The organism is Vasconcelosia minhoensis LEGE 07310, from assembly GCF_015207255.1.
Taxonomy (GTDB): Bacteria; Cyanobacteriota; Cyanobacteriia; order Phormidesmidales; family Phormidesmidaceae; genus Vasconcelosia; species Vasconcelosia minhoensis.
The window spans coordinates 1-57,533 of record NZ_JADEXG010000015.1; the positions used below are offsets into that span (position 1 = coordinate 1).

The window sequence follows — 57,533 nt, forward strand, 5'->3', positions numbered from 1 at the left end:
TGATATTCAGTTTTGGCTCTCGCTGACTCAACTGTATGCCGCCTACTCAATCAATGCTCTCAAAACTTTAACTCATGTACTCGCACATGCTCTCAATCAACATAAAGTATTAAGCCTGAGTAGTTACCCTCACTTTTTCTAAAACCGCATGTACTTGAGCAGCAGGCAGCTTTGACATCAGAGAGTGACCGGACGAGTTGCCGCCCTAACCCTCTGGAGTACGATAGCAATAGAATGCGGTAAACCAGTGCAGGGATTCCCATGCAAACGACCACACTTTACGACCAAGATTTTTACGGCTGGACTCAGCACCAGGCAGAGTTGCTGCGCTCAGGTCAGCTCAGTGAACTTGATATTGAAAATCTAATCGAGGAGATGGAATCGTTGGGCAAGCAACAACAGCAAGAGCTACGTAATCGCCTTGGTGTTTTGCTGGGTCACCTCCTTAAATGGCATTACCAGCCAGGGGCGCGTTCCAAGAGTTGGGTTTACACCATCAGAGAGCAGCGTCGAAAAATTCAGCGTCATCTGAAAGAAAACCCAAGTTTAAAGCCTTATCTAAGCGAAGCGATCGCGATTGGCTATGAAGACGGCCTGGATCCATTGGGTCGAGAAACACCCTTAGATCCAGATCAACTCCCCCAATCCTGCCCCTTTACTCAAGTGGAAATCTTTGAAGCGCCAGTAGACTGGCAGCCGTAATCTGAAAGTTTTCCGCTTAGCTGCCTGACTGATAAGAGGTTGTTTGAAAAGGTATTGGCCGTGATGCTTTACACCTTGGATCCTCCTAAATCCCCCTTCTCAAGGGGGACTTTGAAGGCTTGCCCCCCCCTTTTTAAGGGGGGCTAAGGGGGGATCTAGTACGTTTTGCCACTAACAAAAGGGTTTTAAAACATACTCTAAACATCTATCAAGGGCGGCTCCCCGAACTCCAGCGAGATGTCCAGTTGGCAAGTTTGTTTACAAATGACGAGGAGTAAAATGGCAAATTTATCTGAGCTTTTCACCCGACCGACAGGCGCTGGGGGTAATGCCAAACTTGCGTTTAAAGGCGCTGGCAAACTTGGCGGCATTCGCGTAGCCCACCTCGCTGGCAACAGCCGCTACCGTCAGGTGGCCTTCGTAGAGTAACTGCCGCGCTTTTTCTAATCGACAGAGTTGTGAATACCCAAATACTGTGGTGCCAAATACCTGCCGAAAGCCCTGCTTCAGCTTGTTGTGGTTCAGGCCCACTTCTCTGGCAAGCTCCAGCACCGATGGCGGGTTATCCAGACGACTGAGCAAAATGTCTCTGGCCTGGTAGAGGCGATCGCGGCGATCGCCCGTCATACAGAGCAACGCTCGCGCTTCTGGGGCCTCTCTGATCTGGTCTAGCCGCAGCGCGATCAGTTCGATGACCTTGCCTTCCAGATACAGCCAGCGGGTTAACCCCTGGTAGGGGCAGTGCAAAATCTGATGGATGGCAGACTGCATGGCTGTTGTCGTTGGCTGCACATGCCGAAACCGATGCTGGCTAGGTTGAGGATTTTGAGCGATTTGCCTCAGGAGCGGCGGTAGTGCGTCAAACTGCTCACCCACAAACGTTTCAAACAGGTCAGCATTGATATGAATGTCAAACTTGAGAACTCGCTCACCAGCTTGCCAATGAACCTGACAACCATCTGAGCAGCGCCATTTTGCCAAGAAGAAATTGTGGGCAGGCTGTATTTCTTCCCGACGATTATGACCCGAGAGCATGAAGCTGCTCTCCAAATACTGATAAGGATCACAGGGTTCGTCCTCGCCGTAGTCCACAACTAAGTCGTCTTGCAGCGTGTAATCATCGATTAAGACATTCAGCCCTGGCCGCAAATCTACGCTCTGCCGATAGCCCTGACTTTTTCCAGCAGCGTCGATCAAAGGAATCGTCCAGGGTTGGCGAATCGACCGGGTTTGCTCAGCTTGGGGGTGCTGACTCAAGGCTTCTGGGACAGAGAGGAATAGAGTCACGGGATGCAAACTGTACGGGGACACAGCTTAATGAGATTTACTCTCATTAATATACCATGCCTTTATGTACCGCAGCGATCTGGTCACAAGTTGAGACTCGACATGAGTGCCACCATCTTGCCCAGGAAACGATTCGGGAGAACGGTTACCTTGGGCATATCAATAGAGTTTTGGTGATGTGAACTGACACTCACGGGTCGCTCACTTCGAAACGGCTTTTCAGCATTGCCTACGCTGGAATGGGGCTTCAAGTCGGAGTCCTCAGCCAACCCTAGCAGGCAGTCAATCGTTCATGGAAGTAAAGGCTATCGCCCTGCCGACAGCCAGCCTGACGCAGAACGGACTAAACTAGCTGAGGAAAGAGTTGGCGCAGCGGTTGCGGGCCAGGTTACCCTGGCCTGAGGAAAGTCCGGGCTCCCTAAAGACCAGACCTGCTGGGTAACGCCCAGTGCGGGTGACCGTGAGGAGAGTGCCACAGAAACATACCGCCGATGGCTGCGGGGCGCGATCGCGTCGCCGCTGCACAGGTAAGGGTGCAAGGGTGCGGTAAGAGCGCACCAGCAGCATCGAGAGGTGCTGGCTCGGTAAACCCCGGTTGGGTGCAAGGCCATAGGGGCTATGGTTGGTCTTTTACCAGCCCCGATTAAGCGCGCCGCTAGAGGCGTCTGGTAACAGGCGTCCCAGATAGATAACCGCCTCGCTGCTAGGTCAGTGAGAACAGAACCCGGCTTATGTCCAGCTCTTTCCGCCTTTTTTTGACTCAGGATGATGACTGCCGAGATTGATCCGCGCCGCCAACGCGACTTAGAAAAGTTGATTGCCAAGCTGGGCCTTAGCTTAGACCTACCACCGGGAATCGCGATTGACTGGACACAGCTGCACCTGGCGCTGGTCGATGCCTCATCGGCGGAGCAAAATAATCAGCAGCTAGAGTTTCTGGGCGATGCGGCCCTGCGGCTGGCGGCGGCGGCGTTTTTGCTAGAGGCCCATCCGACCATGAGCGTCGGTGAGATGGCGGCAGTGCGATCGCAGCTAGTCAGCGATCGCACCCTCACCGGCTTAGCCGACCGCTATGGCCTGGAACGCTACCTGCAAATTTCCAGCAGTGCTGCTGGCGACCGGCCCGGTCGTCCCCGCCGCCTGGCCGATGCGATGGAGGCAGTGCTCGGGGCGCTCTATCTCAGCGTAGATGACCTTAGCCTGATCCGGCCCTGGCTCGACCCTTTCTTTGACCACCAGACTCGGGAAATTCAGCAGGATCCGGCCCGGCAAAACTATAAGGCAGCCCTCCAGGAACTAACCCAAGCTCACTACAAATCGCTGCCTCAGTATCAGGTGCAGGAACTGAACCAAACTCACGGCGACCCGGAACGCTTTGCAGCTGAGGTCTGGTTTCAGGAGCAATCCTGGGGGAAGGGAAACGGCCCCTCGATTAAGCAGGCTGAACAGGCGGCGGCGCGGCTGGCGTTTGGGAAGTTACAGGCAGCGTTAGAGGATGGTGGGTAGGGGGTGATGGGTGAAAAGGCAAGAGTAAAGAGGAGTGAGTAGAGAGTAAAGAGGAGTGAGTGGATAGGGGATGGGGTAATGGCGTGATTGGGTGTTTGCGAAGTGTCGCTTTACAGGATATATGTGTCCTTGGAAGCTAGCCTTGTCCTGTAAAGTAGCCTTCAGTAGAGGGGTGATTGACGCATAGCACCGGGAGGTTACTACAGATGAAGCCGATTATTGAGATTTTGCCCGATCGGGAGGCGCTGATTGCGCGGACGGCTGAGCTGATGGTGGATCAGATTCGGGACGCGATCGCGGCGCGGGGCCGGTGCAGTATTGCGCTGTCGGGCGGTAGTACGCCGAAGCCGCTGTATCAGAAGCTGGCTCAGGCCGACCTGCCCTGGCAGCAGCTGGTGATCCTCTGGGGGGATGAGCGCTATGTGCCCCATGACCACGCCGATAGCAATGCCCGCATGGCTCGTGAAGCCTGGCTGAATCAGGTGCCAATTCCGCCCGAGCAAATTTTACCGATGCCGACGGGCTCGGACAATCCCAGTCAGGATGCCGCCCGGTATGAGCAGACGCTGCGGCAGCTGTTTGACCAGCCAGCGGGAATACCTGCGGTGGATATCATTTTGCTAGGCATGGGCGACGATGGCCATACCGCCTCGCTATTTCCTCAGACAGCGGCGCTGACGGTGCGCGATCGCCTGATTACAGTTGGGAACCATGACGGTGACCCCCGGATTACGTTTACGGTGCCGCTGATCAACCGGGGCCGTCACGTGCTGTTTTTGGTGGCCGGGGCTAATAAGCAAGACGCGCTCAGCCATGTCTTTGGCAATGCCGATGCACAGCACTATCCATCTAAGCTAGTTCAGCCGCAGGGGGAACTGCGCTGGCTGCTCGACCAGGCAGCAGGAGAAGGCATTCCAGCGGGAATGCGTTAATCGAGAAAGTCCTATGATTACTTGCCCAAACTGCAATCATCAAAATCCAGAAGGGGCCGTCCAGTGCGAAGCCTGCTATACGCCTTTGCCATCGCTGGTGGACTGTCCTAGCTGCGGCAGCCCGGTGCAAACCAACGTTAGCTTTTGCGGCCAGTGCGGGGCTGACCTGCGGGGTCGTCCGGGGTCGGGGTCGGAGTCTGAAGCGGCCACCGTCGATGTGTCATCGGAGCATAGAGCGCCGGACGGGGGGCTCGATGACGAGGTCGAAATTCCTGATTTGCTGCCGCCCGACCCGCTGATTGCCATCGATCCGGCGATGGATCCGATTATGAATCCAGCAGGAGATCCGGTGCCGGGGCAGGCTGAGGGGGTGACGCCAGCGCCCAGTGGCCCAGCTGCTGAACCAGCTTCTGAGCTCAGTCCGCCTGCCCCGCAGGAACCGCCCCAGCCCACAGAACCGCCCAGTCAGCCGCCTCGCCCAAAGCCCAGCAGCGCAACGCAGCTCCAGGTTTCGCAGGCGCGGCTGCTGCATGTACAAACCGATACGCCAATTGAGCTGCCCAGACAGCGATCTGTGATTCGAATTGGGAAAGCTAACGATCGGAGGCCTCCAGACATTGACGTCTCAGGATTTCCCAATTCTGAAATCGTCTCACGGGTACATGCCGACCTGCGCGTCGAGGGTGACGTTTACTACCTAGAGGACATTGGCAGCTCTAATGGCACCTATGTCAATAATCTGCCGCTCCCCTATGGCAACCGCCATCGGCTGCGACCAGGCGATCGCTTTTCTCTAGGCAAAGGAGATAAGGTCAGCTTTATCTTTCAGGAAAGTTAGACTGTCTAGGATTCAAGCGCGATCGCATCTGGTTTCATTCAGCTACTAATACCGTCCCATCTGCCAGCAGCACTGTGATTACTCTTTCTCTGCTCAATCCGCTCAACCAAGCTTCGATGCAGCAATGGTCGTTCGAATCGTCCTCCGTGATTCGCATCGGGCGCTCATCAGATAATGACGTTGTGCTCTATAGCGCCGTCGTTTCGCGCCACCACGTTGAAATTTGCCAGGCCGAAACCGGTTGGGAGGTGCGCAGCCTGGGGACAAATGGCACCTATGTGGACAATAAGCGAATCAGCCAGGCTCCCGTTACGGATGGAACCATCGTCCGGCTAGCTCGCTCAGGCCCGACGATCAAAATTAGCGTCCCCCCGCAGCCGAGCCGCTCGGTTTCACAGATTCAGGCTCTGCTGGCCAAGTATCAGCGGACTGCTGATTAACCTTTTACCCTATTTAACTTAATTTTTACCCTATTTAACTCAATATCGATATTCAACAATCGGCCAACCGCTGATTGGCAGCGTCTAGGTCAAATTTGGCTGGGTCAAAATCGCTGCCAACCCAGTCCCAAAGGGTGACATAGTCAGGGTCGTCAGTATCGTTGAGCCGCTCTAGCAGATCTAGGTAGCCCCAGAGGCCGCCGCTGTTTTCTGGAGGGCAGGCCATGTCGCCATCGAGGCAGAACGGCAGCGGCGGACCGCTGTCATCCGGCAGGCTGGGGTCGAACTCGACCTGGTGTAGCCAACCAGCCTGAAAGTCGTAGAGGTAGGAGAACCGAGCCGGGCAGTCCTGGAGCATCGTCTCCGGGGGTAAGATGCGTTTGCCCTGGCCGAGCTGAAAGCGGTAGTCGTGCAGGTTTTGCCAGCCCATGGCAAGCTGCAAAATGGGGTGGAGCTGTGCCAACGAGAGCTGTCCTGGAATGATCACCTGTCGCCAGATTGGCGGATCGCTATCGACCAGGGTGACCTTGAGCAGATAGGTTTCAGTCATCATCGGCTGGCGGGGCTATAGCGCTGATCCATGCTCGACCACCCAGTCTTCGCCCAGCTGAATCGTGATGTCTGACTCCAGATTGCCGGTGCTTTCCACCCGAATTTCGCCCACGCCCAAAAAGTGCTGAATGTCGTCGGCACTTTGGACATCGCCCCGCTGGGCCACAATTCGGGTCTCGCTCAGCGGCTCGTGCCAATCATAGTCGAGAAAGACATTACGGTAGCCGCTGTCGTAGAGCGTGTCGATCAGCGACTGGATGGCGAACTCATCGCCAGTGCTGTCCTGAATGGCAATGCGCAGATAAGACGGATCGGCAGCTTCCGCCAGCTGCGCCTCGCCTGGGCCAAAATATTGGGCCACCATAGCGTCGATTTCGGCATAGTTGGGCAGCCAGTAGCTCAGCTCATACTCTTCTGGGCCGCTGAAGTCGCCCGGCAGCATCAGCATCTGGACGTTCGACCGATTGGTTTGACCGGCATAGCCGACCAGCGCGGCCAGTTCTTCTACGGTCAGATTCGTATCCACGTGGGACTGGATCACCGAGAGAATCTTGGGCAGTCGGGCAATGGTTGCAGGCGTCAGCGTCTGCTCAATCACCGCTCGCATCAGCATTTGCTGGCGCTGAACCCGGCCAATGTCACCATTTTCGTCGTAGCGGAAGCGCAAAAACTGAAGGGCCTGGTCGCCGTCTAGCCGCTGCTCGCCTTCTTTCAAATTGATATAGAGGTGCTGGCTATCGTCCTGGTACTTCATGTCTTTGGGAACGTTGACCTCGACGCCGCCCAGCGCGTTAATCAGCTTTTCAACCCCCTGCACGTTGATTCGCACATAGCGGTCGACCGAAACGCCGCCGAGCAGATCGCTGATCGCCTCGGCGCTGGCTGCCGGGCCGCCCTCTAGATTAGCCTCGTTGATTTTAGTTAGGTAGCCATTTACCTCAGTGCGCGTATCCCGAGGAATCGACATGACTACGAGCTGATTGGTGCGCGGGTTAAACCGCAGCAGCAGCATGGTATCGGAGAGTCCTTCAAAGGAATCGACCAGGGAATGGTAGCCCAGGTCATCGTCGATTAACGTGCCGTCGTTAATGTCCGAACTGAGAACCTTGACCCCCATCACCAGAATATTGACCGAGCGAGTAAGGCGCGGCAGCCGTAGGCTATTGCCGGTCGAGATCGGCCCCTCCTGGTTGAAGACGGCTTCTTCTTCAGGCGTGAGCTCACTCTGCAGCAGCGGCTGAGACCCCAGGGAAACCGCCAGCATCGCTCCGGCCACCGCCGAAATCGTCGCGACTCCCGCCAGCGCGATCGCGGCTCCAATCCAGCGCGGCACCCGAGCAGATGATTTTTGAGGTTCGGAGATGGGCTTGCGTTCTGGCATTCTCGGGGGGGACACAGACAACCTCTGGAGACAGCGGGGCGATCGCGGACCGCCTATTTGTAGCAGCATGGTAGCAGCATTTTTCCAAAAGTTTGGAGAACTTCAGAAAAACCGGCTTTTTTTAGATTTATCCTGCAATTTCTGCTAAGAACTTTCTTCTAATAACAAGACAACCCGATCAGGGCAGCCGTCGGCTCAGCTGGGTCACGCCCGGCAGCCGCACCGACTGCTGCCGCCACACGCGCACCATTAGCCCAATATTCACGAGAAAATAGCCCGACCCGACAAAACTGCTGGCGATCAAAAACCGCAGCGACGCCGCCGAGGAGAGCTCGGCCCCGGCCCCTAACAGCACCGTCGCCACAATCCAGCCCAGCCCTAAGGTCACAGCCAAACGGCTGACGCTGCGCTCCTGGCCGCTGACGCCCTGGTAGAGCGCCCAGGCCGCTGGAAACACGCCCAGAACAGGGATCAGATAAAAAAATAAACGCAGCTTTTGCTGCGGCTCATCGCGGTAGGAATCCTGTGTCATGGCAATTAATAGCCTGTGATGGCCCATAGTGGGTAAAAGGTCATCCTAAGGAATCCCAAAAAAGGACGCTAAAAATCAGGCCAGCGCTCTCAAACAACTCCCCCACTCCCTCACTCCCCTACCTTCCCACTAAATCCTTAAACCAGTCATCCCCCCAGATATCCTCAAAGGTTTCATCGGCCAGCGCCTCTTGCTTATAGGACGGCTCCAGCCGCACGGCCTGCTGAAGGTTCTCCAACGCCAGGTCGGGATTACGCTGGAGGGCATAGCAGATCGCCTTGTTGTAGTAGGACTTGGCATAGTCGGGGTCGATCCCAAGGGCTTTGTCGAAGCTGTTTAGGGCATCGCGATCGCGCCCTAGCTTAACCAAAGCATAGCCGCGATTGTCCCAGGCTTTGGCCGAATCGGGGTTAAAGCGGGTGGCCTTATCAAAGGAGCTGACGGCGTCTTCGTAGCGCTCTAGCTCGGTCAGGGCCAGACCCCGGTTGAGCCAGGCCACTGCGTCATTGGCCTGAATTTCCACCGCCTTATCAAAAGACTCGAAGGCCGACTGATGCTCCTGCAAAATGCCGTAGGCGACACCGCGATTCACCCAGGCTTCGTGGTAGTCGGGGTTGATCTGGATCGCCTGATCGAAAGCCGCGATCGCCTCTTCCCGCTTTCTTAACCGGCTCAGGGCCATGCCCCGGTTGAGCAGCGCTTTGGCGTCGTCGGGCTGGTTGGCAATCACCCGGTCAAAGGCTGTCACCGCGTCCTCATAGCGGCGCAGCTCTCGCAGCACCAGGCCCTTCTGATACCAGGCATCGGCGTTTTCCGGGTCGAGCTCGGTCACCTGATTGAGTGCGGCCAGAGCTTCCTCGGTTCGGTCAAGCTCGCTCAGGGCCTGGCTGCGGTTGAACCAGAGCTGGGGATTTTTGGGCTGAATGTCAATGGCCTGGTCGTAGGCCGCGATCGCGCCTTCATACTGCCCCTGGGCCAATAGTCCATCGCCCTTCTGAATATACTCATCAGCAGTCAAGAATAGCTCAGGCCGATTTTCCTGGAGCCGACTGACTTTTTCAGACAGCGACTCAAGCCGAGCTTGAGCGCTGGAGACAAAAGAATCAGCCAGATACTGCGGCGTCACCTCGCCGAGCTGCTGCATAATCTGCGCTTTCTCGCGCTGCGCTTCATCTTGCAAGGCGGACAGCCGGGCCGCGATTTCCTGCTTCACCTGGCTCAGCTCTGCAAAGGTCGCCGCCTGCTGCTGGGCCAGCTGGGCCTGTAGCGCCTCCAGCGACTGGGCAAACTTATCCTCAATCTGGCCGAGCCGCTGCTGAGCGGACTGCTGGCGGCTGGCCGCAGACTGAGCCAGCTCGCCCACCTGGTCGCCCAGCTTAGCGTCGAAACTATCGAGCTTGTCGATCACCAGGTCGCGGCGGCCAAAGACGGTATTGCGGACTTCGGTCAGCTCCTGGGTAAAGTCAGACTCAATCTGCCGCAGCGACTGGAACAGCTGCTGCCGTTCTTCCCCCAGACCCGCCTGGAGCTGATTCAGCGATTGCAGGTATTCAGACTCGATTTGCTGGAAGCGCTCCAGCGCCTGCTGCCGCTGCTGGCTGATTGCAGACTGGAGGTTGTCTAGCTGGTCGGCAAAGTCCCGAGTGGTGGCCTCCAGCTCGCCAAAGCGCTGCGCCTTTTGCTGGTTCAGGTCGCTGCCCAGATTGATGACCTGAGTGCGGAAGCCGTCAGCCAGGGTTTGAATCTCGCTAAAAATCTGGTCACGGTTGTCGGTGAGGAGGGACTGGAGCTGATTAATCTGCGCCTTGAAGTCGCTCGCAACCCGATCCATGTCGCCTAGAATCGTGCCCTTGCGCCCTTCCACATCGGCCCGCAGGGTGGCAAACTGGGTCAGGAAGCCGTCGGCAGACTGGCGCAGGCTCTGCATCATGTCGGCCTTGCGAGCTTCCACCTCAGACCAAATGGCAGCAAACTGCTGATTGAAGTCCTCTGTCGAGCGACGAATGTTCTCCAGCGCCAGATCCTTATGGCCGTAGACGTTGGCCTGGGCCTCGGACATTTCGTGGGTGATTTCGGTCTCAGACTGCTTCAGGTGCTCAATCGAGCGATCGCGCTGTTGCTCAATCTCCGCCTTGGCCTCCGCCTCGACCTGCGCCAGCTGGGGGCGAAAGTCCTCTGTATATTGAGAAAGGGTATCGAAGACGCGATCGCACTCTGCCTTAGTCTCGGCCTGATAGGTGCCCAGCTCATCGGCAAAGACCGACTCCTGCTGGTCGAGCTCGCTAAAGAACGCCTTTTTGCGCTTTTGAGCCGCCTTTTGCATGCCGCTCAGCTCGTCTGAAAAATGCGTCTCGGTTTGGCCCAGCCGACTCAGTATCGCCTGCGCCTGAGATTCCGTATCGGTATGGACATCAGATAGCCGCTGCTCGGCCTGGGCATGTAATGACCTGATCAGGTTAGAAAAATCGGCTTCTGCAGCCTCTAGCTTCTGCCGCAGATTGCCCAGTTCTGCTTCCCACTCCTGGGCGGTCTTCGACTTGAGGTTGGTAATTTCCGCCACCAGCGCGTTCAGGGCATCCCGCTGAGTGGTCACTTCGCGCTTGAAGTCGCTGGTTTTGCCGGATAGGTCCCCCGACAGGTCGTCGGCCTCGGCCAGAATCCGGTTTAGGTGGCGGGTAGCATTGTGGACCTTGTTTTCCAGGTCGGTCATTTCATTCAGCTGCGATCGCACCACCGTCGCCACTTCCTGAATGACCGAGCGTCGCAGCAGCCATAGCAATACGATTCCAACGCCGAGCAATAGTACCAGCGCTCCCAGCAGCAAGATAAATAGCGTCGTCGCCCGGTCGAGAGCAGCTTCGGCCTGCCGCTGCTGCTCCAGCTGCTGCTCCACCAAGGCTTCCTGCTGCCGTGTCTCTACCGTGTCGATGCGAGTCTGGGCTAGCCCCCCTGACGACTGCCCCAATATCAGACAGCCCGCCAGAAAGCCGCCCCTAATCAGGGAAGAAAGCCATCGTATTTCGTTGCGCTGCATAGGCTATACCCTACTCTGGCCTCTGCTCGACTTGTAATTGGCTGCATTACCGCATTCTACCGAAAGCAGAATGAGCAATCCAGCCTTTGCAGCCTACCGGCGATCGCGACCTATAGCTAGCATAGCCGAGGAAACTGGCCTCAGTCGCTGGAGTCGGGCGGGTTAGACATTCCTGGCCAGTCAATGGCCTCGCCGTCATCTTTGTGCCCAGCGTGACGCCAGCCATTCTGATTGGCCGGGAGCTAGATTTAGATCCGGTTAGCATCAGCTACATTATCGGCATGACCTGGTTTGTGTCGGGGTTTGCCACCTTTGTCCAGGTCACTTTTCCCGCCCGTGGTGACCGGCACGGCGGTGGCTTTTCCCGTCTTTTGATTGTCGCGGGCTGTAGTGCCACCTCCAAATATTACAGCGTTTGTAGGGCGAAGCGTGAAACTGCTGCTCAACTCCTATCCGTTCAGGTCATCTCATCCTGCTACTAAAACCTGAGTCGCCATCAAAGCCAGCTCCGGGAATGAGGGTGATAGTATCGATTGGCTTCCCTGATAGACCTTTTCTTCGTAGAGTCCATTGACCCATTCCAGTACGGTGACTTTTTGGGCAGTCGGGTCAACAATCCAATACTCAGAGATATGTCGTCCCGCATATTCAGTTCGCTTGTGGCGATAATCACGATCTTCTTGCTGGGGACTGACGACTTCAATAACTAACGCGGGTGGTGGCATATCGTAGGTAATCAAACGCTGCTTAGACCCCTTAAGGGCAGCAGCTGACGCTTCAGACAGGACCATTAGATCTGGCTGCCGGGCGTTGGCGAGTTTCCCGCTGACGGCAATTTGAGCTTTCATACTCAAGCGATAATAGGGAATGCCAAGTTTCAGGAAGCAGGCATATAAAAATGAAGCGATACGATCGTTGAGGTCACTCTCTGTGGGCATAGCCATCAAGTGGCCATCAACGAGTTCGTAGCGATTGTCAGTACCATCGTCGAAATTGAGGTATTCCTCAAGAGTCATAGGTTTTGTGGCGATTGTCATGGTGCTTCCTGCCGCCTGATTACTCTATGATATCGCCTCAGAGATTGGAGAGTGAGATGAGATACCTGCGGCTTTGCCGCCGTGGAGGGTGCGGGTAAGGTTGAGTTCCATCTGAATGTTACAGCGTTTGTAATGATCGGGTATCGCTAGAGCTGGCGGGGTTTGGCAATACCGTAACCCTGGGCATAATCAACGCCCAGGGTCTTCAGCTTTTCTAAGATGTCCTCATTTTCAACGAATTCAGCGATTGTCTGAATGCCCATCACCTGACCGACCCGATTGATCGCTTCTACCATCGCCGCATCAACCGGATTATCTACTATTTCCTTGACAAAACCGCCGTCAATTTTGATGTAGTCCACTGGCAGGCTTCTGAGATAGCCAAACGATGACATGCCGCTGCCGAAGTCGTCGAGGGCAAAGCGACAGCCCAGAACCTGTAGCTCTTGCATAAACTGAGCGGCCTTGTTGAGATTTGCGATCGCAACCGTCTCGGTAATTTCAAAACAAATCAGCTGGGGGGGAATCTGATGTAGCGCCAGCTGCTCTCGCAAAAAATCAATAAACTGGTCGTCATTGATGCTGGCACCGGAAAGGTTGACCGTATAGAGATAGCTACATTCTGTACCGTCTTGTAAATGTTCCCAGACAGTGCGGTAGTAAGCCCCCTGTTCAGAAAACAGCGTCCGAATTACCCAGCGATCGATGAGATGCATAAGGCTATAGCGCTCGGCAGCTTGAATAAATGCGTCCGGTGAAATCAGGCCTTCTGACTCATCTCTCAGGCGCAGCAGCACTTCATAATGTTCTCCCTCCATCTCGGGATTAGCAATCGAAATAATGGATTGGCAATAAAGACAAAACCGATCGGCTTCTAGGGCCTGGGTTAAGCGATTCACCCACTGTAGCTGCCCTTGCTGCTGTACTAGCTCATCATCAGACGACTGGTAGATATGTATCCGATTACGCCCGCGACGTTTGGCCGCATAGCAGGCGCCGTCGGCCTGAATCATAGCGCAATCGCCGCTCTGACAGTCGGCGTCAATGACTACAGCACCAACACTGACGCCAATCGAAAAACTCTTGTCCTCCCATCGGAATCGGAAATCCTGCACCTGCCCTTGCAGCGACCTGATCACTCGACAGGCCTGCTCTAGGGAACACTGATAAAGCAGCAGGCCAAATTCATCTCCGCCTAGCCGCCCCAGCGTATCGGCCTTGCGAATATTGGCCTGAAAGAGCGTCACAATCTGCCGCAGAAGTTCGTCACCAGCGGTATGACCGCAGGTATCGTTGACAATCTTAAACTGGTCTAAATCTAAGTAGCATAGGACATGAGACTGATGATGCGTTTTCGCCATTTCAATGGCGAGTTCCAAACGCCGTTCAAACTCAGGCCGATTGATGGTCTGGGTCAAGGAATCATGGGTGGCCTGCCAGGTCAGCTGCTGGGAAAGGGCCCGACTAGAAATATCTTGAAAGACGATCACTGTGCCAATCACCTGATTATTACGAGAGCGAATGGGAGCCGTCGAATCGTCAATGGGAATCTCACGCCCATCTCGATGAATGAGGACCGTGTTGGCTGCTAGCACCGTAATGCATTCTTCTGCTAGCACCTGCTGAGCCGGATTGGGCACTGGCTCTCGGGTCGTTCCATTCACAATCCGAAAAACCTCTGTCAGCGGCTGCCCCTGGGCTTCTGCTTGGCTCCAGCCGGTCAAAGACTGTGCGATCGGGTTGAGATACTGAATTCGACCGCGCGCGTCGGTCGCAATCACGCCATCGCCAATCGAATTCAGCGTTACCTGGGCCAGCTCTTTTTCCTTAAACAGATCGTCTTCTGCCCGTTTCCGCTGCATCACCAGATTGAGCTGGGCGGCAGCGGCAGAGAGATTAGCCATCAGGGTTTGATCGACCTGAGCGACCTCAAGCTTACAGAAAATTAACACGGCCAATACTTGATCATCGGCCGTAATCGGAATGCCCAGTCTCGTTTTGAGACCACAGTCTTCAGAAACCGATCGGTATAAAAAGGCCGCTTCAGGGTCCTGAGTGACATCGACCTGCCATTCTGGCTGCCGAGAAGCCCAGACCCGCCCCGCTAACTCCACCCCAGGACGCAAGGTTAAGGTTTCGCTAAGGCGTCGGAAGCAATCCCAAGGGGAACAGTCACAAAGCCCTGCTTGCGCCCTGCTACAGCTGTAAAATACCGGACTGCATTTCAAAAGGCCCTCTTCTGAGTCGGGTATCCAGGCCTCCGCGTAGGCCCAGCCGTAGGTTTCGCTGACCTGGCGTAAAATCAGGCTGATGGCAGCCTCAAAGTCTGCGGCCTGGCTAATGGCCAGCGCCAGGTCTTGCAGCAGCCGGATATCGGCCTGAGCCTGCTTCTCTGCGGTGATATCGGCCTGGACCGCAGCCAGAACGGTGCCGTGCTCTGGGTGCTCCAATATCACCGAAGTCGTTGCCCGGCACCAGAAGGGAGTCCCGTCCTTTTTGACATTTTTAACTTCGTAGGTCGATACCCCCTGGCGACGGATTTCTGCCATGAGCCGATCGGCAACCTCTGCCCCGCTGGCCTCCTCATCGCCATAGTTCAGGAGGGAGACATGTTTCCCCACCAGTTCTCCGGGATCGTAGCCAAAGAGCTGCTCAAACTTGGGATTGGTATAGACGATCTCGCCGGTTTTTGTACTCACCAGACAGACCCCCTCACCCATATTTTTGGCAATCAGGCCCTGCAGCCTGAGGTCGCTTAGAGCCTGTTTGCGAGCGGTAATATCTTGGGCCACAATTAACACTTGGTCGGCGGCCAGGGGTGAAAAGGTTCCCAAAAAATGCACCGTTCGCCCCCGGACCGTTAGACTGTATTCGCCTTGAATGGGCTGTCGAGCGGTCAGCGCCTCCTGCAGATAGCCCAGGATGGTGTCGGCCTGAGCCTGGGGCAGGCTCTCATGCAGCGTTTTACCGAGCATTTCAGCGGCGGGCAGGAACAGGCTGGTCGCCCGGGTAGACAAAACTTTTAAGCAGCGTCCCTGGACATCCCGAATCAGGACGACATCGGTCATCGCCTCAAACAGTGCCTGACTCTCGGCCTGATAGGCTTGGAGGTCTAACGAGATCTTTTTAGATTGGGAGATGTCCTGAATCTGAGCAATGAAATACAGCGGCCGTTGATCCTGATCGCTGACCAGAGAGACGCTTAGGAGCACCCAGACCTCATGCCCCTGCTGGTGAAAGTAGCGCTTTTCCATCTGGTAGCTGCGGATCTCACCGGCCAGCAGCTGCTGGACATAGTCTAGGTCGGCCGCTAAATCAGCCGGGTGGGTAATGTCTTGAAAGGTCAGGGCGAGCAGTTCAGACTCGGAATATCCGACAATTTCGCAGAGCGAGCGATTGACCTGAAGCCAGCGCCCATCTAAGCCCACCAAGGCCATGCCGATCGCGGCATAGTCAAAGGCGCTGCGAAATTGGGCCTCACTCTCATGCAAAGGGACTAGGACTGCCTGACAATGGGTAGATCTGTCTAAAAAATCGAAAGCGAGTCCATCACCAGCCTCGGTCATACCTGAATATGCTCCGATTCTCTAGGTAAATTTATAGGCAAATTCACAGAAAATACCCCTCTACTCAAGAAGTTACCCAAAAATATTCCCAGAATTTCAAAATAGCAAAAGAATTTACGGAGTAGGGCACAGCTGGCAGGGTTTCCCAAGCAGGGTATGTGTGCGCGCTTCAGCTCCCACCGATGATCCGTTAGCTCAAACGGCTCCCCGCTTTCCAAGCCTTCAATCAGCAGTGCCTCTACCCGTGCTTGCTGAGCCAGTCACGCCTACAAGCCGATGGGGGGATTTGAACCCCCGACCGCTCGATTACGAATCGAGTGCTCTACCACTGAGCCACATCGGCAATTTCGAGAGTTAAGTATAGCAGTTCGCCGGGGAGCATGGGCAAGGCCATCTGGGGACGGAAGCTGGCACAATGGAGGCAGTCCTACCGTCCGAAAATTTGATGGCCGAACCAAATCTGAAGCGCTCTAAGTCTGCGAAGGGGACTGCCCAGGAGTCTTCCAAGGGACCGCCCGAGGGCATGAGCCAGGAAAAATATGCGCGGCTGCTGGCCGAGGCCAAAGCACCCTATAAGGGGCTGCGTAAGTTTATCTATGGCGCGGTCGGCGCGTCAGGCTTGATTGGCGCGTTTGTCTTCTTTGGGAAGCTGCTATCGGGTCGGGATTTGGGCAATACTTTTGCTAATTTTGCCTTTCAGGCTGGGCTGGTAGCGCTGATGGTGTTTTTATTTCGGCTAGAGGACAGAGACGATCGCGCAGACTAGCGTAGCCAGGCGTCCAGTTCTATTGGTTCATGGCCTTTGGAATACGGCAGCGATTTTTGTCCGACTGCGGGCCTATTTAGAATCGAGGGGCTGGCCCGTCTATGCCTTGAACATGACGCCCAGCAACGGCGACGTCGGGATCGAAGTCCTGGCGCAGCAGGTGGCTGCCTTTGCCCAGGTTCACCTGAATCAACCTTTTGACCTAGTCGGCTTCAGCATGGGCGGACTGGTCTGCCGCTACTACGTGCAGCGGCTGCGGGCCGGGCAGGTGCAGCGGCTGGTCACGGTCTCAGCGCCCCACCACGGCTCGGCATTAGCTTTATTTCGGTTCAATCCGGGCGGACGCCAAATGCGACCGGGCAGCCGTTTTCTCAGGGACTTGAACCGGGATCTATCGGTTCTAACCCAGCTCCAGTTCGTCTCCATTTGGACACCGTTTGACGCGCTAGTCGTTCCAGCCTGGAGTTCTCGGCTGCCGGTGGGGCAGGAGCAGATTGTGCCGGTGTGGAGTCATAATCGGATGGTTTGGGATCAGCGGGGGATGGGCGCGATCGCGGCGGCCTTATCCTAAACCGCGACGGTGTCTCCGACTTTGGAAAATTGGGTTTCGCCGAAGATGGCGCTGGCGTGGCGGTAGAATTTGAACTCTAGCAGGTTGTGGAAGGGGTCTTCTAGGAAGAAGGTGCGATGTTCGATGCGGGTGCCTTCGAACCGTAGGCGGGGCTGCTGGTAGAAGGTCAGGCCGCGTTCCTGAGCCCTTTCTAGCAACGCTTCCCAATCTGACTCTTCCAGAAAGGTAATGCCGAAATGGCGGGGGTAGATGCCGCGCTGGGGCGTCAGCGGTTCGTGGGTGAGGTGGGCAACCAGCTGATGGCCTTGGAAGTTCAGAATTAGCGAGCCGGGTCCCTGACGCCCGGCTTCGCAGCCCAGGCCGTCGATGTAGAAGTGCTTGGTGTCTTCAAGGTTGGTAATTGGGAAGGCGGCGTGGAAGATGGTGTTTTGCATCGGTCAGCAGGGACAAAAGCTACAGGTCTCGAAAGGTCAGTACCTTAACTTTAGCATCGGCAGTTTTTGCAAACTGTTCAGCCGCGGTCTCGATTTTTTGCAGCTGTGCGAGCGCTAGGCTACAGGGCATACCGAATTTGGCCTGGACGCGATCGCTAGCAATCCGCAATGACTCGCGCGATCGCGACACAAACTCTGTCAGCGGATAGTCCTGTCCCGGTTCGAAGTATTTTTTAACGACCAGGGAGGGGGAGTAGCAGGTTTCTTGGGTGCCGTTGGGCCATTGGATTTGGAAGTTGGTTTCGGGCATGGGGTGGTGGGTGGTGGGAAGAGTGATGAGGTAATGGGGTGTTCGCGAAGCGTCGCCGTAGGCGTTAGGGGGGGCGTAGGGGCATGGTTACCGTGCCCGTACAGGGATGAATGGAGAAAGAGGGAAGAGGGTGGATGGGTGGGGAGTTTATTGAGGGAATAGGAGCTGGGTGTAGAGGGTTAGGTGGAGTTGGGCGGTGTCTTGCCAGCGGTAGCGATCGCGCAGGGAGCGGCTGGCGGTGACCCAGGCGTTTACGGTTTGAGGCTGGGCTAAATTTAGCATTCCTTGGGCGATCTGATCGGTATCGTTAGGATCGACCAGGCAGGCGGTTTGGGGTGATAGGTATTCGGTGAAGGGGGTTTGGTTTGCGGTGAGGACGGGCAGGCCAGCCGCGATCGCTTCTAGCACGACCAGGCCCCAGCCTTCCTTCAGCGACGGAAAGACAAAGCCGGCGGCGGCGTGGTAGAGGGCGGGCAGCTGGGCGTCGGGAATAATGCCGGGGAGAATCAGCGATCGCGCATCAATCCCGAGCTCGGCCACCGCGGCAAAAAAATCGGCGCGGTAATCCTCGTAGTCAAACAGCGTGGCCCCACCGGCAATCACCAGCTGAGCTTGGGGGAGATGTGGCAGAACCTGAGCAAACGCCTGCAGCAGCCGCAGCGAGTTCTTGCGCGGCTCGATGCCGCCGACGGTGAGATAGATTGGCTGGCCCGTCAGTCCTAGCTCGGCTTTCAAATCAGAAACATTCTCTGGCGGGGCTGAAAAGCGCTGCCAGTCAACGCCGTTGAACACCCGAAAGGGCTGAATTCCATAGCGCTGCTCCAGCTCCTTTTGCCAATAGTCGCTAACGCAGAGGCAGCGGTCGGGCAGGCGAATCGATTTCTCCTGACAGTCCTGTAAATAGGGACTCTGGAATGCCTCGATGTGATGCACCGTGCGGACGAAGTGGGGGAGCTGACCCTGGTCTCTCAGCTGGGCCAGCGCATTGGCGCTGAGGCAGTCCTGTGCATGATAGATGTCATAGCGATCGCGATGCTGCTGAAAGTAGCGAACGAACTCCCCAATCCGCTGCTGAATCAAGGCTTCGATACCCTGATCACAGGGACTTGCTGGAACCAGCGCTACTTTACTCAAGAGAGATCGCCCAAACCCCTGCCCGGTTTTATCGAGGGCAAAAACGCAGGGCTGATGGCCCAAACGATGCAGCGCTTCTGCCAGCTCCAAGGTATGGATGACGCTGCCGCGAGGTTTGGTAGCGTAAGTGAGTAGAGCAATTTTCAAGAAAGCAGCGGAGATAACACCGTAGGGGCAGGTGTCACACCTGCCCATGCAGAAAGTCTGAGGTCAGACAGCCATTTGAGTCAAGGGGGTCTGTTCCCAATTCCAAAAGAGGAAAACCTCAGGTGAGCTTTGGAGATAGATCCGAGAGCCCTCTGTAACAGCGCCGATGGGACAGCAGGTGAGGTGGCTATCCGTAGAAAACAGCGTTTGAACAGCCCGAACATTTTTTGCCGGGACGCTGAAGAGAAAGCCAAAGCTGGGAAAGCTAGTAAGCCATTTTTGCAAAGGGACATCACTAATCTGGGGAAGCGCTGCTAGATCCAGCACCGCACCGCACCGGGAAGTCTCTGCAAGCATCAGCAAAGTTCCCACCAGTCCGCCCATGCTGATATCTTTGCCAGCCCGGCAGAGGCCGGCTTCAGCCAGCTGCGGCAGCCGGGCGAGGTCGCGGCGCAGCTGTTGCGGGTCGGCCCGGGTCGCAGCGTCCCAAAACGGATAGTCGCCATAGTACTGACCCTGAAGGTCAATCACCAGCATTAAAGTGTCTCCTGGCTGAGCATCAAAGCTAGTCATCAGCTTCTCCGCTCGGCCTAAGATAGCGACGGCGAGGTTGCTGTGGGGACTGTGACAGTTGGTATGTCCCCCCACAATGGGAATGTTATACGCCTGGGAAGCTGCTTTCAGGCCCTGCCAGAGCGGTTCACTAGCTTCTGGAGAGCGGCTCCAGAGGGCATCGACGACCGCGATCGCGGTTCCGCCCATCGCCGCAATGTCAGAAAGATTGACCATAATGGCGCACCACCCGGCAAACCAGGGGTCTTTTTCAACCAGCTGGGGCGACATGGCTTCCGCCGCCAGCAGCAGGTAGCCATCCCGGTCGGGAATCGCAGCGCAGTCATCACCTAGCCGAATTGCGGCCCCGCCGGGTAGGTAAACTTCAGGGGAAAGCGCCCGAGTAGCGGTTTGAATATCCTGCTTGTGCAAAATGCTGAGAGACTGTTGGAGCTGGCAAACGAGTTCCTTCAGCATAGTTCTGACCTAAGCCACAAATTGGCCCGACCGCAGCGGACGCGGCTCGCCGTTGGGCGGATAGCAGGCGAGGTCGGCTTCCATCAGGTGATGGGGCCGCTGGCAAATGTCTATCTCTGCCAGGCTGCACCAGTGCAGTCGGCGGAAAAATCGCACGTTCTGAGCCTGGACTGTGGCTAAAAAGCGATCGCACCCCCACTGGTTTGCCGTTGTCACTGCTTTCTGGATCAAACCACGACCGACTCGCCCGCCCTGCCGAAAGTCAGGGTGGACGCCGAGCCGCCCGCCGTACCACAGCCGGGGTTTACGCTCGTAGATACGGACAATGCCGACGATGCGCTCAGTGTTTGTTTGATCAGTGTTTGTTTGATGTGAGACTGCAACAATCGGATAGGCCGTCGCGTCGGTTGCATCGCGATCGTCTTCAAACAGCTGTTGTTCCTGACAGAAAATCTCCTGACGAAGCTGGTAGTAGGCGGCGATTTCGCGGTCGGTTTGGGCGAGTTTTAAGGTGGGGCGTGGGGGCATGGGTAGAGAGTAAAGAGAAGGAGGGTTATTCGAAGGTTGAGAGGGCTGAGCAGGCCCCGCATTTGGCGCAGCCTGCTTTCATGTCAGAGGAGCGTAGGCCGCGGCGGCGCAGTTTTTCGCCAATGACCTGGTAGAGGTCGAACATGAAGTCGCTGCTGGGCGGGGCGTGCTGGGCTAGGGGGGTGCCGCTGACGGGGACGAAGGGAACGACAAAGGGATAGACGCCGAGGTCGATCAGGCGATCGCAGGCGGTGAGCAGGCTGGCTTTGCTGTCGCCGAGGCCCGCTAGCAGATAGGTGCTTACCTGACCCCAGCCAAAGACTTTCACCGCCGCCGCAAAGGCTTCGTAGTAGTAGCTCACGGGCACTTTGGCCTTACCTGGCATAATCCGCTGGCGCACGGCGGGCTCGACGGCCTCCAGATGCATACCCAGGCTGTCTACTCCAGCAGTCCGCAGCCGCTCCAACCAAACAAAGTCATTGGGCGGCTCACACTGGGCCTGGATCGGCAGATTGACTCGGGCCTTGACGGCGCGGGCGCAGTCGCTCAGGTAGGCCGCACCGCGGTCGGTGAGATTAGGGGTGCCGGTGGTCATGATTAAATGCTCGACCCCATCCAGGCGGACAGCGGCTTCGGCCACTTCTGCTAGCTGCTCTGGTCGCTTGCGAGCGAGAGTGCGACCGGCGGCTAGGGACTGTCCAATGGCGCAGAACTGGCAGGCGGTCTGGCGATTGTCGTAGCGAATGCAGGTTTGCAATACCGTCGTCGCCAGCACGTTGTGGCTGTGCAGCAGGGCAATCTTCCAGTAGGGGGTGCCGTCAGCGGTGGTGAGCTGGTAGAACTGGGGCTGGGCAGGGAAGTCTACCGGCGCGATCGCGCTACCATCCCGTTCCAGCCAGGTCTGAGAAGTCTGATCATTCGCTTGCAAACCGTAGGGCGACCGGGCTGCGCCTTCTGTAAAGACCGGCACCATCACCGTAGTCTGGCCTACCCGCACGGCCTTGTGGTCAGAGGGACCGGCCCCGCCTTTGCGACCGGCTGCCCCGACCGGGTCGGGGCTGAGCTGGAGTCCTTGGGATTGGAGTTCGGTGATCAGCCGTTGGTGGTTCATGTTGGCGTTGGCGAAAAATTAGCGATCGCGTCGGTGCCGTTAGCCAGCGCTTCGAGCGGCTCTGACGGCGCGGGCAGATCGGTCGGCTCCGGTTCGCTCTGGGAAAAGCCAGAGTAGGCTTTGGCATTTAGCCGCAGCTGGAGCAGGTCGGGGCGAGCATAGTGGCCGACGGCATCCATCATTCGCTTGCGCTTGGTGATTAAGGAGAAGTCGAGATCGGCGATCGCGATGCCCTCACCCTCCGTAATCGGGTCGCACAGCGGCACGCCTTCGGGGCTGATGATGGCGGTGTAGCAGCCGCCCTTCAGCACCTTTTGCAGCGGCTCGCTGGGAGCGATCTGCTCGACCTGCTCGGGCGTCAGCCAGCCAGTGGCGTTGACCACAAAGCAGCCCGCCTCCAGCGCATGATGCCGCACCGTCACTTCAGTCTGGTCGGCAAAAATCTGACCCACCATCGAGCCGGGGAACTGGGCACAGTGAATCTGCTCATGCTGGGCCATCAGGCTATAGCGAGCGAGCGGATTGTAATGCTCCCAGCAGGCCAGCGCTCCCACCTGCCCCACCGCCGTCTCAACGACCTTGAGCCCGGCCCCGTCCCCCTGACCCCAGACCATACGCTCGTGAAAGGTGGGCGTAATTTTTCGCCGCTTCAGCAGTAATGTTCCATCGGCATCGAAGATCAGCTGACTGTTGTAAAGTGAGCCGTTGGCCCGCTCATTCACCCCCAGCACAACTACCAGCTGAAACGATTTTGCCGCCCGACTGACGGCTTCAGTGGCAGGGCTGGGCACTTCTACCGCCTGTTCGTAAAGCTGCATGTGGGCTTTACCCATCAGTACCGGCGGCATCACAAATGAGAAATAGGGATAGTAGGGTACAAGCGTTTCTGGAAAAACAACCAGTTCTGCACCCTGATTAACGGCGTCTGCGATCGCGTCTAATACCTTTTCCAGCGTTCCTTCCCGGCTGTAGAGCACAGGCGAAATCTGCACGGCAGCGGCGCGAACGGTGCGGCTATAGTCCATTACATCGTCCAAGTATCTAAAATAAAGGCCCCTTCTTTGCGATGCACCAGCACAATATCCAGCACGTCTAGCGGGCTAATCGGGGTAATCCCAGGGATTAAAGAAGGCTCACCATGACCGTACAGGGCCTGGAGCGCAAAGCGGCAGGCATAGACTTTACCGCCCTCTTCCATAATTTTGACCAGCTGATTGTTGAGCGCCAGATGGCCAGGGAAGGCCTCATCAGCCAGCTTAGGGAAGCCCCGCTGGACACCCAAGGTGACGCCCGGACCGTAGAGCAAAACCGAAGTCTCAAAGCCCTTACGAATCAGCCGAGTGGCCTGGAGCAGGTTCACTAGACCGATAGAGCCTTCAAAGGCAACCGTATGAAAGGTGACCAGCGCTTTCTCTCCCGGCTCGGCCTGTACGTCAGGAAAGACTTTATCCTCGTAATCAACAAAAAAGTCGCCGGCTTTGTGCGCGGGAGCAGTTACTTCAGGCATCTTCAATAGGTCCTCGAATTTGTTCGCAGCTTAAAAGGTCTAAATCGGGAGCTCGGTAGTTGTTGCTACAAACTAAACGGATCTAGTCGTTGAGACAGGTGAACAAAGCGAAAACAAAAAATTCTGGGCTTGACCTGTCCAAAAGGACAGGTATTATCCAGCAGCTGCGGGGGTTACCCAGCCCGCAGCCTGTCTATAGGGTTAAACCTGAGGATTCCGTAGCACAGACAACAAGAATTCACCGCCGCTACTTTTATCGTTGGGAAAAGTGGACAAGACAGCCAACCCATTTATGCCCGAATATTCACCGGTAATTATCATTGGCGGCGGCCAGGCCGGGCTGTCTATGAGCTACTGTCTGAAGCAAAAGGGGATAGAACATATCGTTTTTGAAAAAAACAAAATTGGCTACGCCTGGCAAGAGCAGCGCTGGGACACGTTTTGTCTGGTCACGCCAAACTGGCAATGTCAGCTGCCAGGGTTCCCCTATCCAGGTGAGCGACCCCACGGGTTTATGCCCAAAGACAAGATTGTTCGGTACCTGCAAGACTACGTCGATTTCTTTCAACCCCCGCTTCACGAAGGAATTGAGGTCTTTAAGGTTTGCCGCAGCGACACAGGCGGGTTTGAGCTGGAGACGACCCAGGGAGGCTACCGGGCTGACCAGGTGGTAATTGCCGCTGGCGGCTACCATCGGCCTAAGATTCCCGCGATCGCGCAGCGCCTGCCCGAGCACATCGTCCAGCTGCACTCATCCACCTATAAAAATCCCGAATCGCTGCCGGACCAGCCCATCCTAGTCGTAGGCACCGGACAGTCGGGCTGTCAGATTGCCGAAGACCTGCATCTGGCAGGCAAGCAGGTGCATCTGTGCGTGGGTAGCGCGCCGCGATCGCCCCGCCGCTACCGAGGCAAAGACGTGGTCGATTGGCTCGACCAGATGGGCTACTACGACATTCCCATCGACGAGCATCCGCAAAAAGAAACCGTTCGCCACAAGACCAATCACTATCTGACCGGACGCGACGGCGGCCATGAGATTGACCTGCGCCAGTTTGCTCTGGAGGGAATGCAGCTCTACGGTCGGTTGGACAATATCAGCAGCGGCCATCTGGAGTTTCAGAACAACCTCAAAGAGAACCTGGATCACGCCGACGAGGTGGCTGAGAGCATCAAGCAGACGATTGACGAATTTATCGCAAAAAATCAGCTCCAGGCCCCCACCGAGCCGCCCTACGAGCCGGTTTGGCAGCCCGAGAGTGAAATCCCCAAGCTCAACTGTGAACGGGCTCAGATCGGCGCAGTGATCTGGTCAATTGGCTATGGCATCGACTTCAGCTGGATAGATATTCCCATCTTCAACGGCGATGGCTACCCCGGTCACCATCGCGGCGTCACTAACGTTCAGGGACTTTACTTTCTCGGCCTCCCCTGGCTCTACACCTGGGGCTCAGGCCGCTTCTCCGGCATTGCCCAAGATGCCAGCTACCTGTGTGACCAAATCGCCCAGCAGGCGAAAACCTTCCACCCCAATCCCACCCGTCAGCTCAACGAAGTCGCCATCGGCTCCTAGCCTCCCAACTTCACATCACCCCCAACCCCTACCGCAAAACTTCACGAACCCTCTTCCCTCTTCCCTCTCCACTCTTCTCCTAGCTACCCACTACCCACTACCCCACTACCTCACTACCCCATCACCCCATCACTCCATCACCCACCCCCTTACCGTCGCCTGAAACACCGCCTGAATCCGAGTTCTCACCATTAGCTTGCTGAGAATATTCTTGACGTGAAACTTAACCGTGCGATCGCTAATAAACAGCCGCTGGGCAATTTCGCGATCGCGCATTCCTGCCGCCAGCAGCACCAGCACATCCAGTTCCCGTTCGGTCAGCGGTGAGTCGGCGCTGTTCTTCGCCGCCCCCTGGGCCGCAGGCAGGTAGGGCAGCTCTATCCCCACCTGAATCATCTTTGAGTCCGGTCCGGTGTAGGTTTGGAGCTGACCGCCCAGAGCCGCTGCTGCGGATCTAAATTCGTCAAGCTGATGGCCGAGGTTGGCTGGGCTCGTCTCCACGGCCAGCAGCGACTCTAGCATCACGGTGTCAGCCGCATAGACCAGACGGCAATAGTAGCAGGGGAGCTGCGCCAGACGGTGGGCCAGCTTGAGGAATAGGTCGGTAGCGGCAGCCGTCAGGGGCCGTTCAGTACCGAGCAGGCTGAGCTTTTGCTGGCCCAGGATAGCGGATATCTGCTCTGATAAAGCGCGGCGATCGGCTTCGGTCGGCGTAGCCTGCTGATGGTTTAGGGCAGCTGCGATCGCGCCCGTCACCGACAGGCTGAGAATTTGCAGGACTTCCAAAAACTCAGCCGCCATCGCCTCCCGGCTAAACACCGCCAGCACGCCAATTGCTTCCTGCTCAACCATCAGCGGCAGTCCGGCAAAGCCCTGAATCCGATTCTCTATGGCCCAGGCGCGGTCTTTTACCCAGTCCTCCTGGGCCAGCCGATTGCTCAAAAATGGAATGCAGTTGAGGGCAATTTTACCGACCTTGTAGGCCCCCATCGGCACCCGGCCAAAGTCCCCATCCAGCCGCGTATAGAGTCCAGATGAAGCCACCAGCCGCAGCTCGCGCCGGTCCGGCTCAACCAGCCAAAGGCGGGCAAAGACGCAGCTAAACTGCTCGACCAGGCCATCGGTGAAGCAGGCCGCGATCGCGTCTGCATCCAGCGACCCGGTAAACCGTCGCACCAAATCGCCGCCTAGCTTCAGGTCGAACAGCAGGCGGGAAGCGTCTAGGGTTTGGGCGCTTAGTTCAGTCAAGCCAAAGCCGCGAGTATCCTCTTGCTTTCATTGAGGCTCAATTTTCCAAAGGACTTTGTAGCTCACGCTACTGGCCCTGCCTAACTGCCGCTTAGATCTAGCCTTACAATGAGAGCAGTCGCGAAGGCAGGGTGGAGATGAGTGTCACGTCACAAAGGATGTCGCTGGCAGAATACCTAGCCTATGACGATGGCACAGAAACGCTGCATGAGCTGGTGAATGGGAAGCTAGTCGAAATGCCGCCAGAGAGTAACTTGAATCAAAGAATTGCGTCATTTCTGCTCGCTTACTTTTTACAGCTCGGCGTTCCCTATGACTATTTGAGAACAAAGATTGAGATTGCGGTCAGCGGCTCGCGGGTATCGGTGCGGCTGCCCGACCTGATGCTGCTGTCTGAGGAACTGGCCGCCGCTCTGGAAGGGGCCAGTCGTTCGACCGTGCTGATGGAGATGCCGCCACCGTGCCTGATTGTGGAAGTGGTGTCGCCGGGGCAGCGCAATGTTGACCGCGACTATCGCTACAAGCGGTCTGAATATGAGGCTCGGGGCGTTGCCGAATATTGGATTGTAGACCCTATGGCCCAACGAGTCACGGTACTGACATGGGTCAATGGTCTGTATGAGGAAGCGACGTTCGAGGGCGAGACCGAGATTGCCTCAGCGCTGCTGACCGAGCTCGGGCAGGCAGACGCGCTGACGGCAGCGCAGGTTCTACTCACCAGTACAAGCGACTAGTTGAAAGTCGTACTCATAGCGCTGGCTGGGTTGTGTCGGCATCCAGCGACCCGGTGAATCGCCGCACTAGAGCGCTGCTCAGCTCCAGGTCAAACAGCAGATGGGACATGTCTGAGGTTGGGGGCTCAGTCAAGGCGAAGTCGCGGGTAAACCGATTACGATGGTTGAGGCTTAATTTTAAGTCAGTTTTGTAGCCAACGCTACTAAGGTTCGCCGTATCGGCGTCTGCCCCCTGTATGTTTTAAGTGAAACCGCTATTCCTTTGTCCCATGCCTTACCTTCCCCGCCGCCGCTTCCTCTACCTTTCTGCTACCACCACCCTGGCCACCCTGGCCGCCAGCTGTACCGGCAGCCAAAAGTCTGCAAACACGCGCTTCGACCCCGGCGCGACGACCTGGGACGAGGTGGTCGAGCTGGCTCGCGGCACTACGGTTAACTGGGCGATGTGGGGGGGCAGCGACCAGACCAATGCCTATGTAGACAATTGGGTGGCCGACCAGCTCCAGACCAAGTACGACGTTACTCTCAATCGGATTCCTTTAAACGACACCGTGGAAGCCGTCAATAAAGTCATCGGCGAAGTGCAGGCGGGCGTGACCGAAAATGGCAGCATTGACCTGATCTGGATTAACGGAGAAAACTTCCGCACGATGAAGCAGGGCGATTTGCTGTTTGGCCCCTTCACAGACAAGCTGCCCGCGATGCAGTACTACGACACCAGCAATGCTTCAGTTGTGAGTGACTTCGGCCTCCCCATCGATGGCTACGAAGCGCCCTATACCGGTGCCTTTTACATCATGGCGGCGAACAGCAATCAGGTGCAGAATCCGCCTCAGAACTTTGACGAGCTGCTGACCTGGGCTAAGGCCAATCCGGGCCGCTTCACCTACGTCGCCCCGCCCCAGTTCGACGGCAGCCGCTTTTTACTCACGGCCCTGTACGGCACGACTGGCGGCTACGAACAATACGCCGGAGCCGAATTTGACGAGGCGCTGTGGAATCAAAAATCCCCGCAGGTGTTTGAATATCTCCAAGAGCTCGAACCCTACCTCTGGCGCGAAGGCTCGACCTATCCCCCTACCCAGAGCCGCCTGCAAGAGCTCTTCGCCAATGGCGAAATCTGGATGCTGCCTGCTTTCACCGCTCGGATTGCGGAGGGGATTGCTACCGGCCAGTTCCCGGAAACGACTGAAGCTTTTGCCATGCCAGGCATTTCCTTAGACGATCCCTCTTTCACGGCTATTCCAGTCAATGCCAGCAACCCCGCTGCGGCAATGGTGCTCGCCAATGTTCTCTCTAGCCCAGAGGGCCAGCTCCAGAAATTCAAGCCCGAGGTCTGGGGCGACCCGCCGCTGCTAGATCGCGCTCAGCTGCCGCCAGACCTCAAGCGCGAATTCAATCAGGTGGAAGAGCAGTACGGCATCCCGCTTCAGGAGCTGTCAAAAGATACGGTGCCGGTTGTGAATGCGGAGTATACGACTCGGCTAGAGGAAATGTGGGCGGAAAAGATTGCGGTATAGAGCGCTAGCAATCAGATTTATTACACTGGGATTCAAGAGGTGAACTGAAATGGTCAACGCATCCCCAACTCTGATTGCTGATGCTTGGGTAAAAGCGACCTGGGACGAGTTCTTAGCCCTAGCCGAGCAGCCCGAGCTAGAAAAAGCGCGGTTTTACTACGATTCTGGCCGGATGAGGATTGAAACCATGCCTATTGGGTCAGCCCATGGCCGAGACAATGGGACTTTGGCCGCTTCGGTGAGCCTATATGGAACGCTCAAAAACATTCGCTACGTCTCGTTCCTCAACAGCAGCTTTCGCAAAGCCGGTGAACGCGAGTGTCAGCCGGATCTGGCCTTTTACCTTGGACCGGAATTGCCGGATATCCCACGCAGCAATAGTCCCGTCGATGTCAATCTATACGGCCCGCCTACTTTAGTGATTGAAGTATCCGCGACGACCCTAAGTGATGACCTGGGGCAGAAGCGTCTGCTGTACGAGCGGCTAGGCATACAGGAATACTGGGTCGTGAATGTAGAAGCCGCGACGGTGATTGCGTTTGCGATCGCAGACGGCGGCAGTCGGCAAATCCAGGTTTCAACTGTCCTACCCGACCTATCTTTATCAATTGTCGAGGAAGCCCTACGGCGCAGCCAGTCAGAGGACGACAGCGCCGTCAATCGCTGGCTATTGCAGCAGTTTAGCGCTTAGTAGGCAGCTGTGCGGATGGCTGAGGGCTTGCCATTAAGCTTGCTCTCATCCGTCATGATAGCTATTGTATTATCCTTTAAACTGCCTACCCCCCAGAGTCCCTATGATCTTCAAAGAACGGCAGTCTCGTGACAAAGGCGTCATCGAAGCTGGTCGCCTGATGGAGCTACATCTGTATCCCGGCAACCAGTGCAATCGAGAATGCGACTTTTGCACCGTTTTTGGCGCGCCCAAAGGCTGGTATACCGAATATACGTCCGAGCATCTAGACGCGACGCTGCGCCAGGTGCTACTGCATGGGCAGGGGGCCGTCAAGTTTTTCGGCGGCGAGCCGACGCTAAACCATGAAAACGTGATCTGGGCGATCGCGTATCTCCGTGAGCAGGGCTTCCAGGGCGCGATTGTGATTTACTCCAACGGCATCCAGGCCGACCGGCTGCTGGAAGTTCTCGAATCTGACCCGCTGGATAAAACGACGGCGTCGCTGAACTACTCCATTGCCACAGGGGACGGCGCGCCGCAGATGCCGCTTTCTTCCCTGCGGAAGCTAGAGGACTATGAGCAGGCAAATCCGGGCGCGATCGCGATTGGCCATCCCGACATCGTCGATTCCGGGCGCGGCGTCGATCCGTTTACCGGCGAAGAAACCCGGCCTAAGGTCGCCCACCGCTGCCCCCACTGCTACCCGGTCCTCAAAACCAACGGCCAGTTTCACGCCTGCCCCTTTGCGGTCGAAAATTCCGCGCCTCACTTTCAGATTGGCAGCATTCAGGATGACCCCGAAACCGTTGCCGATAATTTTCAGACCTTTCTAAACTGGCTCGATACGGTACATGAGCCCTTCGCCATCGAGCAAGACCTTCCAGCCTGCACGGTTTGCTGGCAGCATCTAAAATCGCTTCCGCCAGCACAGTTCAAAACCACCCAATCATCATCAGTTTAGGATTTTGAAGATAGACAAGTCCAAGCTAAGATGTTTCTCCGAATAGCTGTTGACTGATCAACGGAGTGAGGAGCGGTTTGGACCTGCCATTGATAGCTGCAAAACAGTTTTGCAATACCGAAATGGTCGATGTTCAGCCCCTGGGCAACGGCAATATTAACCGTACCTTCCTGGTGACCGCTGCTCCGACTGAGCGCTTTGTGTTGCAGCAGATCAATACGCAGGTATTTCCGCAGCCGGAGCGGATTATGCAGAATATTCGCGTGTTTACAGAGCATGTGCGCGATCGCGTCCAGACCGCTCCTTCCGCAGACCGTTGGGAAGTCCCTCAGGTGCGCTTAACCCAGGCGCAGCAGCCCTACTGGATCGATGCTGAAGACGCTTTCTGGCGAGCCATCAGCTTTATTGAAAATACCCAGACGGTGGACCAGCTCCAGACCCTAGATCAGGCTAGTGCGGTGGGTGCTGGCTTGGGCCGGTTTCATCACCTGATTAGCGATCTGCCCCCTGCAAAACTAGCCGATACCCTCGAAGGCTTTCACATTACGCCGCGCTACCTAGAACAATATGCGGCAGTACTGGCCAAAACCTCTCCCCCGCCGACGGCTGAAGTCACCCACTGCCTTGAGTTCATCGAGGCCAGGCAATCCTGGGCCAGCGTGTTAGAAACCGCCAAAGCCCAGGGCAAGCTGCCGCTGCGCCCGATTCACGGCGACCCTAAAGTCAACAACGTTCTGCTCGATGCCGAGACGGGACAGGCGGTGGGCCTGATTGACCTGGATACGATTAAACCCGGGCTAGTTCACTATGACATTGGCGACTGCCTGCGCTCGGGCTGCAATCGGCTTGGGGAAGAAACCGAGCAGTGGGAAGCGGTCCGGTTTGACGCCGACTTCTGCCAGGCAATTTTGCAAAGCTACCTGGCGGCGGCCCGCTCCTTTTTTCAGCCTGCCGACTATGACTACTTGTATGACGCAATTCGCCTGATTGCCTTCGAGCTGGGGCTGAGATTTTTTACCGACTATTTAGCGGGCAACGTCTATTTCAAGGTGCACCATCCAGAACACAATTTGCTGCGGGCGCTGGTTCAGTTCCAGCTGACGCAGAGTATAGAATCGCAGGCCGAGACGCTGCACCAGCTGATTCAGGAGCTACGATGACGCAGCCCTTTCGTCTCTATCCCTTTGCTACCTCGCCCGACCTTCAGCTCACCGGCAGCATTGCCCGGGCTGGAACAAATTTCGCGATCGCCTATCAGCTCCAGGGCGACATAGACAAGCTCGTAATGCCGCCAGCCAAGGATCACCCCTCGCGCCGCGATCGCCTCTGGGAGCATACCTGCTTTGAGTTTTTCCTAGCCAGCCCCAAGGCAAAACCCTACTGGGAATTCAACCTGTCTCCCAGCGGAGACTGGAATGCCTATCACCTTACAGACTACCGCCAAAATCTGCGACAGGAAGAACGGATTAATACGCTGAGTTTTGTGATGGCGCAGTTCCCTTTGGAAGCGGCCCCATCAGCAGGCCAAACTTACCATCTCAGCCTCGACCTCGACCTGACCCCGCTGATCGCACCCCATCAGCCGTTAGCAGTCGGCATCAGCGCTGTAGTCGAAACTCCTAGCGGCATCACCTATTGGGCCTTGACCCATCCTGAACCTCAGCCAGATTTTCACCGCCGAGACAGCTTTACGCTGAGATTGTAACCTTTCATCACTGGTCTTCATGTTAACAGGCAGAGTACGCCCAGATTTAAAACTTTGCTTTGGACGATAATTCTCTATCTAAAGAGCCATAGTATTGGGTACAAAATCCTTCAAATTCATCCATTACGAGATAAAACGTCTCATTCGATACCTGTTACTGTTAGGTCATCTTACTAGCAGCCCCCACCCAGCTAGCCTATACCTGGCGAGAGTCGTGGATGAATCAGCCCTCAGTTGTGACCTGGAAATTAGAGGCAGCGCAGGCCGGTACGCAGCTGCACCTTTGCCACAGCGGTCTATGCATGGATACCACGAGAGCGTTTGTGAGTCCTGTTCATTTCTGGCAGGGACAGACGCAGGCGCAGATTGGCTCTCAGAATGGGGCTCGGATGACCGGATTAGCGGCTTTCGCTTTGGATTTTGAAGGCGAATGGGAGGAGCGACTTGCCCAGCTTGCTGAAAAATTGCCAGACCTCAAATGCTACATACCTGAGCGCTAGTTCTACAGCAACACCATGAATCTGATTGCTTTTCTACTGCGATCGTCCTGGGTGACGTAATGCAGCCGAACGCCGTTGGTTTGGAGATAGTGATGCTGCATCGTGGGATGGCCTAATTTTCGAGCGGCTGAGCCTGACGGTACTGCTGAAGCCGCTGCGCAAATCCGGCGGCGGCAATTTCAGCAGTGGTTTGCAGAGCCTCTGCCGTCATCCCATCGCGCGCACTGCCAGAGAGCCCCACCAGAATCGTAACGACATAGTCCGCCAGGGCATCGACCCGGGGGTCTATCAGGTCGGGGGCAGCGGCGGCAATGCGATCGCGAATCCGCTCTCGGGTCATGCGCCGAAAGCCAGCGGTCAGCGCTTGAGCCTGGGCGTCGGTGCAGTTGCGGGTGCCGTCGATAATCAGACAGCCAGGCCGCTCAGGATTGGCCGTATAGATCTCGGCAGCGCACGCAAACATCTGGCCGATCACGACTTCTAGCCTATCTTCTATCGCCAGCACCTCGGGCAGCCAGCCCCCCGCCACCTGGGCATAGTGCTGGAGCGCCCGCTCAAACAGCTCGCACTTACTGCCAAAGGCGGAATAGAGGCTGGGCGCGGTAATCCCTATCGTCTTGCTCAGCTCGGCTACCCCAACGCCGTCATAGCCCCGCTGGTGAAATAGATCCATGGCAGTTGCGATCGCGGCCTCTAAGTCAAACCCTCGAGGCCGACCGCGTCCCAGTATTTTTTTAGTGGTCACTAGCTTATTCTCGATTTTCCTGCTATCTTTCTATAGTAGTCGATACAAAAACGGGAAATTATGGCGACGTTAACGGGCAAAAAGGCTTTAGTCCTGGGTGGCAGCCGCGGCATTGGGGCCGCCATCGTAGAGCGGCTAGCCGCAGATGGGGCCGAAACGACCTTTACCTATGGCGGTTCGGCCGAGGCAGCTCAGGCGCTAGCCGATAAAACCGGCGCGAAGACGGTTCAGGCCGACAGCGCCGATCGCGTCGCGGTCGGTAAAGTCATCGCCGACCGGGGGGCGCTGGATATTCTGGTGGTCAATGCGGGGGTTGGAGTCCTGGGTCCGGCACTGGAGCTTGACCCTAAAGCGGTCGATCGGATGATCGACATCAACGTGCGCGGCCCCTACCACGCAGCGGTCGATGCGGCGCGGCAGATGCATGACGGCGGCCGGATTGTGATTATCGGCTCGGTCAATGGCGATCGCATGCCCTTCCCCGGCGGTGCCGCCTATGCCCTGACCAAGTCGGCGGTGCAGGGGATGGTGCGCGGCCTAGCCCGAGATTTTGGCGATCGCGGCATCACGGTCAACAGCGTGCAGCCCGGCCCGGTGAATACGGATCTCAACCCAGAGGACGGGCCGATGAAGGAGCTGATGCATTCCTTTATGGCGATTAAGCGCCACGCCCAGCCGGAGGAGATTGCTGGAATGGTGGCTTATCTGGTCGGGCCAGAGGCGGCCATTGTGACAGGAGCGCAGCACTCCATTGACGGCGGCTTTGGCGCTTAGGACGGGCTGGAATAGGATTCAGAGATAGCAATCGGGGGACGGCTTCTGCCATCTCCCGGCTTGGGAGCAGCCCCACCCTGTCGTCATCGCGCCGCTGACGGGGCTCAAATACCTCACCCAGCGACTCGTCCTCACCCCTGGGATACACTAGGATTCTAGACCTATAGGGTCAGCATTGCTCACCCGCTACCGCCCTATGATTTTGTCAACGCTTGACCTCAAAACCATCATCGACCTCACCGATGAGCAATTCCATCAGCTGTGTGAGGCCAACCCTGGAGGTTGTATTCGAGTAAACCTATATATTAACTATATGGAGAAATTATGCCAACCCCAGAACAGATTCAAAAAGATATACAAGACTTGCCAGAAGAGGCACAGGCTTTGTTAGTAGACTTTATACAAATTCTCAAAAGACGTTATTCCGAAACTGTCCAGAAGGAGCAGCCGTTAGATCAACCCATCTATGAAAAATTCAAAGAAAGCGGGCTTATAGGCTGTGTATCTGCTGAAGAAAATTTATCAGAAACTTACAAGCAGGTGCTTTTTGAAGAATTAAATACAAAGTATGATCATCGTTGACACGGGCTTCTGGTTGGCCTTAGTCGATCAAAAAGACACCTATCATCAGATCTCTAAACAGGCTCTTCAAAAATATAACGAACCCTTGATCACAACTTGGTGCGTCATGACAGAAACTTGCTACCTGCTGCTGAAACGTAAAGGGGTTCAAGCTCAAACTAACTTTATCAATGGCTTTAACCAAAACCTGTTTACAGTCTTCAACCTGGAGCCTCAGCATGGCTTGCGGATGGAACAGCTCATGCAGCAGTATGCCAACTTACCAATGGACTTGGCTGATGCCTCCTTAGTTATCCTAGCTGAGCATTTAGGACATGGGCGTATTTTTTCAGTTGACCAGCGAGACTTCAACGCTTATCGCTGGAAAAACACCTCTCCCTTTCAAAATCTGCTGTTTGAGTAATGACATATGAAATCGATGCGCCCCTTTCGCAAGGTCTCTATACCGAAATTGCATTGATTGCAGCGGACTATCTAACCATTCCCCATGCGGCAGTGGTTGTTATGCCCCGGCGAGGACGTAATGGTGAGGAAGCCACTGGCCTAATCCTCATTGGCGGCATCGGCTTGGGTGTCTCCCCAGCGTTCTTTCATCTGGCTAATTTTTTCCGCTGACGGGGCTTTACCGTAAGTTAGGCTTTCAAAGCTTAAAACATTGTTCTCGTCGTCAAAGAAATCTGGATCGAATCGCTGTAGGATTCTCTCCACATAGAATTCCATACATTTTCTTTCAAGCGTTTTCGGCTTTAGAGATTCCATGCGATAAATCGGTTCGCCAGTATTCCGAACAGGCCTATTCTGGCTATCTCGAAAAAAGCCGAAGTGGCGCAAGCAGTTCAGGACCTCGCTGATTTTTTCTCGCGATAACCCCAATTCTGCTTTCATCTGATCTCTTAAAGTCCTTGATATTTCGTTAAAGCTGCTCGGCACAGCTTGAGCATCCATTAGCCTGATCAGCTGATCCAGAATGCTACTGCGATGTTCCGGCGCTAGATTGAGCCGCTGTTTTTTAAAGAAGCTTTCAAGGATATCATCGTCAGCGGCGGCTGGGATAGTCAGTTCAGCCTCTGGGTCGTCATTGTCATCGATTGAATGAAGGTCTGCGCGGACTGCCAAAGTGCTCTGGATCCGGTCTAAGAAATTGTTTTGGTCTGCAACGGTAAAATTCCAGTTTTTATTGCGAAGATAGGCTTCTGATTCATCAATATCCAGCACCACAAAAATGGCCTGGTCAGAATCCAGTTGCAACCTTTCCCGATGCCGATTAAATTTCTCTATGCCTTGCTGGTAGTGCTGTCCGGCCTTGCACTCAATCAGCAGTGGTTTTCCATCCAACAGAAAAAACAAATCCAGCTCTGACGACTCTTCGTTTGCATATACAATTTTTGGATTTCTAAGATACTGGTAGCCAGCCCCAGCCGAATCAAGCAAATCAATGACTTTATGCGTAATGAACCGCTCAAACCAGCCCCCATCGAAAAACCCCTGTATATCTGAACGCCGATAGGAAGCAGCCAGGATATAATCTGAGCCCTCTGTTTTTTTGACAAATCTTCCGATCGATAAATAGTCGCACGACCTGAGCTTTTTAGATATTGATTGTGAATACGCTTTGCCCTTGAGTCATAGCCCTCCAGGCTGAAATGCACTCTTTTGCCGACGCTGTTTCTCAACTTCCAATGAAATTTTTTCAGGATAGAATAGTTATCTCCCAGGTAAAGGGATAGCCCGTCTAGTAAAGCATCGACTTGAGGGTCTGGCTCGTAGTAGTTCTCCTCTTCGACCTGATTGCGTTCAAACCACTCAATCACTTTCTGAGCCGCTTCCCCGGCTGAAAGTTCCTCCGGGTCTTCGGCCATCGGCCCAGTCTGCGCCTGTGGGTTGCTGCTAGCCCGTTCTGCGCTGGCCGGTTTGCTGACCCGTTATAAGCTGGTGAACTGCCTTCTAATCTCTGATTCCAATTCTGCCAGCCTGGCCTCGATGCTGCTGACGTCCTCCCGATTTGAGCTGGGCTGTCCCGATAGCGATCGCAAATTTTCTTCAATCTGATCGATTTTTACCTCATGCGCCTGCGTCGTGCGCGCGATTCCTTCGATCGTTCTACTGGCTTGACCAACCAGATGGGCCGACTTAGTCCGCTCGAACTGGCGCTCGCGCTCGGCTGTTTGCTGATTGGCAGCCAGCTGTCTGAGCCGCCGATCCTGCTGAACATGTCCGGCGGCTGCGGCTGCGCCCGTGGCTGCGCCCACAATTGCGCCTTTAGCCCGATTGGGGATTAGCCAAAGCCCAGCTGCACCCAGGAGAATGCTAGAAACCAATACAGTCAGCGTGTTTTTGGTATGATGATTCATGTTTCACCAGCCGCTAGCAATCAGGTCTGCCCACTAACGTCTATTGAACTCGAACTCATCCGGTTAGGCAAATGTTACGACCCGCTAACAGGTTGCCAGAGCCGACTGACTCACGCCGCACCGGGAGTAGAGTTTGCCTGCCGCAACAAACGCCTTAAACAGCGCCTGGCTACAGTCGTTTGGCAGCGACATTTCCGGGTGCCATTGTAAGGCAATTGCCCAGGGATGGTGCTCATGCTCCAGCGCTTCAATCAGGCCATCGGCGGCGTAACCCACGGCGCGCCAGCCGTTTGGAGTCTTTTCGACCGCCTGATGATGCCATGAAACCACCTCGATGCGTTGGCTGTTGACCATTTTAGCTAGCTTGCTCTGCTCTCTTAGCTGCACAATATGGGTCGTTGGCTGGCTCTGGTGAACGCGGTGGGGCACCTGTTCGCCAAAGCGGTCCGGCACGTGGGGAATGAGCCGACAGCCGCCGCTCGCGATCGCCAGTACCTGGAGGCCGCGACAGATACCCAGCAGGGGAACGTTTTTTGCGATCGCGGCCCGAGCCAGCTCAATTTCAAACGCATCGCGCGTTGGATCGATCCGATAGATAGTGCTGTGACCAGCCCCGCCGTAGCGACTGGGGTCAATGTCTCCGCCGCCGGTGAATAGTAAGGCATCCACCAAACCGACCAGGGTATCAATTTGAGTTTCTTCAGGCGGCAGCAAAATCGGGACGCCGCCCGCTTCCCGCACCGCATCCACGTAGTTGGCGTACTGGTAGTACTGCTGGTCTCCGTTCCGACCGTAGGCCGTAATCCCGATCACGGGGGGACGATTACTTTGATTCAGCATGGGTTCCCTGGAGGATAGTTTTGACGACCGCGGGTTCTAATGCTGGGACAGACACGAGCTTGAGATTAGCTTCCACGTGCTCTGGTTTTTTCATCCCGACAAGCGCCGTTGCTATGCCCGGGACGCTGCGGGTAAACTGTAGCGCCTGCTGGCCTAAGGTCAGAGGATAGTCCCTCGCGAAATCCAGAAAAGGCAGCATTTTTTCGAATTCGTCTCCCTGCGCGATCGCGGCGCTGGCAATCGGCGTCAGCCCTAATGTTTCAGCCGCTTGAATTGTGGTAACGCTCTGACCATCAATGGTCTGAGTCGCCTGGTTAGCCCCTTCTAGCATTAGCAGATTGAGCGGCAGCTGAATGTATTCAAAGGCGCTTTTCTCGCTTTTGGAACCCGCCTGAGCGATGGACTGCGCTTTAGCCAAATCAATATGAGCGGGTTGAGTGGAAGGAACGCGAAAAGCATCCCAGGTGGCAATTCCGTAAGCCCCAATTTTGCCCTCGACAACCGCGTTTTCTAGCACGGCAAAGGCTGCCTCCAGCCGTTCATAGAAGACCTCTGGAGAAACCGCTGAAAGCTGGGCTTCTGGATTGTGCAGATAGTAAATATCGATGGTTTCTAACCCCAGATTCTCCAAGCTGCGATGCAGCTGATCCCGGAGGTATTCAGGGTGCATACAGTGCCGCTGCTCAGCTAGGTCAGCCATCGCGATCGCGGCGTTGGGCTGCTCAACATAGGTTTCACGAAACCAGGCTACCCGGTCAGGATGCGGGACAAACCCACCCTTCGAGCAAACAATGATTTCCTCGCGAGCGGCGATTCCCTCATTGAAAACCCGCTGAAGTGCCTGCCCGACGGCGCGTTCGCTGCGCTGGTGGCGGTAGTTAATGGCGGTATCTACGACGTTGATGCCCTGCGCGATCGCGTCTACAATCGCCTGACGCATCAGCCCGTCGGTCTGGTCGTCTATCGGCCCCAGATAGGTGCCAATGCCAATGGAGCTTGCCGTCAGCACCGCCGACTTGAAATGAGACGGGTCACATTGCTGCTGCCGCCGCTGATAGCCCATTGTCCCCTCAGGGGTCGCCCGACCTGAAATTACCATTTGATGACTGAGTTTATCTAAACAACTGTCTCCGCTATCCTATCTCAGCCATCAATGCAGGCTGATCGGTTAAAGCGGCAAGAGACTGGATCAGGGTCTGTAGAAAAGGCTGGGGCTGATGGTGCAAAAAGAAATGATTGCCCTGAAATATCTTCAGGTCAAAGCAGCCGCTGGTATGGTCGCGCCAGCCCGCTAGGTCTAAACTGCTCACGGCGTTGTCCTGCTGGCCGGCATAGACGCTAATCGGACAGTCCAGCGGCCGATCTGGAACATAGATATAGGTTTCCAGCAGGGTGAAATCTGCCCTCAGGCTGGGGAGAAAGAGTTCCAGAATGCTACGGTCTTGCTGGATGGAGGCTGGAATGGCTTCGTAGCGGCGGTTGAGCTCGGTGATAAAGGCTTGCTCCGGCAGCGGATGAATGTGGGGCGTTGCAATCGGGATCTGAGGAGCGGGGCAGCTACAGCAAAAGAGCTGCATTGGCCCCGGTGGCTGCCGCTGTCGCAGCGCTCTCGCTACCTCAAAACCGAGAACAGCACCCATGCTGTGGCCCAGGAAAGCAAAAGGTATATTCAGACAGGGCTCCAACGCCTGAGTTAGCACCGGTAGCAATTGTGCTAAACGAACATAGGGATTTTCCGCAATCCGCTTGCCTCGACCTGGCAGATGAATGACGCAGAGCTCCACCCCGGCAGGCAACAGCGTAGCCCAGCGGCTGTAGGCAGACACCATCCCGCCTGCACAGGGAAAGCAGAACAGCCTCAATCGAGCTTCTGGTCTTGGCTTAGGACACACTATCCAACTGGCGGCTCCCTGGGTCATATTCATCAACCTTCACATTCTTAGGTAGTAAATAGACAATCCTCTAAGGGATGATCTAGTTATGCAATTCAAAACATATTTGAAGTCTACATAGCTGCTTTTGCTGCTTCCATGTATTCTGATCTCACCATAGCTTCGGATAGCTCAAAATAAGGGATTTTTGGCTCCTTCCGAGAAGATGAGCATACGCTACAAGGGCTCCTCTATGATGAGCAATATAATCGATCATGCAATCAAGAATGTCTACATGGGTATAGTCAGCAGGTACAACGGGACTTTCTGGTGAGAAAGACTTCTCAATCTCTTCAACTGTTCTGCTCCCAAACATTTCCACAGCAGCATCCATAACGCCATCGAACAGGACTAAGGCTTTTCTCAAAGAAGTCGAAGCAGCAGCAGCCAAAGGCCACCTCTGAACATCAATGACTGCTCCTAGCGCTCTTTCGTCAGCCATAGTTATCCAAGTCATATCTTTAACTGCTTCGCGTTCGCATAGCGGAGCATAGCCTTCATAAGGGCCAAACATGCCTGAAAGGAAATATTCATTTGCGATGACGACATGTAGAACTTGACTTGCAACGGTCAACGTATCTTCTGTTGGCTTAAAATCGGAATCTTCTTCCTTGAAAGAATCAATCGCTCGATGAAAGCATACTTGATGATCGCGAATTTTCTGCACAAAAGGGTTGGAAAACGATTTAATGGGTGGCAGCGGAGGGACTAAAATTTCTGCAAAGCTCATTTCTGTTCCTTTTCCGGACTAGCTGATTACTTTTAACATTAAGAGAAAATATAATGTATTGCATTAGATCTTTTTTTCTTTGATTAGGAGATTCTTTATCTGTAAGTAGCCTGCAGCAGATTCAGGTAGTATATAAATACTAAGATCGGACTCGAAACCATTTCAGGGTTGCTGAAATAGCTTTCGATAAAGGCGTTGCCAGATTGTAAAATACATTGGAAAACTTATCATGGTTTACAACAAAGGGCTCTTCAAATTCGTAAAGCATCTCTACTAACTCCCCGGCAGACTTATTGAACAGGCCAAGTAGTCTCAACATCGGTTTGGAAACGACCTGATATTGAGGATTAGTACCAGCCTGTATGAAAATTTGATTAATAAACTGGCGAGTAGTCAACGTTTCTGCATTCGGTATATGCCAAACTTGTCCCAAAGCGGTCTCTTCCTCTGCTAATAGAACAAGAGCAGCCCCCACATCTACGATGTAAGTAAACGTGTGTGGCTGATCAAGGTCTCCGAACACTTGGGCAGCGCGTCCCTGTAAGGCTGCTTGAAAGATTTGCTCGCCTACAGCAGAAACTCGCACCCGAGGGCCAAAAAAATCAGATGCCCGCCCAATAGCAACCCGCACTTTACCGGCTCGGTGAGCATCAAGTAAATCGGTCGCCATCCTGGCACGTACTCTACCTTTACGGGTATGAGCCATGTAAGGTAGGTCTTCAGTCATAGGTTCACCCTGCGTTTTTCCATACATATAAAGGTTATCCATGACGACTAACTTGGCCTCAGTGGCTGCGGCTGCTTCTAAAACACTATGCTGAATTGCCGGAAAGAGCTCTGGCCAACGATGATAAGGTGGGTTAAGGGCGTTGTAGACAACATCTGTGCCCTTAATAGCTTCCCTCGCAAAATTGAGGTCGGTAATGTCACCTGCCAAAACTTCGACTGACGAAGGTACTTGCGCTCGACCACTGCGACTGATTAGCCGAACACGCTGCTGTTTGGCCAGCAGATGATCCATAACTGACAGCCCTACTGGACCGGCACCGAGAATAGTATGAAAATTGGAAATAACAGTATCAGGCATCTTTCTATACTCTATATGACACAGTGACAGGTACTAAATTCAATCAGTGATAGCAATCTCCTTGTTGCAAAGGGCTTGTGTCTGTCGAAATAATGGCAGTCTAATCTAGGCAAAGCTTCGAGGACGGATCCGTTCTTCGATTAGCAATCAAGTTTCCTTATCTGCTCAATTAGGAAGAATCTCGCTAGCGCACCACGAAAAATTTAAGTCCTGTCTAAAATATCAAGGCGATTTTGGGATTGCGACCCTCGACAATGAGCGATATGGCAGCCGCTCGAAGTGTCTATTGGTAAAAGTAAAATCTCTGAGCTTGAAGCATATATTCGCCAGTTTGGGGCTCTCTAAATTAAGTTTCATAGTTTAACACCTGCGGCTTCATTTTCCTGTATAGAACAAGACACTGCTGTATCTTTAATGATCATCTTCATGATAAATTAATACAGTTTACTTATCTCCATTGAAAAAACGAAATGTTTTGGTTTAAATGAAACTCACAGCCTATGAGCTTAATAGTCCTAAACTTTCACACAGAAAGAACTATATGCGCTTAGGATTTTAGCAAATTAAGCTAGAAGTATTTATTTGGTAACGATGCAATGAAAGCAACTCAGCTATTATCAGCTTGCACCATTTTGTTTAAGCCTCATGGCTGGGCACCCTTCTGCCTGATTACGGCTGCCTCCGTTTTTGTAAAGCCAACTCCCCCTGCCTACGCTCAAACTTTTTTAGAAGTAGATGGACGCGAAAGCATTCGTTTCGTTCCCGAAACAGTCGATATTTTAGAAAATTTGGGGTTGGACTTGCTTCCGCCTATTTCTACTGCTACGCCAGCTCAGGGCTTCGACTTTGGATTTCAATTTATCCCTCCAGATTCAAATACTTTACGACGCAGCAATTTAGCCTTTGAAGTAATTGAGATAGAGGGAGCTCTCTCTACAGTCCCACTAGGGGGAATAGAATCTTTTGACGCAAGCTTCGAATTTATCGTAAACACTGAGCGACTTGATTTAGATCCGATATTAAGGTTTGATAACTTTTCAACTTTTGTGCCGTCCAACTTTTTTAGCCCAGAGTTTCAAATTTTTATTGCTCAAGAAGATGAGCAGCGCTTTCCCGAGTTCCGCCTATTTGATGTTTCGGTTCTAGGCCCTATCACGTTAGACCCATCGACTCAAATGCTAGTGTTGGAAAACGTTGATTTGAATATTTCTCAAGAGTTTAGTGACTTTCTTCAATCTGCCGGTGCCGAAGTCGATACCACTGGCTTAAAATTTATTGAGGCACGCGGAGATAGAGAGCTTCTAGAAATTTCGACTACAGAGGTCCCTGATCTAAGCAATAGCTTAATTGGAATATGCTTAGTTGGATTTGGACTATTAGTCTCCAAACTGCGCTCGTAATTCTATAGAGAGTACAGTATTTCAGCCTATTAATGATTAACGCTTGGTCTACAAACTAAGAGCTAATCACTAATAGACTACATTATTTTGCTCTTCTATGATGGCCAAGCTTTGCCTCTGTAGCTAGTGACAGTCCAAACATATAGTAAAGCAAGTCCTAATATGCTTGAAGGCTCAGGCACTTTCTCTGCTTCTAAAGGAACAGCTCTTAAGCTTACCGGAAAGGGGAAAGATACAACCCCATATCCATTGCCTACTGAAAAAATAGGATCTTGCACCTGACCTTCTTCATAGACAGCCTGAATGCCTCCGCCAGCATTTTCAACATCTCTCAGGAACGAGCTAGCCAAGCCTGAGAGTAAAGGTGACAGATCGTCTTCTTGCGAAGCAGAGAAAGGATCTGAAAAAATTGCATCGAAATCATCTTCAATGGCTGTCGTGCTGCCATACTCTAAAACATTATAGAAGTCAGAATAGCCGAAGTCGATGAACTTAGTATCTTCGTAAATCAGAAAGATTTCAACATCTTCTGGCTTAGCACTGTAAATTCTTTCCTCTACAGTTGAGTCAGGACTTGCAAACCAGTTTTGGCCTAGCAGATCAGTACCCAAATTCCAAGTTTCTGTGAGGTCACGATCCGTTTTTTGTCCGTAACTTATACCGATCTTGTCCAAGGAAAGATTGTTGCTATTCAGAAAAGTTGAAAAGTTTGCAAATCCAAGAATGTCAGTCAAGCTAGCTGAACGAGTTGCCCCACTAGGAGGTAATTCTGGGCTCGCGTGCTTGCCCGTTGTGTAGTACGGAGCAATATTGCCAGGAGCGTTTTTGCTGATTTCGATATGGCCAACGTCTGGAGCTGAAAAGTCTAGATTGAAAAAAGCGGTAAATCCCTGATTTTGGCTAGGGTCGCCCGTTAGCAACAGTTGATTATCTGACTGTAGGGGACGAGCAGAAATGTTCTTTAGTTGGGTATAGTCATACTGGCTCAGATCAAGATTAGCAGCTTTAGCTGGCAACGATACCGAGATTGCTACGGTACTGCCTAAGGCCAGAGAAGTAAAGACAATTTTCTTTCTCATTTTGAGAATCCTTGATAAAATGTCATAACTCAATCAATGCGAATCCCTGATTTTGGTCATTCTTACCTATTACTACCCTTAGCGATGCCCTTTGACCAAGACAATCGCTAGGGTCAAATACCAAAAGTTAAGCAGTGTAGTGCTAATAAAGACAGCTGATTCAAACAAGCTTATGCCTGAATCACCTAGCAAACTGAGCAGCCACGCGATCGCAACTACAATACCAAACCCGCTAAGCCAAATAGGCAGCTGCCGAGAGCGCAAAACTGCGAGCGATAATAGCCCGACCCAAAGAGCGGTGAACATTTGAACACCGATATACTCACCGACCTTGCCAGCATAGAGGTTAAACGTATCGTATAGAAGTGAGATAGTCTCCTGAAGTGCTGGTGAATTGTCTGATACAACGTAACGATTAGCCAAGTATGGCATTAAAAAGAGCCAGCGTATAATTCCCAGGCTTTTCATAGCGCCGCTTATGATGCCAAAGGCAGTTGCGCTCAGTAAAAGTGGGTTCTGCTTGAGACCAAAATAGCAGTGCAAAACGATTGCAAGTGGTACTAGCAAAATTGCTGATAGAAGGTAGCTATAGTAGCCAAAAACAACGGAGCCCTGATGGGCAACCAATCGTGGTAATACAACAGAAGCTGGCTCATCTAAGCTAGCGGGCCAATCGATAGCCTGACCTAGAACCACAAACGCGGTCATAAAGAAAACAATTTCTAGAACCAGCAGAACGGAAGCAATTTGAGGAAGGTTATTGACGCCAGTCATCACCTGTTTTTGCGAAAAACTTGTGTTCATAGCTTTCAAAGAGAATCCATCATTGACGATTAAAGTATAACTGCGATTTGGAATGTGAATTCTATTTTTTGGTCTGGCTTTGTCTATCGTTTCTCAAAAAACAATAGACAGAAAGCTAGGATCAGGAATGTGAATAGGATAGGCGCAAACAAATAGCGGTTGCCCAAATAGTGCATCGAAATCGCCGATAGGATCGGACCTGCTGTACAGCCAACGCTATAGGCAGCCGTGAATAGGCTACTTCCCGAAGGCAGATCGCGATTCGCAATTTGGCCGCCAATAATTGCTAGGGCCAGAGGAAAAATTGGGCTCATGGCTGCACCCGTAGCAAAAGCGATTAAATATACTACTGGGATGGTATCAACAAAAGATAATCCCAAAATAGAGAAAATAATTACACTTATGCTTACCTTAAGGAGATGAAGTTTGCCTAAACGATCGGCTAGATAGGTAACAGGCAGGGTTGCCAGCAGCCCACCTAAAATAAATGCGCTAAAGGTATAGCCAATTTGGGAAATGGGGTATCCTTGCCGCAGTAAGTAAACTGGATAAAGTGATACCAAAGTAGCAATGGCCACTCCATAGGAAAAAGCGCCCTGTAGAGGTAATTTTATCCGTTTATAGACACCCAAGCGTAAGGGCTGAAAGCGAATTTTTTTCTCTGGCAGGCCAAATAAGATGAATAAGACGCCGCTTAAGATCAGTAAGCTGCCTAGGCTGAATGTAATCTTTGGGGAGTAATCGTAGGCTATAGCGCCAATCAGCGGACCTAGACCAAACCCTAAACTGAACGAGAGGGCATCAATCCCGTTGACTATGGCACGATTGCTGTCTGTGCAAAAGTAGTTAATTGCGGTTTGTCCCGAAACCAGGTACAAACAGACTGCACCGCCCATTACCGCTCGCAGGATGAACCATAGCAACAAGTCATCTGTCCATGGAAACAAAGGAGCTGTTGCAGCCATAAGAGTAAAGCCAGCGATCATCGTTTTGCGTAGCCCAAAATGTTGAAGCAGTTTAGCAACAATGGGAGTGCCGATGGCAATTGTCAAAAAATAAAGTGTTGAGTTTGCACCTATCCAAAGGTCTGAAATCCCCTGCTGAGCCATTAGTGTTGAAATAAACGGATTGAATAAGCCGAGCGAAATTCCTGACAGGAAAGCAACAGCATAGAGAGCGGGTAAACCGCTTGAAAAGGGAGATGTAGAAGAGGAAGCTATTCTTTGCATAATAATTAAGAGCTAGGGACTGGAGGCTGATTTGATAGATTTCAAGAGCAGGTTCTGCATCTGGTCAACATATTGCCGGGCAAGCTGTTGAATGGTATCTGCGCGATAGAAATTTCGTGAATATTCGATTTCTAGTTCCATCACGCCTTCGCTGATTGAGAAAAAGAATTCCAGCAGGGTAGTGCGCTTTTGTTCCGGCAGGGCTAAACGGCGATCGCGGTCGGCTTGGATAAACTCAAAGACCTCAGAGCCGGGGAGGGAGCGATTGCCCAGATAGTTTGCCCTGACCGGGGTAAGCTTTTCATCGGGGTAGAGATGGTCGGGCAGCAGTTCCCCAATCCAGTCGTAGGTGACGCCATTCATGGGCAGAGCGGCAAACTGCTGCCCAATTTGGGCAACTAAGGTCTGCCAATGATCGCCGGAACTCACCTGGAGACCCACTGGAAAATTGACGGCGAAGTTACCGAAGCTCTGCCAGAATACCTGACCCTGGCCCAGGTCTCGGCCATGACTGCGATGGCTGACCACAATCCATTCTTTTTTTGACCAGTCAGCAAGCAGCTGGTAAAGAGGCGCAAGCAATAGCCAATAGACATTGCACCGATAGCGCTGCTTGGCGTCCTGAAGTAAGCGATTCGTTTCAGCCGGCGTTAGCTGAATCTGCTCGCTCGCGGTAGAGGCTTCGATATTTGCCCCTTTGACATAGTCGAACGGGGGTTGAAAGGCGGATGCCTCGGAGGGAAACTGGGCCTGCCAATAGTCGATGTGGCTGTTCAATTCGCCCTGCTGCTCAGCGGTCTGCAGCCGTTGGATGTAGCTGAGATAGTTCGCCGATACCGTCCCATCAGGAGCCGGACCCTCCGACAGCAGCCGATCGTAGGTTTGCCAGAGATCGCGAAATAGGACGCTGCCCGCCAGCAAATCGGCAATCATGTGGTGGGCTACTAAGGTAATGTCGTAGCAGGTTTCATGCACCTTGACGACGACTAACGCAAACAGGGGCCACCGATCTAGGCGCAGCTGCTGAAGGGTCTGTTGAATTTTGAATTCGACGTAGCGATCGCGATCTTCGGGTGCAAAGCAGCTACCGTCGCAGAGGGCAATCTCTAAGGGCGGCGGCTGGAGCAGCTGCTGCCGCCATTGGCCATCCTGCATTTCAAACACCATGCGCAGAGCCGAATGTCGAGCAATCACCTGGTTGAAGGCCAGACTGAATCGGCCCATATCCAGCGCCTTTTGGTAGCGAAATCGGCTACAGCCTGCCCACTGGTAGGGCGGGTCAAAGTAGGTGACAATCCAGCGCTGAGCCGGGGCCAGCGGAAAGGATGTAGCGGCTGACGGCGCATCCGCTATGACAGGCTGAGGGGCGACAGGCTGAGGGGCTAGCAGCGCTTTGCGATCGAGCTTGCCGTTGTGATTTTTGGGCAGCCCAGGCAGCCACTCGATCCGCTGGGGAATCATATAGTGGGGCAGCTTCTCAGCCAGAAACTGTTTCAGCTCTCGGGCGGCGATGGTTTGGCCCGCAAGCCAGGCAACCAGACGCTTTTGCCCAGCTTCATAATCCATCGCGAGGACAGCGGCTTCCTGAACGGCAGGATGGAGGATGAGCGCATTTTCAATCTCGCCTAGCTCTACCCGGAAGCCGCGAATTTTTACCTGGTGGTCGATTCGACCGTGATATTCAAAGTTGCCGTCGGGCAGTTCTTTCGCCAGGTCACCAGAGCGGTAAAGGGTCTCGCCCGGAATGTCGGCAAACGGGTTGGGCTGAAACGTAGACGCCGTGCGTTCGGGGTCTTTAAGATAGCCCTTCGCCAGCTGCACGCCGCCGATCCAGAGTTCGCCCAGCTCACCGGGCGGCACTGGCTGCATCTGCGCGTCTAAGATGCGGATATAGACATTGTCAATGGCTTTGCCAATGGGGATACTGCGCTCTGGCCGAGATTCGATCAGGTGAGCCGTGACATCGATTGAGGCTTCGGTCGGACCGTAAAGATTAGCCAGACCCGTCTTTAATCCATGGCGATCGATCCACTGTCGAATAAAGTCGGCGGGCAGCGCTTCGCCGCTAAAGATCAGCCAGCGCAGGTCAGGAAAGCGCCAGGACTGGTTCGCTAGGGCATTGATGAACTCGCCAAACAGTGAAGGCACAAAATGCATCACCTGAATGCGCTGGGTCTGCATCCATCGAGCGAACTCCCAGGGGTTGAGGACGATTTCTCTCGCTACCGGACAGATGCTTGCCCCTTCCATCAGGGTCCAGAAGAGTTCCCAGACCGAAATGTCAAAGCAAAAAGAGGTTTTCTGCGCCACGCGATCGCCCGGTCGCAGCTGAAAAGTTTTCTGCATCCAGTCCAGTCGGTTCATATAGCCCCGGTGGCTGAGCATCACCCCCTTGGGCCGCCCGGTCGAGCCTGAGGTGTATAGAACGGTCATCAGATCGTCTGGATTAGGCTCAATCGCTGGTCCCGTATCAGCACTTTTAGACCAGATTTCTGGAAAGATTTGCGCGATCGCGCCTGCAAGCTCAAGGGGAGTTCCTATATCCAGAAATAACAGCTGTTGCAGGGACAGCGGTGGCACCAGACAGGTGGACAACGCAGCCGCAACCTCTTGCTCGCTCAGCAGAATTTGAATCTCGGCATGGTCAAGAATGTAGCGAATGCGCTCAGCCGGGTAGTCCGGGTCTAAAGGTACATATGCCCCACCCGCCTTGAGAATGCCCAGGATGCCAATCACCATCAGCGGGCCGCGCTGGGTCATGATGCCGACCCGCGAGTTGGGCTCGACGCCCTGGCTGCGCAGGTAGTGAGCCACCTGGTTGGAGCGGCGGTCGAGCTGGGCATAGGTTACATGCTGACTGTTTTGTAAGACCGCGATCGCGTCGGGGGTCTGTTGGGCCTGCTCAACGATCTTCAGGTAGGGAACTTCAAGTCTTGACATGGGTCTTTATCTCAGTAAATAAATTTAATTCGCTAGCCGCTCGGAGCGCCCCCCAGCCCCCAATTCTGGGGGAGCCCGGAGACTGGCTTCCTCTTTTAACCCACTACAGCCGTTGTTGCCTGTAGACTCTGCCCCATCTCTTGCAAACTGCGACAGCTGAGCAGTGCTTTACGATTGACAGAACCCCACTGTTTCTCTAGCTGGGTGACGATACGGATGCGCTCAAGCGAATCGAATCCCAGGTCGGCTTCTAAATCGAGATTCAGATCTTGCAAGCCGATCGGCGTATGACAAATGTCGGCGGCTACCTGTTGTAGGAGGGCAGCAATCTCCCCGTCAATCGGTTCTTCCATCTGGGGGGCTACGGTCGGCGGGCTGACCTCTGCCAGAGCCCTAAGCTCGGCCTGGTAGGCCTGCATCAGCTGATCGATAGACGCGGCGGCGAAGAAGCTGCTGTCATAGCTGGCAAACAGATGCAGCCGATCGTCAAAAATCTCCTGTAAAACATCGAGAATACCCGCCGCGTTGATGCCCCCCGCCTGATAGTCGGTTACGCTGAGCGGCCCGTACTGAGTTTGCAGCGGCAGATGTCCGGTGTAGGGAAGGTAAACATTCGACTTAATCGCCTCATGAAAAATGGAGAGGCTATAGGATGGCACTTGGCCCGACTCTAAGGGGAGATGATCGCGGAAGGTCAGCCCCATTTTGTAAGTTTGCGCCCGGTCTAGACCGCTGGTTAAGGGACCTTGAATCGCCTGCTGTACCCGCTGTAAAAGACACTCCCAGGACTCCTCGGGCTGAACGCGCTCAAAGCTCAGGGCCAGATTCTGGGCAAAGCTGCTGACCTGCGTAGAGGCATCTACCTGAGGATAAACGCGGCCGCCAGTCGGCATTTGCAAAATCATCTGGGCGCTTTCGCGATCGCACTGACTCAGCGCCCGCAGAAAAGCGCCGGTCAGCAACGTATTCAACGGCAGCCGCCATTCCCGGGTTCGCGCGATCAGCTGCGTCGTAATCCGGCGGTCGAGCTGATAGGGCTGGCTGTGATACTGCGGCAGGGCAAAGCGAAAGGGCTGGCTGTCGGGATTCCAAGAGTAGGTGGTCTGTCCCTGCTGATGGATATACTCGTTCAGGGCCTGGTTCGCGCTTGGCTCGGGTGCGGCGTTCATGGCGGTGACCGTAGCGGCATAGTCCGCTAGGCTTGTGGCCTCAGGCAGGTCAGGCACTTGCCCCTGACAGCGAGCGTGATACAGTTCCAAGAATTCGTGCAGAATAATGTGATTGCCCAGGCCGTCGGAGATGATGTGCTCATTGCCTAAAAAGAGCTGATAAACAGAGTCCTGGAGCTGCATCACCGAGAACTCGTGCAGCGGCCACTGGGTCAACGACCAGGCGTAGTTGAGACAGCGCTGACGTTCTTCTACCAGAGAACTGGCCTGGGCTTCTGGACTGAGCGGACGCAGATCGGTAAAGGCAATCTCTGGCAGCGACGGCTGGGTTAATACCTCCAGACGGAAGTCGCGGAAGCGCTCGGCCTGGGGCGGGATGTGGAAGCGCGATCGCAGCATCGGATGGCGCTCAATCAGGTCCTGCCAGCTCTGCTGAGCAATCTCTAGGTCAAATGGGCCTTCTAGCCGTACGGTGGCAAATAGACTGTTGGAATTGACTAGCCAGTGACCAATCAGGTGAAAGTACTGGCCGTGCAAAAGCTCGACGGGCTGGGCGTCTGTTGTCTCGATCGAAGTCTCGATTATAGGTGACAGTGAAGCTGGTAAGGGTTCTGGCTCAGACTGCCCCTGCCAGGGTTCCAACAGCTCAATCACCGCCTGCAAATGGGGTAGCTGGAGCAGGTCACGTAAGGAAACCTCTTGCTGGAAAGCCTGCTGGGCTGCGGTGGGAATCAGCTTCATCAGACCGTTCATCAGCTGCGTCAGCATGATTGAATCGAGACCTAGTTCACCTTCCAAGGTTTGGGTTAATCCAATCTGCGACGGCTGTAACCCGGTGATTTTTGCTGTAAGTGACAAAACGCGCTGTTCTAGGTCCTGGGCTTCCAAATCGGTCGAATTGTCTGTGGTGGCTTGGCTCAGCAGCTCAGCGGCAGACGTGGCCTCAGCCGGTAAACGGGTAGGCAGCTCGACCCAAAACCGCTGGCGCTGGAACGGATAGGTCGGCAGGGATAACCGCTGGCGTGGATAGTCCCGGTCAAATCCGCGCCAGTCAATCTCGACTCCCTGAGTATTTAGAACCGCAGCACTCTCCAGTAGGGTTGTCCAATCTGGCTGTCCGCTACGCAGAGACGGGAGCCAGCTGCCGGCCAGACCGAGATGGTTGTTTCCCTGATTGATTAAGTTAGGGTCAGGACCCACTTCAACAAAGATCTGACAGCCCTGTCGCTGGAGGGTTTCCATGGCGACTTCGAGGGACGCTGACGACTGTAGCTGCTGGCTCCAATATTGACGCTGAGAGAATTCTTGATCACTGGCAATCTGGCCGGTGAGACTCGATACTAACCCTCGCTGAAGCGGACGGTAGCCGATCTCGGCGGCGCGGCGCTCAAAAGCGAGCATTGCCTCAGCAGCGTTCTCGGCGGACTGCTGCATTAACTGGCCCCGCTCGGCTGCTAGCAGAAGCCCTGCTTCTAGGCTGTAAAGCCCGGCAGCACAGGCAGCGGCATATTCACCCACGCCCTGGCCAAAGACCCAGTCGGGCTGGACCCCCCAGGACTGCCAGAGCTGGGAAAGGGCGTACTCCACTGCGAACAGAGCGGGCTGAGCGTAGGCCGGTTGATCAATTAGCCGAGCCTGCTCTGGCGAGGTGGGATAGAGAATGGCTAAGAGGGGGATGGAGAGGCGCGATCGCAAAATCTCCTCACAGTCCAACAGTACCTGTCTAAAGGTGGGCTGGCTCGCATAGAGCTGACGGCCCTGCTGGACCAGCTGTGAGCCTTCCCCAGTGAACAGAAACGCGACCTTAGGCAGCTGGGATTCTGTCCCACACCAAAGCTCTGGACTGGCCTGACCGGCGCTGAAGTCGGCAAGCTGCTGGCTGAGCTGTTCTGCGGAGCTGGCAACCGCGCTGAGCCGATGCTTAAACCGGGCTCGGGTGGTATTGGCTGTAAAGCAGAGGTCGGCCAGGTTTGTATCTGTATGGGTGAGCAGGTAGAGCTCATAGCGGCTGGCGAGCTGCCGCAGGGCGGTTTCACTTTTTGCAGAAAGGGTCAGCAGATGCAGCGGTCGATCGACTTCAGCCGCAGCTAGGGGCTGGGAAGTCGCCTCTTCGACCACGATATGAGCGTTGGTACCGCTGACGCCAAAACCGCTGAGGCCAGCCCGGCGCGGCTGATTGTCAGCTGGCCAGGGGGTGAGCTGAGTGGGAATAGCAATCGGCAGCCGCGCCCAGGGAATATGAGGGTTTGGCTGGTTAAAGTTCAGGTGGGGAGGGAGGGTCTGATGCTGGAGCGAGAGCACTAGCTTAATGAGGCCAGCGATCCCAGCGGCTGATTCCAGATGGCCTAGGTTAGTCTTGGCAGCGCCGACAAAAAGCGGCTGTTCTGTCGATCGATTCCGGCAAAGTTCCGCCGCTAAAGCTTCAATCTCGATTGGGTCGCCCAGAGCCGTACCGGTGCCGTGGGCTTCAACATAGCTGATCTGCTCTGCCTGCACGCCACTGTTGGCCAGCGCCTGACGAATCACAGCCTGCTGGGCCGGACCGTTGGGCACCGTCAGGCCGCTGCTGGGGCCGTCCTGATTGACGGCAGAACCGCGAATTAGAGCTAAGATGGGGTCGCCCTGCGCGATCGCGTCGCTCAGACGCTTCAGCACCACCAGCCCGCAGCCTTCACCCCGGGCAAAGCCATCGGCCTCAGCATCAAAGGTTTTGCAGCGGCCGTCTCGGGCTAGCATCCGCGCCCGACTAGTGGCCACGAACCCATCCGGCGATAGAGCCAGATTCACCCCGCCCGCCAGCGCCAGATCGCATTCCCGTTGGCGCAGGCTCTGGCAGGCCAGATGCACCGTCACCAGCGAAGACGAGCAGGCCGTATCCACCGCCATACTCGGCCCTTGCAACCCTAGCGTATAGGACAGCCGCCCCGCCGCCGCGTTCAGATGATTGCCGGTGGTGCTGTAGGCGTCGATTGCCGTCAGGTCGCCTGCCCGCGTTTGCAGCTGCAAGTAGTCGTTAACGGTAATGCCGATGAAGACGCCGGTACGGCTGCCGCGCAGCTTTTCCGGCTGGAGTCCGGCATGTTCAATCGCTTCCCAGCCGACTTCGAGCAGCAGCCGCTGCTGCGGGTCGAGATGGATGGCTTCGCGCGGCGGAATGCCGAAGAAAGCCGCGTCAAACTGGTCTACGTTACGCAGGAAGCCGCCCTTAGAAACATATAGCTTGCCCGGCTGATCGGGGTCATCCGAGTAGAGGTTTGCCAAATCCCAGCCGCGCTCAGCCGGGACCCCCGTTGTCGCATCTATTCCACGGCGCAGCAGCGACCAAAACATTTCGGGGCTGTTGACGTTGCCGGGAAACCGACAGCCCATCCCAACTACTGCGAGCGGTTCGGTCTGTGCCTGCTCCAGGGACGTAAGCTTGGCCCTGAGCTCTCGCATGGCTATCAGCGCACTCTTCAGCCGCTCTTTTTGATCGCTGGACGGGGAGGTATTCATGGCGTTGTTCAGGGAATAATGGGTTCAACAGAGATGAAGCTAAACGGGACAGTCCGCAGCCTGGGCTATAGCGAGATTAGGGAGAACCGACAGCCGCTAGCTCCTGGTCTAACAGCGCGGCCAGATCGTCTTCGGAAAGGGCTTCCAGTTCGGTAGCAGGCTCGGGAACTTCAGCTGCTGCGGCAGATTCAACTGGCTCAATTTCAAGCACTGCTTGAGCCAGATAGTCTGCCAGCGTCTCGAGATTGGGATAGTTAAATGCCAGCGTAGAGCTCAGGGTTTTTCCCAGTCCGGCTTCTAACCGACCTTTCAGATCGACCGCCATCAGTGAGTCCAGACCCAGCTCGGTGAAACCCTGGCGTAGGCTGAGAGTTTCTGTCGGAGGCAGCCCGAGAACCTGGGCGACCTCTGCCTTGAGATAGGCAATCAGGTAGGCTTTACGCTGGGCCTGCGGTGTCGTGGTAAGACCTGCCAAAAAGTCTGAGGGGCCATGGTCGGATTGCTTTAGCTCGGCAGCTGGGGTGCCGAGATCGGCCAGCAGCGATCGCGCTCCTTTAATTTCATAAACTGACTTAAAGCGCGACCAGTCAACCCGAGCAGCGGTGATTTGGGCGGTTGCCTGGGACATCAGCATTCCCAGCAAATCCAGGGCGGTCTGGGGCTGCCAGGTCTCTATCCCAACCCGCTTGAGCAAAGCTTGAATCTCGTCAGAAGCCATACCGCCCTCAGCCCAGGGTCCCCAGTTGATGCTGAGCGCGGGCAGTCCTAGAGCGTGGCGGTGATGCGCGATCGCGTCCAAAAAGGCATTGCCAGCCGCATAGTGGCCCTGGCCAAAGGAACCCCAAATTGAAGCAATCGAAGAGAAACAAACAAACTGTTCCAGCGGCATTTTCTGAGATAGCTGCCGAGAGAGCTGATGCAGGTACCAGGTTCCCAACAGCTTAGGCCGCATGATGGTCTGTAGCTCAGCCTGGCTCATCTCAGCCAGCGGCTGTTCGGCCACCAGGCCCGCCGCGTGAAAAATGCCCTTCAGCGGCTGTGCCGAGCCTTGTAGCTGGGCAAAGGCCGCCGTCATCTGCTCCCAATTGCTGACATCGGCCTGCAATACTTCAACCTGGGCACCTTTCGCTTCCAGGGCCTGAACCGCCTGCACGCGCTGAGCAACTTTGCTGTCAGCAGGTAGGTTCGGCCACTGCGATCGCGTCGGTAGCGCCGTCCGACCCAGCAGAGTCAGATGGGTAGCGCCCTGTTCAACCAGCCAGTGGGCCAGGCTCAGTCCCAGGCTGCCAAAGCCGCCGGTAATCAGATAGCGACTGTCGTTTTTGGGCTTAAAGGGAACCACGGCAGACCGTTGGGTAGGTGCCAGGCGAGCGGTATAGATTTGGCGATCGCGAACCGCTAAATAGTCTTCTGCCGCAGCAGTTTGCATTAGCCGCAGTACGATATCGGCCTGGGCCATTGGTGAGTTATCAGCGGGGTCCAGGTCAATTAGCCCGCCCCACAGCTCTGGGTGCTCCAGCGGTAGCACCCGACCTAGACCCCACAGAGGAGCCTGAGCCAGGGCGACAGGCCGTTCAGAAAGGGCTTGGGCTCCCTGAGTGGCTAGCCAAAGCCGAGGCGTTGCCGCCTGCTGCCGGACGGCCTGCACTAGCTGTAGGACACTGCCGCTGCCCAGTCGCTGAGCCGCTTCCATATCAGCCCAACTTTCTTCGGTCAGGTCTAAACTCCACAGATGAACGATGCCCTGACAGGGTTGGGCTGCCAGCAGCGACCGCAGCTGAGTCGAAAAGATCTCGGGCTCAGCCGGATTGAGCACTTGGCCAACCGTCTGAGGGGAGCGATAGGCATAGACGAGTTCGCAGGTTGTTCCCGGTTCGCTAAGGCGCTGGGCTAGGGCCTGACCGACGCCCTGCTGATCGGCAAAGATCAGCCAGTGGCCTGCTGTGGACTGATTTTCTGCTGCTTCAAATTCTGTTGGAACAATCTGCCACTGCACCTCGTAAAGTGCATCTGAGGCTGCGATTGGGCTGGAGAGTTCAGTAGGAGACTGGACTGGGGACTGAGCTGCCCAACGGGAATTTTCCGACTTGACCCAGTAGCGGCTGCGCTGAAAGGGATAAGTTGGTAGGCTCACCCGCGATCGCGGAGTTGGCTCGACGGCTGCCCAGCGAATTGGGGTGCCCTGGGTCCAAAGCATGCCTAAGCTGGTGAGCATCTGCGTCCAGTCCGGCTGGCCCCGGCGCAGGGAAGGTAGCCAGGTACCGCTGCCCGGCGTCCGGCACTGTCGCCCCATCCCCAGCAGCACCGGATGCGGTCCCACTTCTAAGAACAGCTCGTAGCCCTGGTCGGCCAGCGTCTGCATAGCTTTGGCAAAATTGACGGAATGGCGCACCTGGCGTCGCCAGTAGTTGGGCTGGGTGACCTCATGGGTCACTATTTCGCCTGTGACGCTAGAAACGATTGGTACCTTAGGCGGCCTCAGAGCAATGGCGGCGGCCTGCTGCTGAAACGCTGCCAGCATCGGCGTCATCAGCGGCGAATGAAACGCATGGGAGACATGTAGAGGGTGAACGTCGATGCCGTCCGCCTCAAGCTGTCTGAGCACTGACTGTACCGATTCTCCGACACCCGAGATAACCGTATTTTGAGGGCCGTTGATCGCCGCGATCGCAACCGCATCGCCATAGGGCGCGATTGCCTTGCTGACCTGTTCATAGCTCGCAATCACCGCCGCCATCTGCCCTCCAGCGGGTAGCGCCTGCATCAGGCGTCCGCGTTCGACAATCAGCTTCAGCCCGTCTTCCAGGCTATAAACTCCGGCCACACAGGCCGCCACATATTCACCAATGCTGTGGCCCAGCACAATATCTGGTTTCACGCCCCAGGATCGCCACAGCTCAGAAAGGGCATACTCAATGGCAAAGAGAGCAGGCTGCGTATAGGCCGTCTGGTTGAGCGGCGAATGCCCTGTGGGTGGATAAATCACATCAAGAATGGACTGACCCAGCAGAGGTTGCAAAATGCGATCGCACTGTTCCAGCGTCTCTCGGAAAACCGGCTGAGTTTCGGAGAGCTGTCGCCCCATATTCAGCGACTGAGAGCCCTGGCCGGTGAACAAAAAGGCGATTTTTGGCCGACCGGTTTCGGCGATTTGACGACAGACAATCGAAGGTGCTTGGGGAAATGCCTCCAGCTGTTGGCGTAGACCCTCGGCTGAATCTGCCACTGCTGCCAGGCGATGGTCATAGGCCGTGCGCCCCGTATTAGCCGTATAGCAAATATCTGCTAGGGATTGTTCTGGATGGGCCGACAGATGATGAACATAGGACTGCACTAGCTCGTTCAGGGCAGCTTCACTTTTGGCAGAGAGCGTCAGCAGCTGACTCTCGCGATCACAGGCAACCGGCTTCGGTTCGGGGGCTGCCTCCACTAGAAGATGGGCGTTGGTACCGCTAAACCCGAAGGAGCTCAGCCCGGCGATGTGCTTGTCATGCAGCGGCTGCCAGGGCGTGGGCTGGGTAGGAATCTGGATCGGCAGCTGCTCCCAGGGAATGTGAGGATTGGGAGTCTCAAAGTTGAGATGGGGAGGAATCTCCAGATGTTGCAGGGAAAGCACCAGCTTGATCAGTCCGGCGACGCCTGCCGCCGATTCCAAATGGCCGAAGTTGGTCTTCACCGACCCGACGATTAGCGGGCGATCGGCAGGGCGATTGGCCCCAAACACCGCCCCTAAAGCTCTGAGCTCAATCGGGTCGCCGAGGGCAGTGCCGGTGCCGTGGGCCTCTACGTAGCTCACCTCTTCGGGTTTTACGCCGCCATTCTCTAAAGCCCGGCGAATCACCGTCTGTTGAGAGGGGCCGTTTGGCACGGTCAGGCCGCCGCTGCGACCGTCCTGATTCACCGCTGAGCCACGAATCACCGCCAGTATCCGGTCCCCATCGGCCTCAGCATCGCTTAGTCGCTTCAGCATCACCACGCCGCAGCCTTCGCCTCGGGCATAGCCATCGGCCTGGGCATCAAAAGTTTTGCAATGACCATCGGGGGCCAGCATTCGGGCCTGACATTCGTTGATGGTGCCGACCGGTGTGAGAATCAGATTGACCCCGGCTGCCATGGCCA

At 55.0% G+C, this 57,533-nt stretch carries 51 protein-coding genes, 1 tRNA gene, 1 other RNA gene and 1 pseudogene (1 of these 54 running past the window's edge); 22 read left to right on the plus strand and 32 right to left on the minus strand.

The features are described from left to right. Positions 1-261 precede the first annotated feature (261 nt). Positions 262-702: a DUF29 domain-containing protein gene (locus tag IQ241_RS08255; RefSeq protein WP_193905950.1), complete on the plus strand. Its 441-nt coding sequence runs from the start codon at positions 262-264 to the stop codon at positions 700-702. 288 nt (positions 703-990) lie between these two features. Here IQ241_RS08255 and IQ241_RS26155 read toward each other — a convergent pair whose 3' ends face one another. Then, positions 991-1,989, minus strand: a complete 999-nt coding sequence (locus tag IQ241_RS26155) for a helix-turn-helix domain-containing protein (RefSeq protein ID WP_193905951.1) — start codon at positions 1,987-1,989, stop codon at positions 991-993. 360 nt (positions 1,990-2,349) lie between these two features. Between IQ241_RS26155 and rnpB the strand changes: the two genes are divergently transcribed. The 5 genes from rnpB (at position 2,350) to IQ241_RS08285 (ending at position 5,705) form a co-directional block, all read left to right on the plus strand. Continuing rightward, an RNA gene (rnpB, locus tag IQ241_RS08265) (RNase P RNA component class A) lies at positions 2,350-2,736 on the plus strand. A 21-nt stretch (positions 2,737-2,757) separates the two neighbouring features. Beyond that, positions 2,758-3,495, plus strand: coding sequence for a ribonuclease III (gene rnc, locus IQ241_RS08270; protein ID WP_193906033.1), 738 nt, complete (start codon positions 2,758-2,760; stop codon positions 3,493-3,495). A 206-nt stretch (positions 3,496-3,701) separates the two neighbouring features. Continuing rightward, a complete protein-coding gene (gene pgl, locus IQ241_RS08275) occupies positions 3,702-4,427 on the plus strand; it encodes a 6-phosphogluconolactonase (RefSeq protein WP_193905952.1) in 726 nt (241 codons plus the stop codon). 13 nt (positions 4,428-4,440) lie between these two features. Continuing rightward, the gene (locus IQ241_RS08280; RefSeq protein ID WP_193905953.1) at positions 4,441-5,265 is read left to right on the plus strand and encodes an FHA domain-containing protein; all 825 of its coding nucleotides are present in this window, start codon (positions 4,441-4,443) and stop codon (positions 5,263-5,265) included. 74 nt (positions 5,266-5,339) lie between these two features. After that, positions 5,340-5,705 carry an FHA domain-containing protein gene (locus IQ241_RS08285; RefSeq protein WP_193905954.1) on the plus strand — a complete coding sequence of 122 codons (366 nt, stop codon included), beginning with the start codon at positions 5,340-5,342 and terminating at the stop codon, positions 5,703-5,705. A gap of 52 nt (positions 5,706-5,757) precedes the next feature. Here the strand turns inward: IQ241_RS08285 and IQ241_RS08290 are convergent, their stop codons facing one another. The 4 genes from IQ241_RS08290 to IQ241_RS08305 form a co-directional block, all read right to left on the minus strand. Continuing rightward, positions 5,758-6,258 (minus strand): plasmid pRiA4b ORF-3 family protein, encoded by a 501-nt coding sequence (locus tag IQ241_RS08290; RefSeq protein WP_228021499.1) that lies wholly within the window; start codon positions 6,256-6,258, stop codon positions 5,758-5,760. 12 nt (positions 6,259-6,270) lie between these two features. Next, positions 6,271-7,638: an LCP family protein gene (locus IQ241_RS08295; RefSeq protein ID WP_193906035.1), complete on the minus strand. Its 1,368-nt coding sequence runs from the start codon at positions 7,636-7,638 to the stop codon at positions 6,271-6,273. 178 nt (positions 7,639-7,816) lie between these two features. After that, complete coding sequence (locus IQ241_RS08300; RefSeq protein ID WP_193905956.1) at positions 7,817-8,170, minus strand: hypothetical protein; 354 nt, start codon at positions 8,168-8,170, stop codon at positions 7,817-7,819. A gap of 118 nt (positions 8,171-8,288) precedes the next feature. Continuing rightward, entirely contained in the window at positions 8,289-11,204 is a 2,916-nt protein-coding gene (locus tag IQ241_RS08305) for a tetratricopeptide repeat protein (protein ID WP_193905957.1), read from the minus strand. Between the two features lie 212 nt (positions 11,205-11,416). Between IQ241_RS08305 and IQ241_RS08310 the strand changes: the two genes are divergently transcribed. After that, positions 11,417-11,686, plus strand: a complete 270-nt coding sequence (locus tag IQ241_RS08310) for a hypothetical protein (protein ID WP_193905958.1) — start codon at positions 11,417-11,419, stop codon at positions 11,684-11,686. Here the strand turns inward: IQ241_RS08310 and IQ241_RS08315 are convergent. The 3 genes from IQ241_RS08315 to IQ241_RS08325 all read right to left on the minus strand — a co-directional run bounded on the left by IQ241_RS08315 (position 11,672) and on the right by IQ241_RS08325 (position 16,150). Next, positions 11,672-12,241, minus strand: coding sequence for a Uma2 family endonuclease (locus tag IQ241_RS08315; RefSeq protein WP_193905959.1), 570 nt, complete (start codon positions 12,239-12,241; stop codon positions 11,672-11,674). The genes IQ241_RS08310 and IQ241_RS08315 overlap by 15 nt on opposite strands. Before the next feature lie 146 nt (positions 12,242-12,387). Continuing rightward, the gene (locus IQ241_RS08320; protein ID WP_193905960.1) at positions 12,388-15,732 is read right to left on the minus strand and encodes a PAS domain S-box protein; all 3,345 of its coding nucleotides are present in this window, start codon (positions 15,730-15,732) and stop codon (positions 12,388-12,390) included. A 346-nt stretch (positions 15,733-16,078) separates the two neighbouring features. After that, positions 16,079-16,150: transfer RNA gene (locus IQ241_RS08325), tRNA-Thr, on the minus strand. A 102-nt stretch (positions 16,151-16,252) separates the two neighbouring features. Here IQ241_RS08325 and IQ241_RS08330 point away from each other — a divergent pair. Both IQ241_RS08330 and IQ241_RS08335 read left to right on the plus strand, forming a co-directional pair. Next, positions 16,253-16,573 (plus strand): DUF3493 domain-containing protein, encoded by a 321-nt coding sequence (locus IQ241_RS08330; RefSeq protein ID WP_193905961.1) that lies wholly within the window; start codon positions 16,253-16,255, stop codon positions 16,571-16,573. A 22-nt stretch (positions 16,574-16,595) separates the two neighbouring features. Continuing rightward, on the plus strand, positions 16,596-17,144 hold the full coding sequence (locus tag IQ241_RS08335; protein ID WP_228021500.1) for a lipase family alpha/beta hydrolase: 549 nt from the start codon (positions 16,596-16,598) through the stop codon (positions 17,142-17,144). On the opposite strand, the gene IQ241_RS08340 is transcribed toward IQ241_RS08335, so the two are convergent. The 8 genes from IQ241_RS08340 to IQ241_RS08375 all read right to left on the minus strand — a co-directional run bounded on the left by IQ241_RS08340 (position 17,141) and on the right by IQ241_RS08375 (position 23,344). Continuing rightward, a complete protein-coding gene (locus IQ241_RS08340; protein ID WP_193905962.1) occupies positions 17,141-17,578 on the minus strand; it encodes a VOC family protein in 438 nt (145 codons plus the stop codon). The two genes, IQ241_RS08335 and IQ241_RS08340, sit on opposite strands and share 4 nt — an antisense overlap. Before the next feature lie 19 nt (positions 17,579-17,597). Continuing rightward, positions 17,598-17,888: an MSMEG_0570 family nitrogen starvation response protein gene (locus IQ241_RS08345; RefSeq protein WP_193905963.1), complete on the minus strand. Its 291-nt coding sequence runs from the start codon at positions 17,886-17,888 to the stop codon at positions 17,598-17,600. A gap of 147 nt (positions 17,889-18,035) precedes the next feature. Then, positions 18,036-19,169 carry an MSMEG_0565 family glycosyltransferase gene (locus IQ241_RS08350; RefSeq protein WP_228021501.1) on the minus strand — a complete coding sequence of 378 codons (1,134 nt, stop codon included), beginning with the start codon at positions 19,167-19,169 and terminating at the stop codon, positions 18,036-18,038. Positions 19,170-19,232: 63 nt separating this feature from the next. Further along, entirely contained in the window at positions 19,233-20,198 is a 966-nt protein-coding gene (locus IQ241_RS08355; protein ID WP_193905965.1) for a sll0787 family AIR synthase-like protein, read from the minus strand. A gap of 9 nt (positions 20,199-20,207) precedes the next feature. After that, positions 20,208-20,726 carry an MSMEG_0567/Sll0786 family nitrogen starvation N-acetyltransferase gene (locus IQ241_RS08360; protein ID WP_193905966.1) on the minus strand — a complete coding sequence of 173 codons (519 nt, stop codon included), beginning with the start codon at positions 20,724-20,726 and terminating at the stop codon, positions 20,208-20,210. 25 nt (positions 20,727-20,751) lie between these two features. Further along, positions 20,752-21,837, minus strand: a complete 1,086-nt coding sequence (locus IQ241_RS08365; protein WP_193905967.1) for an MSMEG_0568 family radical SAM protein — start codon at positions 21,835-21,837, stop codon at positions 20,752-20,754. Next, positions 21,834-22,862, minus strand: a complete 1,029-nt coding sequence (locus IQ241_RS08370; RefSeq protein WP_193905968.1) for a Nit6803 family nitrilase — start codon at positions 22,860-22,862, stop codon at positions 21,834-21,836. Before IQ241_RS08370 ends, IQ241_RS08365 begins: the two co-directional genes overlap by 4 nt. Next, positions 22,862-23,344 carry an MSMEG_0572/Sll0783 family nitrogen starvation response protein gene (locus tag IQ241_RS08375; protein WP_193905969.1) on the minus strand — a complete coding sequence of 161 codons (483 nt, stop codon included), beginning with the start codon at positions 23,342-23,344 and terminating at the stop codon, positions 22,862-22,864. Before IQ241_RS08375 ends, IQ241_RS08370 begins: the two co-directional genes overlap by 1 nt. 292 nt (positions 23,345-23,636) lie before the next feature. Between IQ241_RS08375 and IQ241_RS08380 the strand changes: the two genes are divergently transcribed. Further along, positions 23,637-24,917, plus strand: coding sequence for an MSMEG_0569 family flavin-dependent oxidoreductase (locus tag IQ241_RS08380; protein ID WP_193905970.1), 1,281 nt, complete (start codon positions 23,637-23,639; stop codon positions 24,915-24,917). A 129-nt stretch (positions 24,918-25,046) separates the two neighbouring features. Here the strand turns inward: IQ241_RS08380 and IQ241_RS08385 are convergent, their stop codons facing one another. Beyond that, complete coding sequence (locus IQ241_RS08385) at positions 25,047-26,165, minus strand: LuxR C-terminal-related transcriptional regulator (protein WP_228021502.1); 1,119 nt, start codon at positions 26,163-26,165, stop codon at positions 25,047-25,049. A gap of 137 nt (positions 26,166-26,302) precedes the next feature. Here IQ241_RS08385 and IQ241_RS08390 point away from each other — a divergent pair, with 137 nt between their 5' ends. The 8 genes and pseudogenes from IQ241_RS08390 to IQ241_RS25945 all read left to right on the plus strand — a co-directional run bounded on the left by IQ241_RS08390 (position 26,303) and on the right by IQ241_RS25945 (position 32,258). Then, positions 26,303-26,899 (plus strand): Uma2 family endonuclease, encoded by a 597-nt coding sequence (locus IQ241_RS08390; protein WP_193905971.1) that lies wholly within the window; start codon positions 26,303-26,305, stop codon positions 26,897-26,899. 269 nt (positions 26,900-27,168) lie between these two features. Continuing rightward, complete coding sequence (locus IQ241_RS08395; RefSeq protein ID WP_193905972.1) at positions 27,169-28,419, plus strand: ABC transporter substrate-binding protein; 1,251 nt, start codon at positions 27,169-27,171, stop codon at positions 28,417-28,419. 49 nt (positions 28,420-28,468) lie between these two features. Next, complete coding sequence (locus tag IQ241_RS08400; RefSeq protein ID WP_193905973.1) at positions 28,469-29,110, plus strand: Uma2 family endonuclease; 642 nt, start codon at positions 28,469-28,471, stop codon at positions 29,108-29,110. Between the two features lie 103 nt (positions 29,111-29,213). Next, entirely contained in the window at positions 29,214-30,053 is an 840-nt protein-coding gene (locus IQ241_RS08405; RefSeq protein ID WP_193905974.1) for a radical SAM protein, read from the plus strand. A 122-nt stretch (positions 30,054-30,175) separates the two neighbouring features. Then, complete coding sequence (locus tag IQ241_RS08410) at positions 30,176-31,213, plus strand: phosphotransferase enzyme family protein (RefSeq protein ID WP_193906041.1); 1,038 nt, start codon at positions 30,176-30,178, stop codon at positions 31,211-31,213. Further along, entirely contained in the window at positions 31,210-31,758 is a 549-nt protein-coding gene (locus IQ241_RS08415; protein ID WP_193905975.1) for a DOMON-like domain-containing protein, read from the plus strand. Before IQ241_RS08410 ends, IQ241_RS08415 begins: the two co-directional genes overlap by 4 nt. Before the next feature lie 167 nt (positions 31,759-31,925). Next, positions 31,926-32,063, plus strand: a pseudogene (locus tag IQ241_RS26450) (SRPBCC domain-containing protein); the annotation flags it as partial. Between the two features lie 18 nt (positions 32,064-32,081). Beyond that, positions 32,082-32,258 carry a hypothetical protein gene (locus IQ241_RS25945; RefSeq protein ID WP_265579879.1) on the plus strand — a complete coding sequence of 59 codons (177 nt, stop codon included), beginning with the start codon at positions 32,082-32,084 and terminating at the stop codon, positions 32,256-32,258. Between the two features lie 112 nt (positions 32,259-32,370). Here the strand turns inward: IQ241_RS25945 and IQ241_RS08425 are convergent, their stop codons facing one another. After that, positions 32,371-33,003, minus strand: coding sequence for a TetR/AcrR family transcriptional regulator (locus IQ241_RS08425; protein ID WP_193905977.1), 633 nt, complete (start codon positions 33,001-33,003; stop codon positions 32,371-32,373). A 60-nt stretch (positions 33,004-33,063) separates the two neighbouring features. Between IQ241_RS08425 and bdcA the strand changes: the two genes are divergently transcribed. From bdcA to IQ241_RS08440, 3 genes are all read left to right on the plus strand, one after another. Continuing rightward, positions 33,064-33,777: an SDR family oxidoreductase gene (gene bdcA / locus IQ241_RS08430; RefSeq protein ID WP_193905978.1), complete on the plus strand. Its 714-nt coding sequence runs from the start codon at positions 33,064-33,066 to the stop codon at positions 33,775-33,777. Between the two features lie 324 nt (positions 33,778-34,101). Further along, positions 34,102-34,359 carry a DUF2281 domain-containing protein gene (locus IQ241_RS08435; RefSeq protein ID WP_193905979.1) on the plus strand — a complete coding sequence of 86 codons (258 nt, stop codon included), beginning with the start codon at positions 34,102-34,104 and terminating at the stop codon, positions 34,357-34,359. Continuing rightward, the gene (locus IQ241_RS08440) at positions 34,346-34,762 is read left to right on the plus strand and encodes a type II toxin-antitoxin system VapC family toxin (protein ID WP_193905980.1); all 417 of its coding nucleotides are present in this window, start codon (positions 34,346-34,348) and stop codon (positions 34,760-34,762) included. Before IQ241_RS08435 ends, IQ241_RS08440 begins: the two co-directional genes overlap by 14 nt. A gap of 140 nt (positions 34,763-34,902) precedes the next feature. On the opposite strand, the gene IQ241_RS08445 is transcribed toward IQ241_RS08440, so the two are convergent. The 8 genes from IQ241_RS08445 to IQ241_RS08480 form a co-directional block, all read right to left on the minus strand. Further along, positions 34,903-35,694: a hypothetical protein gene (locus IQ241_RS08445; protein WP_228021503.1), complete on the minus strand. Its 792-nt coding sequence runs from the start codon at positions 35,692-35,694 to the stop codon at positions 34,903-34,905. Then, positions 35,673-36,218, minus strand: coding sequence for a hypothetical protein (locus IQ241_RS08450; protein WP_193905982.1), 546 nt, complete (start codon positions 36,216-36,218; stop codon positions 35,673-35,675). The genes IQ241_RS08445 and IQ241_RS08450 overlap by 22 nt, the downstream gene beginning before the upstream one ends. Positions 36,219-36,281: 63 nt before the next feature. Further along, positions 36,282-36,710: a hypothetical protein gene (locus tag IQ241_RS08455; protein WP_193905983.1), complete on the minus strand. Its 429-nt coding sequence runs from the start codon at positions 36,708-36,710 to the stop codon at positions 36,282-36,284. Between the two features lie 84 nt (positions 36,711-36,794). Then, positions 36,795-37,550 (minus strand): gamma-glutamyl-gamma-aminobutyrate hydrolase family protein, encoded by a 756-nt coding sequence (locus IQ241_RS08460; protein WP_228021504.1) that lies wholly within the window; start codon positions 37,548-37,550, stop codon positions 36,795-36,797. Beyond that, positions 37,534-38,649, minus strand: coding sequence for an aldo/keto reductase (locus IQ241_RS08465; protein WP_193905984.1), 1,116 nt, complete (start codon positions 38,647-38,649; stop codon positions 37,534-37,536). The genes IQ241_RS08460 and IQ241_RS08465 overlap by 17 nt, the downstream gene beginning before the upstream one ends. A 34-nt stretch (positions 38,650-38,683) precedes the next feature. After that, a complete protein-coding gene (locus IQ241_RS08470) occupies positions 38,684-39,475 on the minus strand; it encodes a thioesterase II family protein (protein WP_193905985.1) in 792 nt (263 codons plus the stop codon). Positions 39,476-39,593: 118 nt separating this feature from the next. Continuing rightward, complete coding sequence (locus IQ241_RS08475; protein WP_193905986.1) at positions 39,594-40,211, minus strand: DinB family protein; 618 nt, start codon at positions 40,209-40,211, stop codon at positions 39,594-39,596. Positions 40,212-40,350: 139 nt separating this feature from the next. Continuing rightward, positions 40,351-41,298: an NAD-dependent epimerase/dehydratase family protein gene (locus tag IQ241_RS08480; RefSeq protein ID WP_193905987.1), complete on the minus strand. Its 948-nt coding sequence runs from the start codon at positions 41,296-41,298 to the stop codon at positions 40,351-40,353. Between the two features lie 596 nt (positions 41,299-41,894). Here IQ241_RS08480 and IQ241_RS08485 point away from each other — a divergent pair. Next, on the plus strand, positions 41,895-42,698 hold the full coding sequence (locus IQ241_RS08485) for a hypothetical protein (RefSeq protein WP_193905988.1): 804 nt from the start codon (positions 41,895-41,897) through the stop codon (positions 42,696-42,698). Positions 42,699-42,793: 95 nt separating this feature from the next. On the opposite strand, the gene IQ241_RS08490 is transcribed toward IQ241_RS08485, so the two are convergent. The 6 genes from IQ241_RS08490 to IQ241_RS08515 form a co-directional block, all read right to left on the minus strand. Then, on the minus strand, positions 42,794-43,777 hold the full coding sequence (locus IQ241_RS08490) for a hypothetical protein (protein ID WP_193905989.1): 984 nt from the start codon (positions 43,775-43,777) through the stop codon (positions 42,794-42,796). A gap of 78 nt (positions 43,778-43,855) precedes the next feature. Then, positions 43,856-44,581, minus strand: coding sequence for a DUF4386 domain-containing protein (locus IQ241_RS08495; RefSeq protein WP_228021505.1), 726 nt, complete (start codon positions 44,579-44,581; stop codon positions 43,856-43,858). Positions 44,582-44,664: 83 nt separating this feature from the next. Next, positions 44,665-45,810, minus strand: coding sequence for an MFS transporter (locus IQ241_RS08500; protein ID WP_193905991.1), 1,146 nt, complete (start codon positions 45,808-45,810; stop codon positions 44,665-44,667). Positions 45,811-45,822: 12 nt separating this feature from the next. Further along, the gene (locus tag IQ241_RS08505) at positions 45,823-48,750 is read right to left on the minus strand and encodes an amino acid adenylation domain-containing protein (RefSeq protein ID WP_193905992.1); all 2,928 of its coding nucleotides are present in this window, start codon (positions 48,748-48,750) and stop codon (positions 45,823-45,825) included. Between the two features lie 95 nt (positions 48,751-48,845). Further along, a complete protein-coding gene (locus IQ241_RS08510) occupies positions 48,846-53,414 on the minus strand; it encodes a type I polyketide synthase (RefSeq protein ID WP_193905993.1) in 4,569 nt (1,522 codons plus the stop codon). A gap of 76 nt (positions 53,415-53,490) precedes the next feature. Further along, positions 53,491-57,533 carry the 3' portion of a type I polyketide synthase gene (locus tag IQ241_RS08515; protein ID WP_193905994.1) on the minus strand. 679 nt of this gene lie beyond the right edge of the window, so 4,043 of the gene's 4,722 nt are visible here — the last part of the coding sequence; its start codon lies off the right edge, out of view; the stop codon is at positions 53,491-53,493.

Excerpts from the sequence above, each read along its gene's own strand:
- IQ241_RS08255 (WP_193905950.1), top strand. The coding sequence starts at position 262 with ATGCAAACGACCACACTTTACGACCAAGATTTTTACGGCTGGACTCAG.
- rnc (WP_193906033.1), top strand. The coding sequence starts at position 2,758 with ATGACTGCCGAGATTGATCCGCGCCGCCAACGCGACTTAGAAAAGTTG.
- pgl (WP_193905952.1), top strand. The coding sequence starts at position 3,702 with ATGAAGCCGATTATTGAGATTTTGCCCGATCGGGAGGCGCTGATTGCG.
- IQ241_RS08280 (WP_193905953.1), top strand. The coding sequence starts at position 4,441 with ATGATTACTTGCCCAAACTGCAATCATCAAAATCCAGAAGGGGCCGTC.
- IQ241_RS08290 (WP_228021499.1), bottom strand. The coding sequence starts at position 6,258 with ATGATGACTGAAACCTATCTGCTCAAGGTCACCCTGGTCGATAGCGAT.
- IQ241_RS08295 (WP_193906035.1), bottom strand. The coding sequence starts at position 7,638 with ATGCCAGAACGCAAGCCCATCTCCGAACCTCAAAAATCATCTGCTCGG.
- IQ241_RS08300 (WP_193905956.1), bottom strand. The coding sequence starts at position 8,170 with ATGACACAGGATTCCTACCGCGATGAGCCGCAGCAAAAGCTGCGTTTA.
- IQ241_RS08305 (WP_193905957.1), bottom strand. The coding sequence starts at position 11,204 with ATGCAGCGCAACGAAATACGATGGCTTTCTTCCCTGATTAGGGGCGGC.
- IQ241_RS08315 (WP_193905959.1), bottom strand. The coding sequence starts at position 12,241 with ATGACAATCGCCACAAAACCTATGACTCTTGAGGAATACCTCAATTTC.
- IQ241_RS08330 (WP_193905961.1), top strand. The coding sequence starts at position 16,253 with ATGGCCGAACCAAATCTGAAGCGCTCTAAGTCTGCGAAGGGGACTGCC.
- IQ241_RS08340 (WP_193905962.1), bottom strand. The coding sequence starts at position 17,578 with ATGCAAAACACCATCTTCCACGCCGCCTTCCCAATTACCAACCTTGAA.
- IQ241_RS08345 (WP_193905963.1), bottom strand. The coding sequence starts at position 17,888 with ATGCCCGAAACCAACTTCCAAATCCAATGGCCCAACGGCACCCAAGAA.
- IQ241_RS08355 (WP_193905965.1), bottom strand. The coding sequence starts at position 20,198 with ATGCTGAAGGAACTCGTTTGCCAGCTCCAACAGTCTCTCAGCATTTTG.
- IQ241_RS08360 (WP_193905966.1), bottom strand. The coding sequence starts at position 20,726 with ATGCCCCCACGCCCCACCTTAAAACTCGCCCAAACCGACCGCGAAATC.
- IQ241_RS08365 (WP_193905967.1), bottom strand. The coding sequence starts at position 21,837 with ATGAACCACCAACGGCTGATCACCGAACTCCAATCCCAAGGACTCCAG.
- IQ241_RS08370 (WP_193905968.1), bottom strand. The coding sequence starts at position 22,862 with ATGGACTATAGCCGCACCGTTCGCGCCGCTGCCGTGCAGATTTCGCCT.
- IQ241_RS08375 (WP_193905969.1), bottom strand. The coding sequence starts at position 23,344 with ATGCCTGAAGTAACTGCTCCCGCGCACAAAGCCGGCGACTTTTTTGTT.
- IQ241_RS08380 (WP_193905970.1), top strand. The coding sequence starts at position 23,637 with ATGCCCGAATATTCACCGGTAATTATCATTGGCGGCGGCCAGGCCGGG.
- IQ241_RS08390 (WP_193905971.1), top strand. The coding sequence starts at position 26,303 with ATGAGTGTCACGTCACAAAGGATGTCGCTGGCAGAATACCTAGCCTAT.
- IQ241_RS08395 (WP_193905972.1), top strand. The coding sequence starts at position 27,169 with ATGCCTTACCTTCCCCGCCGCCGCTTCCTCTACCTTTCTGCTACCACC.
- IQ241_RS08400 (WP_193905973.1), top strand. The coding sequence starts at position 28,469 with ATGGTCAACGCATCCCCAACTCTGATTGCTGATGCTTGGGTAAAAGCG.
- IQ241_RS08405 (WP_193905974.1), top strand. The coding sequence starts at position 29,214 with ATGATCTTCAAAGAACGGCAGTCTCGTGACAAAGGCGTCATCGAAGCT.
- IQ241_RS08410 (WP_193906041.1), top strand. The coding sequence starts at position 30,176 with ATGGTCGATGTTCAGCCCCTGGGCAACGGCAATATTAACCGTACCTTC.
- IQ241_RS08415 (WP_193905975.1), top strand. The coding sequence starts at position 31,210 with ATGACGCAGCCCTTTCGTCTCTATCCCTTTGCTACCTCGCCCGACCTT.
- bdcA (WP_193905978.1), top strand. The coding sequence starts at position 33,064 with ATGGCGACGTTAACGGGCAAAAAGGCTTTAGTCCTGGGTGGCAGCCGC.
- IQ241_RS08435 (WP_193905979.1), top strand. The coding sequence starts at position 34,102 with ATGCCAACCCCAGAACAGATTCAAAAAGATATACAAGACTTGCCAGAA.
- IQ241_RS08440 (WP_193905980.1), top strand. The coding sequence starts at position 34,346 with ATGATCATCGTTGACACGGGCTTCTGGTTGGCCTTAGTCGATCAAAAA.
- IQ241_RS08450 (WP_193905982.1), bottom strand. The coding sequence starts at position 36,218 with ATGGCCGAAGACCCGGAGGAACTTTCAGCCGGGGAAGCGGCTCAGAAA.
- IQ241_RS08455 (WP_193905983.1), bottom strand. The coding sequence starts at position 36,710 with ATGAATCATCATACCAAAAACACGCTGACTGTATTGGTTTCTAGCATT.
- IQ241_RS08460 (WP_228021504.1), bottom strand. The coding sequence starts at position 37,550 with ATGCTGAATCAAAGTAATCGTCCCCCCGTGATCGGGATTACGGCCTAC.
- IQ241_RS08465 (WP_193905984.1), bottom strand. The coding sequence starts at position 38,649 with ATGGTAATTTCAGGTCGGGCGACCCCTGAGGGGACAATGGGCTATCAG.
- IQ241_RS08470 (WP_193905985.1), bottom strand. The coding sequence starts at position 39,475 with ATGAATATGACCCAGGGAGCCGCCAGTTGGATAGTGTGTCCTAAGCCA.
- IQ241_RS08475 (WP_193905986.1), bottom strand. The coding sequence starts at position 40,211 with ATGAGCTTTGCAGAAATTTTAGTCCCTCCGCTGCCACCCATTAAATCG.
- IQ241_RS08480 (WP_193905987.1), bottom strand. The coding sequence starts at position 41,298 with ATGCCTGATACTGTTATTTCCAATTTTCATACTATTCTCGGTGCCGGT.
- IQ241_RS08485 (WP_193905988.1), top strand. The coding sequence starts at position 41,895 with ATGAAAGCAACTCAGCTATTATCAGCTTGCACCATTTTGTTTAAGCCT.
- IQ241_RS08490 (WP_193905989.1), bottom strand. The coding sequence starts at position 43,777 with ATGAGAAAGAAAATTGTCTTTACTTCTCTGGCCTTAGGCAGTACCGTA.
- IQ241_RS08495 (WP_228021505.1), bottom strand. The coding sequence starts at position 44,581 with ATGAACACAAGTTTTTCGCAAAAACAGGTGATGACTGGCGTCAATAAC.
- IQ241_RS08500 (WP_193905991.1), bottom strand. The coding sequence starts at position 45,810 with ATGCAAAGAATAGCTTCCTCTTCTACATCTCCCTTTTCAAGCGGTTTA.
- IQ241_RS08505 (WP_193905992.1), bottom strand. The coding sequence starts at position 48,750 with ATGTCAAGACTTGAAGTTCCCTACCTGAAGATCGTTGAGCAGGCCCAA.
- IQ241_RS08510 (WP_193905993.1), bottom strand. The coding sequence starts at position 53,414 with ATGAATACCTCCCCGTCCAGCGATCAAAAAGAGCGGCTGAAGAGTGCG.